Origin of the sequence: Sphingomonas canadensis (genome assembly GCF_026013525.1) — a bacterium.
Lineage (GTDB): Bacteria > Pseudomonadota > Alphaproteobacteria > Sphingomonadales > Sphingomonadaceae > Sphingomonas > Sphingomonas canadensis.
Genome location: NZ_JAPDRA010000012.1, coordinates 1 through 54,571 on the forward strand (window position 1 = coordinate 1; position 54,571 = coordinate 54,571).

The following is a 54,571-nucleotide window of genomic DNA, read 5'->3' on the forward strand; positions in this document are numbered from 1 at the left end:
GCGCACTTGCATGCCTCGCCAACGCGCATTCGATCCGATCAAATACAAGCTGCGAAACCAAATCGAGCGGACCATCGGCAAGCTCAAACAACTCCGGCGCATCGCAACCCGATACGACCGCATCCCCCAAAACTACCTCGCCAGCCTATGCTTGGCCGCCCTCAGCTTCTGGTGCTGAATGTCGATTCAACCTAGAGTCTGTGCTGTTCAGGCGGCCCCGGCCCGCTCCCCCACCCAGCCACCCATACGGCAGTCTATTCTATGGGTGGCCGGGTGGGGGAGCGGGCCGGGGCCGATTCCGCCAAAGGCGGACAGACTCTAGGCGGCGCTGGCCGCAGCCACCACCGCGTCCGCGATCGCTTCGGTGCGGGCGGAATCGGGGAAACCCTCGGCGATCCAGCGCTCCTCGACCTGGCGGAGCAGGCGCGCGACCTGCGGCCCGGCGCTGACGCCGCGCGCGACGATCGCGCCGCCGGACAGCGGCAGACGCGGCACCTGCCAGTGCGACAGGTGGCGCGCGGCATGGACCGGGTCCGCCGCCGCCCAGCCGCGGCTCAGCAGGATGCGGTCGATCGCCTCCACCGCGCCGATGCGATAGGCCAGTTCCTCGGGCGCCCCGGCCGCGTCCGCCGTGGCCGACACCAGCCGCTTTCGCTGAACGTTGGAGAGCTTGAGCCGCGCGCCGACCGCCTCGGCCACGCGCGCGTCACGCGGCAGCAGCGCGGCCAGGCGGCGCACCGGATCGGGCGTGAGCCCGGCCTGTTCCTCCAGCAGCGCGACGTGGCGGAGCAGGCCGGCGCCGTCGAGGTCGATCTCCGGCAGCACGGGCAGCAGGATGCCGTGCGACACCATCAGTTCGATCACGGTAACGGCGTTGCGCGCCACCAGCAGCTTGAGCAGTTCGTCCGCGATGCGTTCGCGGCTGAGCGCCATCAGGTCGTTTGCGCGCGCGGTGCAGGCGGCCAGCGCGGCGGGATCGGGCATGTCGCCGAACCGCGCCAGGAAGCGGAAGAAGCGCAGGATGCGCAGATGATCCTCCGCGATCCTTTCCAGCGGATCGCCGATGAAGCGCACGTGCCGTCGCTCCAGATCGGCGAGGCCGTCGAAATAATCATACAACTGTCCCGAAATGGGATCGGCGTAGAGGGCGTTGAAGGTGAAGTCGCGGCGCGCCGCATCCGCGCGCCAATCGGCCGTGAAGGCCACCGTGGCGTGCCTTCCGTCGGTGTTTATGTCGCGGCGCAGCGTAGTCACCTCCACCGGGCCGCTGTCCAGCACCGCGGTGACGGTGCCGTGCGCCAGCCCGGTCGGCACGGCACGGATGCCCGCGGCCTTCAGACGGCGCATCACCTCTTCGGGCGGGTGGACCGTGGCGATATCGATGTCGGCGACGGGCGCGCCGAGCAGCGTGTCGCGCACCGCGCCGCCCACGAACCGTGCCTCTCCGGCTGCGGCACCCAGCGTTTGCGCCAGCCCGTCGAGCCCCGGCCGTTCGCGCCAGTCCGCAGGGGGGAGGGTGGTCAGGCCGGCCATTGCAGCCGCCGCGAGAGGTTGACGATCATCGCTGCCGTGGCGCCCCAGATGCGCCGGCCGTGCCAGCCGATCTCGTAATAGCGCCGGTCAGCGCCCTGATATTTCGCCCATGCTTCCATATGGTTGGCCTGATCGAGCAGGAAGGCGAGGGGCACCTCGAACACGTCCGCCACCTCGGTTTCCTGCGGCACGAAGCGCAGGCCGGGCGCGACCACGCCGATCACGGGCGTCACCGAATAGCCGGTGATCGTGCGATACAGATCGCCCACGCCCACCACCTCCACGCTGGCGCGGGGCAGGGCGATCTCTTCCTCCGCCTCGCGCAGCGCCGCGGCGACGGGGCCGTCATCTTCGGCGTCGATGCGGCCGCCGGGAAAGGCGATCTGGCCCGCGTGGCGGCGCAGCGTCTCGGTGCGCTGGGTCAGGATCACGCCGGGATCGGCGCGATCGGTGACCGCCACCAGCACCGCGGCGGGCGTGGCCGCGGCGGCGGGATCGAAGTCATGACTGTCGCCCGGCAGCAATACCGGCGCGTGCGGAACGGCGAGGGCGGTGCGGAGGCGTTGGGCGAGCGTCATGCGGGCTCCCCCGAAGTGCCGGGTTCGAGTGGGAAGAAGGCGCCGCCGCTCCACACGCCGGGCGGTTCGCTGCCGTTCGAAAGCGCGATCTCGGCGAGCTGGTAATAGACCGGGCGGGAAACCAGCGCCTCCAGCCCGCCGCGCACGTGGAGATAGGGGCGCGGCCCCTCCGCGCGTTCCTCGAAACGTAGCGCATGTTCCGGCCCGGCGGTGACCAGATCGCCGGTGTTGAGGCGAAAGCCCAGCGTCATCGCCGCACCTTCGCCCTCCGCCTTCATTTCCACCGCGACGAAGGGCGCGTCCTCCACCGCGATGTCCAGCTTCTCCGCGGGGGTGACAAGCACATAGCCGCCGTCCGGCTCGCGCCGCAGGATGGTGGAGAACAGCCGCACCATCGGCTGCCGCCCAATCGGAGATCCCTGGTGATACCAGGTGCCGTCGCGCGCGATGCGCATCTCGCTGTCGCCGCAATGCGCGGGGTTCCAGCGATCGACCGGGGGCAGCCGCGCGCCTTCGCCCAGCCGCAGGATATCGGCTAGCGTCAGTTTGGCGAAATCCGGTTCGGGCGGCATCGGCATCCGCCTTCCGTTAGGCTGCTATGCCGCGGCCTTCAACGCCCGCGGGCCGACCGTGCCGGCGCAGCCGGGCACATCGCCCCCGCGCGCGAGCAGGCGGCGCTGCTCATAGGGGCCGGGCAGGCGCCATCCGCCGGTGCGATCCGCGGTGAAGCCGAAGAATCGGCCGTAATATTCGGGATCGCCGATCATCATCAGCGCGCCGGCACCGGGCAGGGCGCTGGCGTCCGCGGCTTCCAGCATGCGGGCCATCAGCGCGCGGCCGATGCCGGCCTGCTGCCATTCGGGCTCCACCGCGACGGGGCCGACCATCACCATCGGCACGCTGTCTCCGCCGTCGCAGGCGAGCGCCACCGGCCAGCATTGGATCGTGCCCGCCAGCGCGCCATCGTCGCGCAGCGCCGCAAAGCCCAGATCGTCGATCGCCGCCATGCCCTCACGCACGCGATAGGCGGTTCGCTGGCGCCGGCCCGGACCGAAAGCGCGGTCGAGCAAAGCCTCGACCTTCGCGGGATCGATGTCGGACAGGGGCACCAATGCGATCATCACCAGCCTTTCATATCGCCGGAAAATGCCGGGGGACGCGGCCTTTAGGCCGAATCGCGCATGACGCAAGGATTAATAGCGCACCCGCCATCCCCCTTTCGGGCAAGGGGACTTTCGCCCGGCGGCGCTTCTGCTATGGGCGCGGCCTTCCACGCGAAAGGCATGCGCTTGTCCGACCTTCTCCAGCTCCACGTCCACGACCTTGAGGTCGAGCTGCTGACGGGAATCTATTCCGAAGAGACGCATCTGCCCCAGCCGCTGCGCATATCGCTGACGGTGGACCTGGACCTGCCCGAGCGATTCGAGCCGGACACCAAGCTGACCGCCTCCAAAAGCTATATCGACCTGCGCCACGCGGCGACCACGGCGATCCCGAAGGACGTCCACTTCACGTTGATCGAGGGCATCGCGGAGCATATCTGCGACACGCTGTTCGTGTCCGACGCGCGGGTGCGGCGCGTGGAGGTGAAGATCGTCAAGCTCGCCATCGCGGAGAAGGGCGAATCGATCGGCATCACGCTGGTGCGCAACCGGCGCTGAGGCCGGCGCGCGGAGCTCAGGCGCAGGGGCCGAGCTCGCGCAGCACCGTGCGGTAATCCTCCTGGGCCACCCGCGAATTGGCGGGATCGTCGGCCTCCAGGCTGGCGGGCGGCAGCGCGGGCGGCAGGCCGCACGCCAGCCGGTACCACAGCAGCGTGTCCTTGGCCGGGGTGCCGGCGCTTTCGTCGATGAAATCCCCGGTCGCGACCGACCAGCGCGGCGGCTGGCCGGGGCGGCGCAGCACCTGGATCGAAATCTGGCCGCCGCCTGCCGTCTCCACGAAGATCTGCGTCTCGCCCTCGCCCGGGATCGATCCGGGGACGTGGAAGGCATTGGCGATATCGGAAACCGCCGCGGGCGCGTCCGCTGCCAGTATCTCACGGGTGATGGCGCGCACCTTGCCGTCCAGTTCGGCGTACCAGTTGCGCTGCCCTTCGCCGCCGCTGAGCTGAACGATCCCGGCGCGTCCAGGGACCAGCCGGGCGAACAGCAGCACGCGCAGCTTCTTAAGCTTGGGTGGCTTGCCGCGCGCGTCCAGCGGCAGATCGGCCATGTAGCCGATGCGCGCCGGAACGTTGGCATTGCCGCGAATCAAAGCCAGCACGTCCGCTTCGATATAAAATCGTCCACGGCCCGGTGCCACGCCGGGCGCCTGGGCCGGTTTGATCCGGGTGGCGGATATGATGCTCGCGTCGATCACCAACGGCGCGTCCAGAAGCTGGCGGGCGAGCGTCGCGTAGCTTGGCAACGGTGGCGAAACGACCGCGGAATTCTGAGGTTTCTGAGCGACTGCCGTCGGCGCCAGGGTGAATGCTGCGACGCAACAAAACGTCTTGATCAGAGACTGGGACATGCAATTTCCGATAACGGATTGTGCCGTTCTTAAACAGAAATAATTCTGCCATGCGCCGACATTAGGTGTCCCATGTCCGACAAAGCGTTTGCGTCCCCCTCGGCGGCACGATAGAGACTCGCGCTCTGCCGACGGACGCACGACGCGAACGCCGGGTAGACCTGTGTGCGGGCGATTCGCCGCGGACGCGCCGCAGAGGAAGAGGAGTTACGTCGCCGAATGGCTTACGCTGACCGGAATACAAGTGGCAGCCGGATCGTCGCGGCAGTATTGGTCGCAGTGATTATCGCGGGCGTCGGATACGCCTTCGTGACGGGCTTGGCCTATCAGTATATCAAGAAGAAGGTGGAGAAGCTCGACGTCTTCGACGTGAACGAGCCGCCGCCGCCGCCGGAGGAGCCGCCTCCCCCGCCGCCGGACACGCCGATTCCGCCGCCGCCTGTCTACAATCCGCCGCCGATCGTTCAGCCGGCGGTTGTGCAGCAGCAGCCGCAGATTCAGACCCAGACGCAGGTCCAGACGGACTCGCCGAAGCCGCAGCCGGTTCCGACCCCGCAGCCGGCTCCGCCGCCTGCACCGCCGCCCAAGCAGGCCGCCAAGCCTGCTACGCCGCGCGGTCAGCCCGGCGGCTGGGTGACCAACGACGACTATCCTCCCGCGGCTCGCCGCGCGGAGCAGGAAGGCGTCACCGGTTTCCGCCTCGACGTGGATGCTGGCGGTAGGGTCACGAACTGCACCGTCACCAGCTCGAGCGGCTCGGCCGCACTCGACAACGCGGCATGCTCGCTTCTGAAGCGGCGCGCCAAGTTCAATCCGGCAGAGGACACCAATGGAAACAAGGTGCCCGGTAGCTGGTCGAGCCGGTTCCGCTGGCAGCTCGAGAGATGAACTGATTTCACGGCCGGCGTCATGGGAATATCCCGCGGCGCCGGCAGTTACACCCGATCATTGCTTATCTAGAGGAAAGACCGAAACATGCTCACGACCATTCTCGCTGCGGGGGCCGATGCAGCGCACAAGGCGGGTGAGAACCCCTACGGCCTGCTCCCGGCGCTCCGCGAGGGCGGCATCATCGCCCAGTCGACGTTCGGCATCATGGTCACCATGCTGTTCTTCTCGCTGTACATCCTGTTCACGAAGCTGTTCGAGCAGCAGAAGATCCTGAACCAGGGCAAGCGCGTCCGCGCCAGCTTCTGGAACTCGAACAGCCTGCGCGAGGGTGCCGCGAAGCTCGAGAAGAACTCGGCCTATCGCCAGCTCGTCGAGGACGGCCTGGCCGCGCAGGAGCAGCATGCCAAGCTGACCGATCCGGTCGAGGCGCATGACTGGATGCACGGCTCGCTGGCGCGTTCGGAAGAGATCATCAAGAACGCGCTCCGCGGCGGTCTTTCCTTCCTCGCCACCGTCGGTTCGACCGCGCCGTTCATCGGCCTGTTCGGCACCGTCATCGGCATCATCCGCGCGCTGATCAAGATCGGCTCGGCCGGCCAGGCGTCGATCGACGCGGTCGCCGGTCCGGTGGGTGAGGCGCTGATCATGACCGCCGTCGGTCTGGCCGTCGCCGTGCCGGCCGTGCTCGCCTACAACTGGCTGCAGGCCCGCAACAAGAAGATCTCGGACGAACTCGATGCGTTCACCAACGATCTGCTGGGCTATCTTGCCTCGAACGGTGCGGTTCGTCCGGCCGTGAAGGGCAAGGGCGCGCCGAAGGCCGCAGCGACCACCGCCGGCGCCTGAGGCGCGGGCAAGCGGAGCGGGTGCCCGGTGATCCGGGCGCCCGCCCCCGCGGCGCCGCACGTGCGCGGCGCCATGGCAAGCGAGAAAGAGTAGGATAGCTCGATATGGCAATGAGTGTAGGCGGCGAGGAAGGTGGTCCGATGTCGGACATCAACACCACGCCTCTCGTGGACATCATGCTGGTGCTCCTGATCATCTTCCTGATCACCGTTCCGGTCGTCATCCAGACGGTCGACCTGACGCTGCCGAAGGTGCAGTTCGAGCCGACCATCACCAAGCCCGAGAACGTCGCGCTTTCGGTGCGGCAGGGGCCGGGCGGGTGCGAAGTGTATTGGGGCATGACCCGCATGACGAGCGCGGACCTGCTCACCAAGGCGGTCGACAAGCTGAAGGTCGAGATCGACAAGCAGGGCGGCCCCACCGTTCCTGGTCTCGAGCTGCCGGAGGTGCATATCCGCGGAGACATCAACACTCCGTACAAGTGCATCGGCGGCACGATCTTCACCATGCAGCGCGCTGGCTTCATCAAGGTCGGATTCATCTCCGAACCTGAGCCCGGCGGCAACGTGGCGCGCCTGTAACCCGGACCGTCCGAAGGAGTCTTTTCGAAATGGCAATGAGCGGTCCCAAGGAGGACGGTGGTCCGATGATGGAGATCAACACGACGCCGTTGATCGACGTCATGCTGGTGCTCCTCATCATGATCATCATGACGATCCCGGTGCAGACGCACGCGGTGAAGGTCGACCTGCCTGTGCAGGATAAAAACACGCCGCCTCCCCCAACGGAGGTGTCGAAGAACGTCGTGTACATCGATCCGAACGGCACGATCTACTGGAACGCGACCCCGGTGCAGCCGGTGCAGCTCCAGCAGTATCTGGAGCAGACCAAGAGCCTGCCGGTGGAGCCGGAGCTGCATTTCCAGCCCGATCCCCAGGCGCGGTATGAGGTCGTGGATTTCGTGCTGTCGATCATCAAGCGTTCGAACATCACGAAGCTGGGCTTCGTCGGCAACGAGCGGTACGCCAACGACTTCTGACGTGGCGACCGCCGGCTGAACGGCACCAAAGCATGGAAGAGGCGGCCTTCGGGCCGCCTCTTTTTTTGTGCCCACGCCATGTGCCTGCATTCTTCCCTATTGTCCCGACGCAACAAAACTGTCACATCTAAGTCATCAAAGAGTCACGTAGATGTAGCGTTGACGTAACAATGGAGGGACTGCCCATGCGCATCGCGCTTCTTGGCCTCGCTCTCGCCGCGCCGCTGGCGCTCGGCGCACTTCCTGCTCAGGCACAGTCGAACGAAGGAACCGGCAGCGCCGCAATCGCGCGCGGCGACCTTGCCGCCGCCGAACGCGAATTGACCGCCGAGCTTCGCATCCATCCCGGCCGGCCGGAGCTGCTTCTCAACCTGGCCGCCGTCTATTCGCGCACCGGTCGTGAAGCGCAGGCGCGCAGCCTGTACCTGCGCGTACTCTCGCAGGATGACGTGCTGATGGACCTGAGCGCCGATCGGACCGCCGGATCGCATGCGATCGCGCAGACCGGGCTCCAGCGACTGGAAGGGGTCTACACCGCTTCGAAGTGAGACTCGCCGGGGCCGCTGGACAAGAAACGGGCCTTCCGCGTGAGCGGGAGGCCTTTTTTCACACGAAGGCGCGAAGGCACGAAGAAGATCGGTTCACGCGGAGGCGTGGAGAGGCCCCGCCGCGTCGGTGGCGCGTTCATGTCGCTCGCCGGTTCTTGCTGGTCTAGCCGGCTGCCTACAGCCGCCATCGCGGCGGCCGAAACCGCGCTGGGCCTTCGCGCCTTCTGCGCGAACAAACCCTTTCGCGTCCGCAAACCTTCGCAAGCAGAGGCCGGCGAGCGCACGGCCATGGCGCATCGCTAAAAGTCTATCCTGTTCAGGCGGCCCCGGCCCGATTCCGCCAAAGGCGGACAGACCCTAGCAGGACGCCGCCTACAGCCGCGGCAGGGTTACCCCACGCTGGCCCATATATTTGCCAGCGCGGTCGGCATAGCTCGTCTCGCAGGGCTCGTTGCCCTTCAGGAACAGGAACTGGCAGGCGCCCTCATTGGCGTAGATCTTCGCAGGCAGGGGCGTGGTGTTCGAGAATTCCAGCGTCACATGCCCCTCCCACTCGGGTTCGAGCGGGGTGACGTTCACGATGATGCCGCAGCGTGCATAGGTGGACTTGCCCAGGCAGATCACCAGCACGTCGCGCGGCACGCGGAAATATTCCACCGTGCGCGCCAGCGCGAAGCTGTTTGGCGGGATCACGCACACATCGGTGCGGCGATCGACGAAGCTGTTGGAGGCGAAATCCTTGGGGTCCACCACCGCGCTGTCGACATTGGTGAAAATCTTGAACTCGTCCGCCACGCGCGCGTCATAGCCATAGGAGGACAGGCCATAGCTGATGCAGCCCTCGCGGCGCTGGCCCTCCACAAAGGGCTCGATCATCCCGTGGTTGAGGGCCTGTTCGCGAATCCAGCGGTCGGATAGGATCATGGGCGAGAGCTTTCGCGGCTATTGCGGCATGGGGCAAGAGGGCGCGCGAACAGGGGGGAGACGGACGATGCGGAAAGCGATGCTGGCGGGTGCGGCGATGGCGATCGCGGCGGCGGGCGCATGGGCCGGGGCGGCCTGGGGCAGCGGTCAGGCGGCGCCCAAGGCCTATATCGTCGCGCGGATGAGCATCCATGATCCGGCGGGCTTCGCGCGCTATGCGCCGCAGGTGCCCGCGGTACTGGCGATGCATGGCGGCCGCTATCTGGCGCGCGCCGGGCGTTTCGAGCTGCTCGAAGGCGCGGCGGCGGGAGACCGGGCGGTGATCCTGGAATTCCCCAGCATGGATGCGGCGCGCGCCTTTTATTATTCGCCCGAATATCAGGCGATCGCGCCGATCCGCCGCGCGGCGACGGAGGGCGGGTCGTTCATCGTCGAGGGCGTGGCGCCCTGAACCGCGGCGGTCATTCGACCGCGAGTTCGAAAGGCGCCGCGGGCAGGCCGCTGCCGTCGTAGAGGTTGCAGACCGGGCTGTCCCCCCAGCAGAAGCGGACGCGATAAGCGGGGCCGCCCGCGGTATCGAGGACAACGGCCGCACCCGCGATCCGGCCGGGCACGAAGCGGCAGCTTCCCGGCTGCACGCCGCACAGCTCGAAGCCCAGAACCTGCGCGCCGCTGTACGCCAGCAGGGTCCCGGTGATGTCAGCGAAGGAGACGGCCACATTGCCGTCCACCCGCCGCGCGGCCGTGACCCGCGGGCCGGAGGGCGGCTCCGCCGAGCCATAGGCGGCCGCGCGCGCGGCCCGGGCGGCGCGCGTGCCGACGTCCTGCTTGTTCACCGGATGCAGATCCTCGGCATCGCCGATGTCGATCGTCACCACCAGCGCGGCATGCGCGTCCGCCGCCACGGCGCGGCGCTGCTGGTCGCGGATGCTCGCGAAGCCGCTCTCGGCTGGTGCCGTCACCCGCGCGCCCCATTGCGGAAGCTGGACGATCACGAAGGGCAGGGCGGGATCGCCGAGCTGCGCGCGCCAGCCCGACATCATCGCGGCAAGACGCCCTGCATAGCCCTGCGCCATGCCCGCGTCGCTCTCGCCCTGGTACCAGGCGGCGCCGCGCAGCCCATAGCGGCCCAGCGGGGCGATCATCGCGTTGTAGATGCTCGATAGCCCCGCCGAGCTCTCCCACGGGGCATGGGGCAGATCGTTGCTGCCGGGCGTCACGCGGTAGCGCCAGCGCGCGGGATCGCCGAGCGGGATGCGGGTGCCGTCGGCCAGGCGTAGCGCGAACTGTTCCGGAGCGCCCCACATGCCGCCGCCGCCCCAACTGTCATATGCGGCCACAGCGATGCCGTTGCGCCCGGGGCGGAGCAGCTTGCGCGCGAGCGGATAGCTGCGGGTCAGGTCCCAGCTCGCGGTGCTGCCGACGCCGGTGCCGTTGACGAAGGTCATGTCGAGATCGTCGATCACGCCCAGTTCCAGCGTGGCGGCCTGTTTCGCCTGCGCGGGCGTCAGGTTGATCTCGGTGCGGTACCAGACGACGCCGTTATAGGCGGCGAGTTCCGGCACGCCCCAGCCTTCCCATTGGGAGAAGGAGGGGACGGGGCGCCATTCGCCCGGCGGGTTCGGCTGCCAGGGCTCGGTGCCCGGGGCATCGCCGCTGCGCCCGCGCCACCATTCGCCCCAGGAACGGCCCCATTGCGCGGTCGCGGCTTGCGGATCGCTGCGCTGGAGCGCGAGCAGCCTCAGCGGTTCGCGCAGCGCCGCGTCGCCCGCCATCGTCGCCTCCGGCCGCCAGGCGTTGATCGCGGTGCCGCCCCAGGAGGAATCGATCAGCCCGAACGGCACCTTCTCCGTCTTGCGCAGCTCGCGCGCCAGGAACCAGCAGACCGCGGAGAAGTCGCCGATCGTCTGCGGCGTCACCGGCTGCCAGGCCACGGGGCGCAGGAAATCGGCCTGGGGCGCGGCGGCGGTATCGTGCTGGACGCTCAGGATGCGGACCTGCGGATCGTTGGCGGCAGCCACCTCGGCCGGACCGGCGATCGACGCGGACACCGGCCATTCCATGTTCGACTGGCCCGAACAGAGCCACACGTCGCCCACCAGCACGTCGTTCATGGTCTGGCTGCGCCCCGAAGAGCCGGAGACGGTGAGCGAATAGGGGCCGCCCGCAGGCAGGGCGGGGAGATCGGCAGACCAGGCGGTCGATTTGTCGCTGCTGGCTGTTACCGCGATCCCGTTCATCGTGACGGTCACCGTCTCGCCGGGCCGCTTGCTGCCCCACAGGCGGATCGGGCGATCGCGCTGGAGGACGGCATGATCCTGAAAGATCGAGGCGAGCAGCGGCGCGTCCGGCTGTGCGGCGGCGGGCGTGGCGAACAGCACGGCCGCGATCAGGCCCGCGATCAGCTTGGGCATCAGGCTCTCCCCTAAATATTGTTAGCGCTATCAAAGCGTAGCGCGGCGCGATTGGCAAGAGCGCGCGTGCGTCGGGAGAGCGGCGGCGCGGCCGCGTCAGCGCGTCAGGCCAGCCCCAGGTCGCGCGGGCCGAATGCGGCGGGGAGCAGTTCGGACAACAGGTAGCTGCGGCACTCGTCGCCCTCGGCGCCCGCGCAATGGACGCGCACGTCACGCCCGCCGAGCTGTGCCGCCTCGTTGATCACCTGGCGGCATCGGCCGCAGGGGCTCACCGGGTCGCTGCCGGCAGGGCCGGAGGGACCGATGATGCCGCCGATCACCCCGATCGCGACGACATCGGCCAGCCGCCCGCGCGCGCTGGTGGTGGCCAGCGCCACCGTCTCGGCGCAGAGCGACAGGCCATAGCTGGCGTTTTCGAAATTGGCGCCGGTGATCACGCTGCCGTCGCTGAGCAGCACCGCGGCGCCGACGCCGAATCCCGAATAGGGGGCATAGGCATGCCGCGCCGCCGCCCGCGCCGCGGCGATCAGTTCCCGGGCTTCGTCTTCCATCGTGCCATCACATTCCAGTTCACGGGGCCCGCCACGCCGGCGACGCGGCGGAAGGTGCTTGCCTGCCATATCCGCCACGGCTTGTCGAAATAGGAGGGCGGGAAAAATGCCCCGCTGCTCCACATCGGCCGGGGAATGGCCGCGCTGACGCGATAGCGATCCTCGAACGCGCGCGAGACCTTGAGCACGGCCAGCTTGCCGCTCAGTCCCTCCACGTCCGCCAGGAAACGGCGGATCTCCGCCAGCACGACGTCGCGATCGGGCCGGGCGGTACAGTCCGGCTCGAAATCCAGCTCTATCGCGAAGGGCAGGTCTTCGGCGATCGGCCGCACGCGCGAGACGAGGTTGACCGCCTGGTCCGCCGCAAGCTGGCACAGCGAGAAGATGTGCAGCGCGCCGCGGCGCACGCCCGCCTCGAAAGCGCCGTGCCAGTTTATGCTGAACCGCCGGTCGCGCCCGCGCGCGCCTATCGTCGCGCGTACATAGGCAAAGCGGACGCCGCCCTGATCATGGGCCAGGCGCCAGTCGATCACGCCGTGGCGCTCGCCAACGTCGATGCCCTGCATCGGAAAGTCGTGGAACGACGGGCGCCAGTTCACTGCGATCAGCGCGGCCAGCATCAGCAGCAGCGCCGTCGCCAGCAGGATTCCGGCAAGCACGCGGGTCCGGCGCCAGAGGGTGCGCGCCGACACCCCCGCGTCAGCCCCGGATGTGGAGCACGCAGATCAGCGTGAACAGCCGCCTTGCCGTGTCGAAATCCACGTCGATCTTGCCCTCCAGCCGCTCGCGCAGCAGTTCGGCTGCCTGGTTGTGAATCGCGCGGCGGGCCATATCGACCGTCTCGATCTGCTGCGGCGTCGCGTTGCGAATCGCCTGATAGTAGCTGTCGCAGATGGCAAAATAATCACGGATCGGGCGGCGAAAGGCGGCCAGACCCAGCACCAGTGTTTCGAGGTGGGACCGGTCCTCGCGCCGGATCTCCAGCGCCAGCCGCCCTTCCTGCACGCTCAAGTGCAGGCGGAAGGGCCCGGCATAGTCCGCGGCATGGCGCAGCGGGGCGAAGTGATTGTCCTCCAGCAGGTCATAGATGGCGACGCGACGTTCCTGCTCGATATCCGCCGAGCGCCACAGGATGGTGCGCTCGTCCAGCGTTACTTCGATGATCCGCGGATCGGCCATGTTCGCCCTATCCGTGCATTCCACGCTTTCCACAAGCGGCGCATTCGATGGTAAATGCTAGGGCACGGTCATGGCACAGCCGATTCCCTTTCCCGCCCCCGGTCAACCGGAGGGCTCGACCCTGCCCCAGAATGTGGAGGCGGAGGCCGCGCTGCTCGGCGCGATGATGATCGACAACCGCATCGTGGAAGACGTGCTGGTCAAGCTGCGGCCCGAACATTTCCACGAGCCGCTGCACGGCCGCATCTTCGAACAGATCGTGGCGCTGGTCAGCGACAACCGGCTGGCGAACCCGGTGACGCTGCGTCCGCTGTTCACCGCGGACGCGGGGATGCAGGAGGTGGGCGGCCCGGCCTATCTGGCGCAGCTCACCGGCAATCCGGCCAGCCTGCTCGGCGCGCGGGCCTTTGCCGACCAGATCTATGACCTGGCGATGCTGCGTGCGCTGGTGGGCGTGGGCCGCGAACTGGTGGACGGCGCGCTCGACACCAGCCAGGAGATCAATCCCGCCGCGCAGATCGAACGCGCCGAGATGAAGCTCTACGAGGTCGCCGAGAAGGGCGAGAGCGACGGCGGGGCCAAGAGCTTCACCCGCGCCGCGATGCTGGCGGTGAAGCAGGCCGAGCGGGCGATGAACTCGGGCGGCAGCGTTTCGGGCATCACCACCGGGCTTAGCGATCTCAACGCGATGACCGGCGGCATGAACCGTTCGGACCTGATCATCCTGGCCGGCCGCCCGGGCATGGGCAAGACCTCGCTTGCCACCAACATCGCGTTCAACGCCGCGCGCCGCTGGCTGGACGACAAGGAGGCGGGCATCGCCGAGGATCGCTCGATCGGCGCCCCGGTGGCCTTTTTCAGCCTGGAAATGTCGGCGGACCAGCTCGCGATGCGCATCCTTTCCGAACAATCGGAGATTGTGTCGGAAAAGCTGCGCACCGGCGATATCAGTCCGGGCAATTTCCAGAAGTTCGCCCGCGCCGCGGCCGAGCTGGAGCAGCTCCCGCTGTTCATCGACGATACGCCCGGCCTGACGATCGCGGCGCTGCGCACGCGCGCGCGGCGGCTGAAGCGCCAGCACAAGATCGGCATGGTGGTGGTCGATTACCTCCAGCTCCTCCAGGGCAGCTCGCGCGCGCAGGGCGATGGGCGCGTGCAGGAAATCTCCGAGATCAGCCGCGGCCTGAAGACACTGGCCAAGGAGCTGCACGTGCCGGTGCTGGCGCTCTCCCAGCTCAGCCGCGCGGTGGAAAGCCGCGAGGACAAGCGGCCCCAGCTATCGGACCTGCGCGAATCGGGATCGATCGAACAGGACGCGGACATCGTGCTGTTCGTCTATCGCGACGAATATTATCACGATTTCAAGGCGCCCAAGGCCCCCGATGCCAACTCCAGCCCCGACGAGGTGGCCAAATACCAGACCTGGCAGGAGGAGCAGCTCCGCGTGGCGAACAAGGCGAGCGTGATCGTGGCCAAGCAGCGCCACGGCGCCACGGGCACGGTGGACCTGCGCTTCGATCGTCAGTTCACCAAGTTCAGCGATCTGGCGCCCAGCGGGTTCTGAACGCGGGCCGCGCCACGCGCGCGGCGTTCAGAACACGGGCAGGTTGGGATCGTTGTCGTCCAGCGGGGTGTGGATGCCGCACTCGGTCTTCTCCCAGCCGCGCCAGCGGCCGGCGCGCGGGTCTTCGCCCGGCTTGACGATGCTGGTGCAGGGCGAGCAGCCGATCGAGAGATAGCCCTGCTCCACCAGCGGATGGCGGGGGAGGGCGTGCGCATCGAAATAGGCGTCCAGGTCTTCCTTGGTCCAGTCGGCCAGCGGGTTGACCTTCAGGCGGCCGGCGGCATCGGACGTGTCGATCTCGAACCGCGGCATGGCGGAACGGGTGCTGGCCTGGAACGCCTTGCGCCCGGTGATGCTGGCGTCGAAGCCGCGCATCGCGTCTGCCAGCGGCACCACCTTGCGGATCTCGCAGCAGCCGTCCGGATCATAGGACCAGCGCAGGCCGGTGGCGTCGCGCTTCTCGATCGTGGCCGCATCGGGCGTGAGGTTGCGGAAGTCCTTGAGGCCCAGCAGCGATACCAGCGTGTCGCGATAGGCCAGCGTTTCCGGGAAATGCTTGCCGGTATCCAGGAACAGCACGGGCACCGCGGGATCGATGCTGGCGACCAGATGCAGCAGCACCGCCGATTCCGCGCCGAAGGACGAAACCAGCGCGATATCGCCCGCCATATGCTCGCCCAGCACGGTGCGCAGCATCTCCACGGAGTCGGTGCCGCGGAACATATGGTTCAGGCGCACGGCATCGGCCGCGGTGAAGCGCGGCGCGACATCGATCCGGTCGACCGTGCGATCGGCGCCGGATTGCTGTGCGGCCGTCTTAGCCATGGCGCAGCTTCCACACCGGCACGGCGGGATCGGCGGCGCGCTGATAATGATGATCGTAGCGGGCGAGCGCGGCGGCGAGCACGGCTTCGTCCACGGGGGCCTCGGGCGCGAAGCTGTCGAAGCCGCAGCGGCGCATCAGCGGGATCTGGTCCACGAGCACGTCGCCCTGCGCGCGCAGCTCACCGGCATAGCCCGCCTCGCGCAGGATGCGCGCGCTGGAATAGCCGCGGCCGTCGCGGAACTTGGGGAAGCTGACCTCGACCAGCGCGATGCGATCGAGATGCGGGAGGAGCGCGCGCGCGTCCTCGCCGGATTCGATGCGCACCGCGGTCGCGTTCGATTGGCCGAGGAAGGCGTCGAGCGTGACCGCGGGCTCGTCATGCGGCTCGTCGGCGCGAAAGCGCAGCGGATCACCCATAGATCGCCTCCTTGAACGGGGCCATGCCGACACGGCGATAGGTGTCGAGGAAGCGTTCGCCCTCCGCGCGCTCGCGCAGATAGACGTCGGTGGCCTTCTCCACCGCATCGACGATGCCGTCCTCGCTGAAGCCGGGGCCGGTGATGGTGCCGAGCGACACATCCTCAGCGCCCGATCCGCCGAGCAGGAGCTGGTAGTTCTCCGTGCCCTTCCGGTCGACGCCCAGGATGCCGATGTGCCCGGCGTGATGATGGCCGCAGGCGTTGATGCAGCCGCTGATCTTGAGCTTCAGCTCGCCCAGCTCGCGCTGGCGGCCCAGATCGGAGAAGCGCTGCGCGATCTTCTGCGCGACGGGGATCGAACGCGCGTTGGCCAGGCTGCAATAGTCCAGGCCGGGGCAGGCGATGATGTCGCTGATCAGGTCCAGGTTCGCCTCGGCCAATCCGGCATCGGCCAGCTTCTGCCAGATGGCGGGCAGATCAGCCTTGCGGACATGGGGGAGGACGATGTTCTGGGCGTGGGTGACGCGCAGCTCGTCGAAGCTGTAGTCGCGTGCCAGATCGGCCATCACGTCGATCTGGTCGGCGCTGGCGTCGCCGGGGATACCGCCGACCGGCTTGAGGCTGATGTTGACAATCGCATAGCCGGGCGCCTTGTGCGCGGCGACATTCTGGTCGAGCCACACGGCGAAATCCGGGTCGCCGCGGTCGATCGCGTCGGACAGGCCGGTTTCATAGGGCGGCGGGGCGAAATAGGCGGCGATCCGGTCGAACTCCGCGCGCGGCGGATCGAGATCGAGCTTCTTCACCTCGGCGAACTCGGCTTCCACTTCGTCGCGGTATTTGTCCGCGCCGATCTCATGGACCAGGATCTTGATCCGCGCCTTGTAGATGTTGTCGCGGCGGCCGTAGCGATTGTACACGCGCAGGCAGGCTTCCATGTAGCTGAGGAAGTCTTCGAAGGGCACGAAGTCCTTGATCAGCGGCGCCACCATGGGCGTGCGCCCCATGCCCCCGCCGACATAGACGGCGACGCCGTGCTGCCCGCCGCGCTCGACCACCTGGAGGCCGATATCGTGCAGCCGCATCGCCGCGCGGTCCTCGTCCGCGGCGATCACCGCGATCTTGAACTTGCGCGGCAGATAGCTGAATTCGGGGTGGAAGCTGCTCCACTGGCGCAGCAGCTCGGCCCAGGGGCGCGGATCGGTCAACTCGTCGGCCGCGGCGCCGGCATATTGGTCCGAACTGATGTTGCGGATGCAGTTGCCGCTCGTCTGGATGGCGTGCATCTCGACGGTGGCGAGATCGGCCAGGATGTCGGGCGCGTCGGCCAGCTTGATCCAGTTGTACTGGATGTTCTGGCGCGTGGTGAAGTGGCCGTAGCCGCGATCGTACTTGCGCGCGATATGCGCCAGCATGTGCATCTGGCGGCTGTCGAGCGTGCCATAGGGCACCGCGACGCGCAGCATGTACGCATGAAGCTGGAGATACAGGCCGTTCATGAGCCGCAGCGGCTTGAACTGGTCCTCGGTGATCTGGCCGGCCAGGCGGCGGTTCACCTGGTCGCGGAATTCCTCGACGCGGGCGGCGACGATGGAATGGTCGTATTCGTCATATTTGTACATCAGCGGGTACCTGTCACCGTTCGCCCTGAGCTTGTCGAAGGGCAGTTCGCCACAAGGGGTGCGCGTGCGGATAGGTGCCCTTCGACAAGCTCAGGGCGAACGGGCCAATACATCCGCGCGGGCTTCATATCACCCAGCTCCCCGCGTTCGGATCGGCGGGCTTCAGCGTCAGGTCCGGCCGGACGGTGGGGCCGAGCGCGCGGATGCGGTCCTTGATATGGGCCGGGCGCGGGCCGTCCGCCGTTTCGGCAGCGTCGATCACATAGGGAGCGTTGACGCGACGCGCGCCTTCCTCCGCCTGGGCGATCGCCTCGCCCTGGTCGCCCACGTCGGCGGCGTCCTCCACATGGCGCGACCAGCCCGAGCCGGTCCACCAGGTAACGTCGCCGGTGACGAGATCGTTGCCGGTCAGGATCCTCATGCAAGCGTCTCCGCAGTCCGTGCCCATTGGGCGAGCTTGTCTTCGGCATCGGCGAGCATTGTCACCTCGCCGACAACGATGATCGCCGGGCTCTTCACCTTCTCGCGCTCCACCATCTCGCCTAGATCGGCGAGCAGCGTGCGCAGCGCGCGATGCCCGGCCAGTGTGGCGCGCTCGAGCACCGCCACGGGCATGTCGGGCGCGACGCCATCGGCCATCAGCTTGTCGGCGATCTGCGGGCAGGTGGCGACGCCCATGTAGATGACGAGCGTGCGGCCCTTGCCGGCCAGGCCCGACCAATCCTGTTCCGCCAGCCCCTTGCACTGGCCGGCGACGAAGCTGACGGTGCTGGACCAGTCGCGATGGGTGAGCGGCAGCATCGCCTCCGCCGCGGCGCCCAGCGCGGCGCTGACGCCCGGGATCACCTCCACGGGCAGCCCGGCGGCGCGCACCGCCTCAACCTCCTCGCCGCCGCGGCCGAAGATGAAGGGGTCGCCGCCCTTCAGCCGCACGACGATGGCGCCGGTGCGGACGTGCGCGACGATCAGCGCGTTGATCGCCTCCTGCGGCAGCGTGTGCTTCGAACGCTGCTTGGCGACCGAGATGCGGTGCGCCTGGGGCGCAAGATCGAGGACGGCCGGATCGACCAGCCCGTCGTGGACCAGCACGTCCGCCGCCTTGAGCGCCTCGACGGCGCGGACGGTGAGCAGGCCCGGATCGCCCGGACCCGCGCCGACAAGGATCACGCGCCCGCGGCGCTCGGGATCGAGAAGGCTGACCATGGGCGGCGGAGATGGGCTGCCCCCGTGCGAAGGGCAACGGAGGAAGCTTTGGGGGGCGGGTAGGAGAACTTGGGGCGGCCCGTCAGCGCGGCCGCCCCGCCTCGCGGGCCTCCCGGATTCGCGTCACCCGCACGGCGACGGGCACGTGCAGCCCCGCGACCACCGCGCCGAACAGCGCCGAGGCGCCGGTGAACAGCGTCCAGCGATCGGTATCGGCGTCCCAGCGATCGAAGGCGTACCCAAGCAACGCCCCGGTGGCGGCGAAACCCAGCGTCCCCAGCAAGGGGTGCCGCACCGCGGCGCGGCCGAACAGCAACAGCATCAACAGCCCGGCCGTCAGGCTGGCGCCCATCGAGATCATCCATCCGAGCGCGAATACCGTGAAGCCGCTCAACATCACCAGCGTGGCCATGAAGCCCTGGAGGTTGTTGTCCCATGTCACCTGCGACATCCAGGCGAGCAGCAGCGTGGTGGCCGCCGCGCTGCCGATCGTCGCGGCGGTGCAGGTGGCGATCAGGCAGGTCGCGATCGGCAGGCGCGGCGTCACGGACGTTCTCCCCCCTTTGGAGCCCGGAAGGGCGGCCCCGCCGCATCGTTTAGCGCCGCAAGGGCTCAGCCCGCAATCGGCACGCCGATCGTCGCCAGCGCCTGGGCGTGGCGTGTGATTTCCGCCGTGGTTGTCGTGTCTCCATCGAATACGCCATACCAGCCCTGGGGCTCGTGCGGGGGATCGCCGACGAAGGGGTCTCCCTCCCTGTAGCGATGGTCGCCGTGCGCCGCGCGGCCCTCTCCGTTCCATGCCCAGAAGTTTGAGCCCTGGACCGGCCCGCCGGTGCGGACGCTGTCTTCCACCGCATCGTAGATCAGCCGGTAATAGGCGTCGCGATAGCGGGTGCTCGCCTCCGGATCATAGCCGCCGCCGTCGCGGGGGTAGCCGAACTCCTCGATCACCAGCGGCTTGCCCAGCTCGCGCGCCATCGCGACGTGCTGGGCGATATAGTCGCGGACCCTGGCCATCCCGGCCTCGTTGGTTGCGGCCAGGTCCTTCGCGTCGATCCAGCTCCAGTTGAGCGGCCAGATATGCGCGGTGAGATAGTCGATCTCCGAAAAGCCGTGCGCGCTGCGGTAGATGTCCGCGCTCTCAACCGTGCCCTTCAGCCCTTCGTTGCCGGTGGAGACGAGATGGTTGGGATCGATCGACTTGATCAGCCGTGCCGTGCCCTGGATCCAGGCGTGGAAGGCCGGGAGCAGCGGCGCCGCCGTCTCCGCGCCTCCGCCGGGGCGCGGCTCGTTGGCGAGCTGCCAGGCCATGATCGCGGGGTCCTGGGCATAGGCGATGCCGGTGATCGCGTTGGTGCGGCCCACGATCGCGCGCACCCAGTCGTGATAGAGCGCCACTGCCTTGGGGTTGGCATAGAATTGCGCCGTGGCGTTGGGGAAGGCGGGCCAGGGATGCGCCGGATCGCCCATGTCGAGATACTTGCCGGTGACATAGTAGAGATAGGTCGCCATCCCGCCCGACCATTCCCAGAAATTGGTCAGGTAAAGCACCGCCTTCATCCCGCGCCGGCCCATCTCCGCCAGGCAGAAGTCGAGCCCGTCGAGAAGCGTCGCGTTCCAGACGTTGCCCGGGCCGCGGAAGCCGGGTTTCACGGAATTGCGCAACGGCCCCTGCTCGGCGGAGGCGAGGAGGCGCAGGTTGGTGACGCCCAGCGCGGCCAGCCGGTCCAGCTCGCGCTTGAGCCGGTCGCGGTTGCCTGGCGAAGCGGCAGCGCCGAGATAGGCGCCGTACCAGATGTTCGCGCCCGCGAAGCGATAGGGGCGGCCGTCGAGCGCGAACCGTGTGCCGGTCCGGCGGACGAACGGGCCTGATGCCGGGGCGACGGAGGCCGCGGCGGACGCGGGCAATGCGGCGGCGAGCGCTCCGCCAGCCGCAAGCATATCCCTGCGCGATACCATGGCCCTCTCCCGATAGCGTTGTCAGCGCGGAAGCATAGCCGGGCCGCAGATTTTGGGAAGCGGCGATGGGCAGGGCCGAAGTGCGCCACCGGCCGGGGGGGGGGGGAAGGTGGCCGGTGGCGCGTTCGGGGAGCCGTTAGTCGAACAGCTCCTCGAGGAAGGATTTGCGGCGCTTGTGGCCGTAATGGCCGTGGCCGCCCTGGTGCTTGTCGCCGCCCCAGGGGCGCTCGTCGCGATACTCGCGCGGCGCTGGTGCAGGGGCTGGCGCGGGGCGGGCGGCCCCGGCGCTGCGCTCGATGATCTTGTCGAGCTCCCCCCGGTCGAGCCACACGCCGCGGCACGAAGGGCAATAGTCGATCTCGATCCCCTGGCGCTCGTTCGGCACCAGCGCGGTTCCGTCGACGGGGCAGACGAAGTTGCTCAATGCGTCACTCCTCGCGCACGCCAACCAGGCTCAGCAGAAGCTGGAACATGTTGATCAGGTTCAGGTAGAGCGACAGCGCACCCATCACCGCCATCTTCTCGATGGCCTGGGTGCCGGCATAGGCGATATACTCGCTCTTCAGCCGCTGCGTGTCCCATGCGGTGAGCCCCGCGAAGACCAGCACGCCGACCGCCGAGACAGCCATCTGCACCAGCGACGAGCCGATGAAGAGGTTGACCAGGCTAACCCCGATCACGACCAGCAGGCCGACCATCAGGAACGGCGCGAAGCCGCTGAGGCTGCGGTTGGTGGTGTAGCCCCAGAGACTGAGGCCCGCGAACAGCGCCGCCGCGGCGAAGAAGGCCATGGCGATGCTCTGGCCGGTGAAGACCAGGAAGATGCTGGCCATCGAAACGCCCATCACGCCGGCAAAGGCGAAGAAGGCGGTTCGCGCGCCGGCCGTCGTCATCCGCTCGATACGGAAGGTGAAGAAGAAGATGAACGCCAGCGGGGCGAACATCGCCACCCACTTCAGCGGCGTGCCGAAGATCAGCGCCGTGAGCGGCGGCGACGCCGCGACGCCCATGGCGACAAGGCCGGTCAAGAGCAGGCCGATGCCCATGTAGCGATAGATGCCGAGCATGTGGCGGCGCAGACCCGCATCGAAGCGGGCCTCCGCGCCGGCGGCGGCGTTCTGGTTGAAATAGCGAAGATTATCCATTGAAAGCTTGCTCCCTACGCATGCCGCGCGCGGCGGATCGCGCCACGCGCCAGCCGCCGCATCTCGGCGGCGTCGGGCACATGACGGAACAACTGATCCTTGATGCCCAGCCGCTGTTTCTTGAGCTGCGCGATCCGGAACTGGTCCGGCAGGCGGCGCGTGAGTTCGCGCCGGATCTCGCGGTTGAGAAGGCGGTGTGCGGCGATCAGCCGTTCGATCAACTGGTTCACAATCCCACTCCATCGATGTGTTTCATCGATCGAGCCTGCGGGGTGCTGGTGAGGGGGGCTTTGGGAGGCCACGCCTGAACTGCACCGAGCATGCTCGATGCGGTCCGACATCACGGGGCTTCTGGTGAAGCCGCCGCCAGAGGGGCCCGGTCCCGCCCCACCTATCTAGGCGGGGCGGGCGGCCAATTCAAGGGCGCCGCGTCGCGCGGGCAAGGCGGCCGGGCCGCTGCTTGTCGCGATACATCGCGGCATCGGCTTCGGCGATCAGTGCGGAAGGATCGGCGCGCGATCCCGGTTCGGCCGTCGCGCGGCCGAAGCTGGCGGACATCGGCCAGCCCGGCGCAACCTCGATCGCTGCGATCGCGAGGCGCAGGCGGCTCACCATTGCGGATGCTCCCATCGCGGTCACGCCGGGCGCGGCGATGACGAATTCGTCGCCGCCGACCCGCGCCACCCGGGCGCCGGAGCCTGCGATCGCCGACAGGGCCTGCGCGGCGGCGGTGACGCAGGCGTCGCCATGCGCGTGGCCGAAGCGGTCGTTGACGGTCTTGAATGCGTCGAGGTCGGCGTAGACCAGGGTCACCGGCTGGTAGCGCCGCAGCAGCGGCTCCAGGAAGTCGAGCAGGCCGCGCCGGTTGAGCAGGCCGGTAAGCGGATCGCGCTTGGCATCCTCGCGCGCGGCACGGATCTCGGAAAGGTCCTCGATCACCGACACGAAGAAGTCCGGTTCGCCCGTGGCGTCACGCACCAGCGCCACCGTGAGGTTTACCCAGACGACGCTGCCGTCGGGGCGCAGATAGCGCTTCTCCATGATGTAGCGGTCGGTCTGGCCGGAGAGCAGGCGGCGGACATGGGCGACGTCGTTCGCCAGGTCGTCCGGATGGGTGATGCGCTGGAATCCGCTGCCGAGCAGATCCTCGCGGCTGTGGCCGGTGATCGCGGCGAAACGTTCGTTGACCGCCAGGAAGCTGCCGTCCGGCGCGACATGGGCGATGCCGACCGGTGCGGCGGAGAAGGTGGCGTCGAGCCGCCTCCGGTCCTTGTGCCAATGCTCCTCGGCACGGCGCAGCGCGGCGCCGCTGAACGCGGCGGCGGCCAGCCAGGTGATCGCGTCGAGCGCGAAGGGCGCTTCGGGCGATGGCATTGTGCCCGGGGTCGTCCAGAGCATGATGGTGCCAACGCTGCCCTGCGCGGCGGGGATCGCGGCTTCCAGCGCGGGCGTTCCGGGCTGATCGGGCAATTCACCGGCGGTGATCCGGCCGGCGTCCTTGCCGGATAGTTCCACCATCGCGCAGACCGTATCCGGCACGAGCTGCAGCGCATCCTGGGCCAGCGCCCCCGCTATCTCCAGCGGAGCCGTGGCGCCGAGCGCGATAAGGCGCCGGACATTGCGCGCCTGATGATGGGTCCCCCGCACGCCTTCGCGCGCCACCGCAGGTTCATACATGCCATATCGCTTGGCACGCAGGCGTTAACCATCGGTTTCCGGGCGCGGCTCAGGCGTCGTGCAGGCCGATCCCGATCGAGGCGCGCGCGTGGTCCGATTCCGACGATACGACAGGGTAGGCGCAGTAATCGGCGGCGTAATAGGCGCTCGGCCGGTGGTTGCCGGACCAGCCGACGCCGCCGAACGGCGCGGAGGAGGAGGCGCCGTTGGTCGGCCGGTTCCAGTTGACGATGCCCGCGCGGATATTCGCCCAGAACCGGTCGTAGAGCTGCGGATCCTGGCTTACCAGGCTGGCGGACAGACCATAGCGGGTGTTGTTCGCTTCGGTGATCGCGTCGTCGAAGCTGGCGGCGCGGAACACCTGGAGGATCGGGCCGAACAGCTCGACGTCGGGCTTCTCGCTCGCGTCGGTCATGTCGATCACGCCGGGGGTGAGGAAGGGGCGGCCGTCGATTGGGCGCTCCATGTGCCGCAGCGGCCTTCCGCCGCGGGTGGACAGCGCCAGGAAGCTCTCGGTGAGCATGTCGGCGGTGTCGTTGTCGATCACCGGGCCCATGAACGGGGCGGGATCGGCGTGCGGTTCGCCGATGATCAGGCGGCCGATCAGCTTGTTCAGCTCGGTCATCAGCGGATCGAACAGCTTCTGGTCAACGATCAGCCGCCGCGCCGCCGTGCAGCGTTGGCCCGCGGTGGTGAAGGCCGATTGCAGCACCAGGATCGCCGCCGAATAGATGTCGGGCGTATCCCACACCAGGATCGGGTTGTTGCCGCCCATCTCCAGCGCCAGAATCTTTTCCGGCCGCGTCGCGAACATGCGGTTGAGCGCGATACCCGTATTGGCGGAACCGGTGAACAGCAGCCCGTCGATATCCGGGTGGCCTGCCAGCGCCTTGCCCTCGTCTGGCCCGCCGGGCAGCAGGCGCACGCAGCCTTCCGGAATGCCGGCGGCATGGAAGCATTCGACCAGGAAGGCGCCGCTGGCGGGCGTCTTCTCCGAAGGCTTGAATACCACGGCGTTGCCGGCGAGCAGCGCCGGGACGATGTGCCCGTTGGGCAGATGCGCGGGGAAATTATAGGGTCCGAGCACCGCGAGCACGCCATGCGGCTTGTGCCGCAGCGCCAGGCGGACGTTCATCGGGGCGTCGATGCGCTGCTGGCCGGTACGCTGCGAATAGGCGGCGACCGAGATGTCGACCTTGCCGATCACGCTTTCGACCTCGGACCGGGACTCCCACAACGGCTTGCCCGTCTCGCGCGCGATCACGTCGGCGAAGGCATCCGCCTTCTGCCGCACGACGTTGGCGAAGCGGCGAAGCGCTTCGATACGATAGGTCAGCGGCCGCGCGGCCCATCCGGCCCAGCTAGCGCGTGCGTGCGCGACTTCCGTATCGACGTCGCCCGTGCGCTGGCGCCAAAGCACCGCGCCCGTCGCCGGTTCGGTAGAAATGATTTCCTGGCCGGGCATTATTTGGGACTGACTTGGTCCTTGAAGTGATGTGCGCGCTCTTGCACCAAATCGGTGCCGGTTGCCACACCCGCAATGATCCTCATTTCAAAGCATCTCCCATCGCGCGAACTGCGGCGATCTTGTGGGTGAACGGCGCCCAGTCTTCCTCGCGGTCGATCGCGGCCCAGATGGCCTCCACTTCGTCGATCAGCATCGCGCAGGGTTCCGGATTCCGCCAATATGGGTGGTCGCGCGATTTTCGCGGCGCATAGGCGGCGAGCTGGGCCGCGAAGCCGTCGAAACGGGCAGGATAGCCCGCAGGCCGCGCGCCGCCGAAGAAATCGAAGAAGAAACGGTCGAGCCCCACGCCCGATCCGTTCAGCGCCCGCTCCATCGCGGCGATCAGGTGCGAATCCTCCGCCGCCCCGCGCGGCACAACGCCCAGCCGCCACAGCAGTGCCGCCGCCACCTCCTCCTGATAGCGCGCGCCGAACCCCTCCAGCACGCCGGCCAGTTCCTCCTGCGGTGCGATCAGCGTCAGCGAGGCGGCGAGCTGCATCGCGTCCCAATAGATCGCCTCGGGCTGGCGGCCGAAGGCGTGGAGGCCCTGCTGGTCGAAATAGGCCGCGGTGAAGGCCGGGTCCCATTCGGGCGCCCAGCGCCAGGGACCGTAATCGAAGCTCTCCCCGGTAACGTTGATGTTGTCGCTGTTGAGCACGCCATGGACGAAACCCGCCGCCATGAAGCGCCCCGCGAGCCGCGCCGTGCGCGCGACGACGTTGCCCAGAAGCTGCAGCGCAGGCTCGGCGCCGGGCTCCTCGCCGTGGAGGTGGCGCAACACATAGGCCGCCAGTCGCGCCATCTCTGCCTCCTGCCCGAAATAGGCGAGGCGCTGGAAGGTGCCGATGCGGATGTGCCCGTGGCTGAGCCGCACCAGTACGGAGGACCGGGTGGGCGAGGGCTCGTCGCCGCGTACCAGCGCCTCGCCGGTTTCGATCAGCGAGAAGCTGCGCGAGGTCTCGACGCCCAGCGCCTCCAGCATTTCCGTCGCCAGCACCTCGCGGACGCCGCCCTTCAGCGTCAGCCGCCCGTCGCCGAAGCGGCTGTAGGGGGTGGTGCCGCTGCCCTTGGTCCCCAGATCGAGCAGCCGGCCGCGTCCGTCCCCGCCGCCCTCGCGGAGCTGGGCGAACAGGAATCCGCGCCCGTCGCCGATATCGGGATTGTACACGCGGAACTGGTGGCCGTGGTATCGTAGCGCCAGCGGACGGGCCAGGCTGCCGGGCAGCGGCTCGAAGCGGGCGAAATGGGCGATCCAGCGATCGTCGTCGAGATCGGCGAGCCCCACCTGCGCCGCCGCGCGATCGTTGCGGAAGCGCAGGATCGCCTTGGGAAAGGCCGCCGCCTCCACCGGATCGTAGAAAGCTTCGCCGAGTTCGAGGATCGTCTGTTGCGGAGAGAAGGCCATCCGGCGATATGGGGGAGGATGGGTGACCGGCGCAACCTTGCCCCCTGGGTGGACAAATATTGGTGGTCCAACGACGGACTGCGGCTGCACTACCGCGAATATGAGGGGCCGGCGGACAAGCCGGCGATACTCTGCTTCCCGGGGCTGACCCGCAACGCCCGCGATTATGAGGGCGTGGCTGAGCGGCTGGCGGGGAAGTGGCGCGTGCTGGCGGTGGAGTTCCGCGGGCGCGGCGAGAGCGCCTATGCCAAGGACCCGATGTCCTATGTGCCGCTGACCTATTTCCAGGATGTGCAGGCGTTGCTGGCGGAAGCGGGGGTGGATCGCTTCGTGGCGATCGGCACATCGCTGGGCGGGATCGTGACGATGCTGTTGGCCGCCACCGAGCGCGACCGGCTGGCCGGTGCGGTGCTGAACGACGTCGGGCCGGAGATCGGGGCGGCGGGGCTGGCGCGCATCCGAACCTATGTCGGCAAGCCGGTGCAATATCCCACCTGGATGCACGCCGCCCGCGCCATTGCCGAGGGGAACCGCGACGTGTTCCCCAACTATGGCATCGAGGATTGGCTGCGCATGGCGAAGCGGCTGTGCCGGCTCAATTCGTCAGGCCGGATCGTCTACGACTATGACATGAAGATCGCCGAGCCCTTCCGCGTGCCGGGCAACGAGGCGGGGCCGGACATGTGGCGCGCGCTGGACGGGCTGAAGGACAAGCCCCTGCTGGTGGTGCGCGGCGCGCGATCGGACATTTTGAGCGCCAGCGTGGCCGACCGGATGATCGAATATCTGCCTGGCGCCGAACTGGTCACTATCCCGGACGTGGGCCACGCCCCCACGCTGGAGGAGCCGGAGGCCGCGGCCGGGATCGACCGGTTGCTGGCCAAGGCGGCCAAGGGCGCCAAGCCGGCGGCGAGGGCCAAGGCGGGCTAGATGTTCGTCCGCATCGTCCTGGTGGCGGGCCTGCTGTCCGGCATGCTGGCGGCGGGCGTGATGTGCGCGATCGCGCTCGATCACAATCCGCAGGGCGAGTTCGCCGATCCGGCGACGGGGGCTTGGGTGACGGGCAACCTGGTGCCGCTGGCGGCCATATGGTTCGGCGTGGTGTTCGCGCCCTTTGCCGCGGTCGCACTCACCGGCTTCCTCATCGTGCGGATCGCGGCTATGCGCGACGGCGACTGACCGCCATGTCCTCCATCCATATCCTCCACCTCCACTCCACCTTCGCGCTCGGCGGGAAGGAGGCGCGCGCCGTGCGGCTGATGAACGCATTCGGCGATCGCGCGCGGCACACCATCGTATCTTCGATGCCCGATCAGCTCGGCGCGCGCGACGCGATCGCCAAGGGCATCAAATATGAGATCGCGCAGGACCCGCCGCCGCTCACCGGCCGGCCCTCGGTCAAGCGCTATGAGGCGATCGCGCGCTTCATGCGCCGGTTCGATCTGGTGCTGACCTATAATTGGGGCGCGATCGACGGGGTGATGGCCGCGCGCGTGTTCGGCAAGGGCCTGCCCCCGGTGATCCACCATGAGGACGGTTTCAACGCCGACGAGGCGCACCGGCTGAACCCCGTGCGCAACATGTACCGCCGGATCGCGCTGCCCGCCGCCAACGCGCTGGTGGTGCCATCCTACACGCTGGAGCATATCGCGGAGAAGATGTGGGGCCAGCCGCCCGAACGGCTGCGCTACATCGCGAACGGCATCGACACCGCAGCCTATGCCCGCAAGCCCGATCCGAAGGCGATCCCGGGCTTTGAGCGGCGCGAGGGCGAGGTGGTGATCGGGACCGTCGCCGGGCTGCGCGCGGTGAAGGACCTGCCCAAGCTGGTGCGCGCCGTGGCCGGGCTGGGCATGCGGTTCCGGCTGGTGATCGCCGGCGAGGGGCCGGAGCGGCAGGCGATCCTGGATCAGGCAGAGCTGATGGCGATCGAGGACAAGCTGGTGATGCCCGGCTTCCTGCCCGATCCGCACCGCTACATCGGCCTGTTCGACATCTATGCGCTGTCGTCAAAGAGCGAGCAGGCGCCGATATCGGTGATCGAGGCGATGGCGGCGGGGCTTCCCGTGGTGTCGCCGGTCGTCGGCGACGTCTCGCAGATGGTGGGGAAGCGCAACCAGCCCTATCTCGCCAACCCTATCGACAAGAAGATCGAGGTGTTCCTGCGCGACCGGCTGGAACGGCTGGCACTCTCGCCCGAGGAGCGCACGCTGGTGGGCGAAGAGAACCGCCAGCGCGCCCACGATCTGTTCGACGAGAAGGCCATGATCGCCGCCTATGCGCAGCTTTACGGAGAGGCGATGGGCCGCCCCGGGGTGTTAGGCTGATATTCCCCTCGCTTGTTGGCCGTGTTCCGGCTAGCTAATCGCGCGATTTTTTCTGGAGGAACGTTTGTTCAAGGGTCTGAAGCCCATCGTATACGGCGGCCGCGAGGTATGGCCGCTGGTCGAGGGCGGCAAGGGCGTTTCGGCGACCAATCATGCGAGCGCGGGCGCCTGGGCCGCCGCGGGCGGCATCGGCACGGTTTCCGCGGTCAACGCCGACAGCTATGACGCGGACGGCAAGATCATCCCGCAGATCTATCGCGCGCTCACGCGGCGCGAGCGGCATGAGGAGCTGATCCAGTACGCGATCGACGGCGCGGTGCAGCAGGTGCGGCGCGCGTTCGACATCGCGGGCGGCAAGGGCGCGATCAACATCAACGTGCTGTGGGAGATGGGTGGCGCGCAGCGCGTGCTCCATGGCGTGCTGGAGCGGACGCGGGGGCTGGTCTCCGGCGTCACCTGCGGCGCGGGCATGCCCTACAAGCTCAGCGAGATCGCCGCGGGGTACAATGTCAGCTACCTGCCGATCGTCAGCTCGGCGCGCGCCTTCCGCGCACTGTGGAAGCGCGCCTATTCGAAGGCGGCGGAGTGGCTGTCGGCGGTGGTCTATGAGGACCCGTGGCTCGCGGGCGGGCACAACGGCCTGTCCAACGCGGAAGACCCGCGCCAGCCGGAGGACCCCTATCCGCGCGTGAAGGCGCTGCGCGAGACGATGCGCGAAGGCGGCATTTCCGACGACGTGCCGATCGTGATGGCGGGCGGCGTCTGGTATCTGCGCGACTGGAACGACTGGATCGACAATCCGGAGCTGGGCACCATCGCCTTCCAGTTCGGCACCCGGCCGCTGCTGACCAAGGAAAGCCCGATCCCGGACGTGTGGAAATCACGCCTGATGGAGCTGGACGAGGGCGATATCCTGCTCCACCGCTTCTCGCCGACCGGCTTCTATTCCTCGGCGGTGCGCAACCCGTTCCTGCGCAACCTTGAGGCGCGCAGCGAGCGGCAGATTCCCTATTCGACCGAACAGGCCGGCGATCACACCTTCCAGCTCGACGTGGGGGTGAAGGGCAAGAACTTCTGGGTGACGCGCAACGATCTGCTTCGCGCGCGCGAATGGTTCGGCCTGGGCTTCACCACCGCGCTCAAGACGCCGGACAACACGCTGGTGTTCGTGACGCAGCAGGAGCAGCAGGTGATCCGCAAGGACCAGGCCGACTGCATGGGCTGCCTCAGCCAGTGCCAGTTCTCGTCCTGGGCGGATACCGAGACGAACTCGACCGGGCGGCTGGCCGATCCGCGCAGCTTCTGCATCCAGAAGACGCTGCAGGAGATCGCCCATGGCGGCGATCCGGACCAGAACCTGATGTTCGCCGGCCACGCGGCGTTTCAGTTCAAGAAGGACCCCTTCTATTCCAACGGCTTCGTCCCCACGGTGAAGCAGTTGGTGGACCGCATCCTGACCGGCGACTGATCCCCGTTCAGGGGAGCAGCGCCGGGCGGCCCAGGGCGTTCCAGGCGAGCAGGCTGGACAGCGCGAGCACCGAGAGCGCGGCGAAGATCACGATCGCGCGGCCCAGCCGTTCGTCCATCTCTTCGCGCCGGGCGTTCTGGCGGGCGGCGGCGGCCTCGTCCGGGATGGAGGCGGTGTCGTTGCGCTGCTGCGGGCGCCCTTCGACCAGCGCGGCGACGTCGATGCGTTCCTGAAGGCGCACGCCGAAGGCCTCGCCCCGGCTCCACACCGTGCGCGCGGCAAAGGAGGCGGCGGGCGAACGGATCTCCAGATAGGTGCCCGGGGCCGGGGGCGTGGCGCTGCGCAGCTCCATGCCCCGCGACGATACGTTCGAGATGGTCGCGAACGGGCGATTGCGGTCATACCGGGTAGCTGCGGCGATGCGGACGGGTCGCCTGGGTTCGCGCTGGTGCATTGCCATCCTCCGGGCGGCCAGGATGTTGCGAGGTTCCCGCCGCGATTGATCTGCAAATCGCGATGCGCGCCGGCGCTTAACGAAAACCTTCCGAGCGCGGTTAACGGGCGCCGGAACGGGTAAGTCCGGATGGCGCCGGCAAGATTTTGCAAACCATGAAGAGCGCCACGCCCCGGGGATCGTTTCGCTGCGCGGCCGTCCGGTGCGCGCGACAGCCTATAGCCAGCCCTCGAACACCTGGTCGGGCGGGCGATGGCCGTCCACCCAGCTCCGGATGTTGGCGATCACCTTCGCGCCCATCGCCTCGCGCCCCTCGAACGTCGCCGAGCCGAGGTGGGGGAGGAGCACCACATTGTCGAGCGGGATCAGGCGCGGGTCCACCGCAGGTTCGCCGACATAGACGTCGAGCCCAGCGCCGGCGATGCGGCCGTTCACCAGCGCTTGGACGAGCGCCTCCGGATCGACGATTTCCCCGCGGGCGGTGTTGATCAGCCAGCCGTCCGGCCCGAGCAGATCCAGCCGCCGCGCGTCGATCAGGCCGTCCGTATCCGCCGTATGGGGGCAATGGATGGTCAGGATTTCCGCCGCCGCCAGCATCGAATCGACATCGTCATGCCAGGTCGCGCCAAGCTGTGCCTCCAGCACGCCCGGCAGGCGCTGGCGCTGGTGATAATGGATCTGGAGCCCGAACGCGCGGGCCCGTGCCGCCACCGCCTGCCCGATGCGGCCCATGCCCAGGATGCCCAGCTTGCGCCCGCCGATCCGGTGGCCGCGCATCGCGGTGGGCGCCCATCCGGTCCACTGCCCGGCGCGGACCAGCTTGTCGCCTTCTGCCAGGCGGCGCGGGGCGGCGAGGATCAGCGCCATCGCCAGATCCGCGGTATCCTCGCTCAGCACGCCGGGCGTGTTGGTGACCAGGATGCCGCGCGCGCGCGCAGCTTTCAGATCGATGTGTCCGATGCCTGCGCCGTAATTGGCGATAAGCCGCAGCCTTTCGCCGGCGCCGGCGATAAGATCGGCATCGATACGGTCGGTCACGGTCGGGACAAACACCTCGGTATCGGCCATTGCCGCGGCCAGCTCTGCACGGTCCATCGCGTGATCGTCCGGGTTCAGCACCGCGTCGAACAGTTCCGACATGCGGGCCTGGGTGCCGTCGGGGAGCGTGCGCGTGACCGTCACGCGCGGGCGGGCAGGGTGCTGCTGTACCATTGCGGGCGGATTGGCGCGGCGGCGCGCGCCAGTCAACGGGTTGAAGCTTCTCGCCCGGCCGCGATAGAAGGGGGTTAACGGCTACAAGGGGATCGCAATGCGTTGGTGGAAGGGGCTGGCGATCGGCGTGATCACGCTGTGCGCCGCCGCATGGTCGGTCGAGGAGGCGCAGGCGCAGCGCAAGCCGCCCTATTTCGCCTCGATCACCGCTTCCAAGGCGCGGATGCGCACCGGCCCCGGGCGCAACTATCCTGCGAGCTGGCTGTACCAGCGCGAGGACCTGCCGATCAAAGTCATCGACATCTATGGCGAGTGGCGCAAGATCGAGGATCCGGACGGCACCCAGGGATGGATGCAGGTCAACATGCTGAGCGACACCCGCACCGCGATGGTGATCGGCCAGATCATCGAGATGCGGTCGGCTCCGGCATTCGACGCGCGCGTCAACTGGCGGGCCGCGCCTGGCGTGGTGGGGCGGGTGAGCAAATGTTCGCGCGGATGGTGCTGGTTCGACGTGCGCGGCCGCGGCGGATATGTCGAGAAGACGCACCTGTGGGGCGTCGATCCGAACGAGACGTTGCCCTGACGCCATGGAGGCTTGGCTCTGGCCGGTCCTGCTGGGCGTGGTGGGCGCCGTGTTCGGCAGCTTCATCGCCACGGTGGCGGTGCGCTGGCCGGAGGGGCGATCGGCGCTTGCGGGGCGATCGGCATGCGACGGGTGCGGCAAGTCGCTGCGCGCGCATGAGCTTGTACCGCTGCTGAGCTATCTGCTGCTGCGCGGGCGGTGCGCGGCGTGCGGAGCGGCGATCCGCCCGGCACATCCGGCGATCGAGCTGATCGGCCTGGCGATCGGCTTGGGCGCCGGGATCGCGGCGCCGGGGATCGAAGGGGCGGCGGGCGCCGCGTTCGGCTGGCTGCTGCTGGCGCTGGGTGCGCTGGACCTGGCGGCCTTCTGGCTGCCCAATCTGCTGACCGGCGCCCTGGCCGCGCTGGGGCTGGCGGGCGCGCTGGCGGGGATCGGCCCGCCGCTGGAGCCGCGGCTGATCGGCGGCGCGGCGGGGTTCCTCAGCTTGTGGGCTGTCGCCGCCGGATACCGGGCGATGCGTGGCCGCGACGGGCTGGGCGGGGGCGATCCCAAGCTGTTCGGCGCGATCGGGCTGTGGCTGGGCTGGCGGATGCTGCCGCTGGTGCTGCTCGGCGCATGCCTGCTCGCCTTCGCGGCGATTTTGGCGCTAAGCTTGCGCGGACGCAGGCCCGCGATGGGCGACCGGATGCCGCTGGGCGTGTTCCTGGCGGCGGCGGCATGGATCGCCTGGGCGGCCATGGCGATGGGCTGGGAGGGGTGATGCGCGAGATACTCGAACGCCAGCGGGCTGCTTTCATGGCGGAGCTGCCGGTGCCCGTGGCGGTGCGGAAGGACCGGCTGAAACGCGCCGCCGCGATGGTTGCGGACAACGCCGATGCGCTGTGCGACGCGCTGAGTGAGGATTTCGGCCATCGCAGCCGCGAACAATCGATGCTGACCGATATCGCCGCCTCGGTAGCCCCGCTGAACCATGCCGTCCGCCATGTCGCGCGCTGGATGAAGGCGGAGCGCAAGCCGCTGACCTTTCCCCTCGGGCTGCTGGGGGCCAGGGGGGCGGTGGAATATCAGCCCAAGGGCGTCGTCGGCATCATCGCGCCGTGGAACTTCCCGGTGAACCTGGTGGTGGGGCCGCTGGCGGGCGTGTTCGCCGCGGGCAACCGGGCGATGGTGAAGACCAGCGAATATACCCCGACGGTCGCCGCGCTGTTCGAGGAACTGGCGCCGCGCTACTTCGCGGCCGAGGAGCTGGCGTTCGTGTCCGGCGGGCCGGAGGCTGGCAAGGCCTTCGCCTCGCTGCCCTTTGATCACCTGCTGTTCACCGGGGCGACGGGGATCGCGAAGCACATCCTGCATGCCGCCGCCGACAATCTGGTCCCGGTGACGCTGGAGCTGGGCGGCAAGTCGCCGGTGATCTTCGGCCGCTCTGCCGATGTCGCGCGCGGCACCGAGCGGGTGGCGCTGGGCAAGATGATGAACGCGGGCCAGATCTGCCTGGCGCCCGATTACATGCTGGTGCCCGAGGAGAAGGAGGGCGAGGTGATCGCCGGGCTGACCGCCGCGGCATCGGCGATGTACCCCAGCGTTCTCGCCAATCCGGACTATACCGCGATCATCAACGACCGGCATTACCAGCGGCTCACCGCCTGGATCGACGACGCCCGAGCCAAGGGCGCCGAGGTGACGGTGGTGGACCCGGCGAAGGAAGATTTCGCCGCGTCCAATTCGCGCAAGCTGCCGCTTCACATCATCCGCAACGCCACCGACGACATGCTGGTGATGCAGGAGGAGATCTTTGGCCCGGTGCTGCCGGTGCGCCGCTATGCGCGGATCGAGGACGCGATCGGCGAGGTAAACCGGCGCGACCGGCCGCTCGCGCTCTACTATTTCGGCAGCGACGCGGGCGAGCGGCGCCAGGTGCTGGACCGCACGATATCCGGCGGCGCGACCGTGAACGACGTGATCTTCCATGTGAGCCAGGAGGAGCTGCCCTTCGGCGGGATCGGGCCGAGCGGGATGGGCGCCTATCACGGCGAGGCGGGCTTCCGCACCTTCAGCCATGCCCGCGCGCTGTTCCGGCAGTCCGGGCTGGACGTGGCCGGGCTGGCGGGGCTCAAGCCGCCCTATGGCAAGCGGACGATGATAGCGATCAAGCAGCAGATGCGATGATTCGCCGGGCTTCGAATATGCGCGGCGGTGGCGCGATGCGGCAAGGTTACACTATCGCAAGAATATAGGTTTCCGTAGCGTCAACCTGGCGAGTTACTTCGCGATTGCACAAAAAAAGAGGCCGCCCGAAGGCGGCCTGTTTAAGCCGAAGGCGGCCTGTTTAAGTTTTTAGGAGAGGATGCCTGAAAGGCATGGTCTTTTTGCGCCGCGGTGGGTTATTTCGCAAGTGCGAAAAGATACGTAGTGGATTGCAGAAATTGCAACCATAAGCCGTTCACGCTTGCAAAGATGGTTCGTGCGCCGCACGGAAACGCGATGTCCGCCACCACGTTGAAGCTAGACGCATTCCTACCTTACCGCCTGTCGGTCGCCTCCAACGCGGTTTCCGGCGCGATCGCAACGGCCTATCGCACCCTGTTCGGCCTGCGCATCCCCGAATGGCGGCTGATCGCGGTGCTGGCGGAGGACGGGGCGCTGAGCCAGCAGGCGCTCTGCGGACGCACCGGGATGGACAAGGTGACCGTCAGCCGTGCCGCGATCGCGCTGTTCGATCGCGGGCTGGTGTCGCGATCACCCAATCCGGACGACCAGCGATCGCATCTGCTGACCCTCTCCGGCACGGGCAAGGCGTTGTACGAGCAGGTCGCACCCAAGGCGATCGAGCTGGAACGCCGCATCTTCGACGGCTTCGCGCCCGAAGAGATCGCCGACTTCCGCACCATGCTGGAACGGCTGGAAGCGGCGGCGGGGGCGCTGGAGGCTTGATCCCTCGCGGCGGGCGTCCTAAGGGCGCTTGGCCCTCCCCAGGCGCCCGCGACCTGTGATCGGAGGAGTATCATGTCCGCTACCGTCGAACGCGCCGGCCTGAAGCCCGCAGGGGAGCTTGCCGCTTTCCTGGAAGAGCGCGTCCTTCCCGGCTTGGCCATTGATCCGCAAGGCTTTTGGGCCGGTGTGGCGGCGATATTCGAGCGCTTCGTGCCCGAGAACCGCGCGCTGCTGGCGAAGCGCGATGCGCTGCAGGCGCAGATCGACGCATGGTGCAAGGAAAATCAGGTACTTGCGGCCGATCCCGCGGCCCAGGAAGCGTTCCTGAAGCGCATCGGATACCTGGTTCCCGAACCGGCGGCCTTTTCGGTCGGAACGGAACAAGTCGACGCCGAAGTTGCGAAAATGGCGGGGCCTCAGCTCGTCGTTCCCGTGCTCAACGCTCGCTTCGTCCTCAACGCCGCCAACGCGCGCTGGGGCAGCCTGTACGACGCGCTCTACGGCACCGACGTGCTGCCCGGCGCGGCGAAGCCCGGCGGCTATGACGCGGAACGCGGCGCGCAGGTGATCGCCTATGCCAAGGCGTTCCTGGACGAGGCGGTGCCGCTCAACGGCATGCGCTGGGCCGAATTCGCGGGCGGCGACCTGCCGCTGGCCGATCCGGGCCAGTTCGTCGCGGGGCGCGGCGCATCGATGCTGTTCCGCCACAACGGGCTGCACATCGAGGTGGTGGTCGATCGCGAACATCCGATCGGGCGCACCGATCCGGCGGGCATCGCCGACGTGCTGATGGAAGCGGCGCTGACCGCGATCGTGGACCTGGAGGATTCGGTCGCCGCGGTGGACGCGGAGGACAAGGTCGCCGCCTATGCCAACTGGCTGGGCCTGATGCGGGGCGACCTGGAGGAGACGTTCGACAAGGGCGGCCGCGCGATGACGCGGCGGATGAATCCCGACCGCGATTATGAGATCCCCGGCGGCGGCACGCTGACGCTGCACGGCCGCAGCCTGTTGTTCGTCCGCAACGTGGGCCATCTGATGACCACGCCCGCGCTGCTGCTGGCGGACGGCGGCGAGGCGCCGGAGGGCATCCTGGACGCGATCGTCACCAGCCTGATCGCGCTCTATGACCTGCGCGGGCTGGGCCAGCATCGCAACAGCCGCGCGGGCAGCGTCTATATCGTCAAGCCCAAGATGCACGGGCCGGAGGAGGCGGGCTTCACCAACCGCCTGTTCGACGCGGTGGAGGACCTGCTGGGGCTGGCGCGCCACACGATCAAGGTCGGCGTGATGGACGAGGAGCGCCGCACCTCGGCGAACCTTGCCGCCTGCATCCATGCGGTGAAGGACCGGATCGTCTTCATCAACACCGGCTTCCTGGACCGCACCGGCGACGAGATCCACACCAGCATGGCCGCAGGCCCGATGATCCCCAAGGGCGAGATGAAGGCCAGCGCGTGGATCAAGGCCTATGAGGACCGCAACGTGCGCATCGGCCTGGCCTGCGGGCTTTCGGGCAAGGCGCAGATCGGCAAGGGCATGTGGGCCGCGCCCGACCGGATGGCCGACATGATGGCGCAGAAGATCGGCCATCCGATGAGCGGCGCCAACACCGCCTGGGTGCCGAGTCCCACTGCGGCGACGCTGCACGCGCTCCATTATCACAGGATCGACGTCTTCGCCCGCCAGCGCGAGATCGCCGGGGAAGCGATCCCGGGGCTGGCGCCGCTGCTGACGATCCCGGTCGCGCAGGGCCGCAACTGGACGCCCGAGGAAGTGGCGCGCGAGCTGGACAACAATGCGCAGGGCATCCTGGGCTATGTCGTCCGCTGGGTGGACCAGGGCGTGGGCTGTTCCAAGGTTCCCGATATCGACGACGTGGGGCTGATGGAGGACCGCGCGACGCTTCGCATCAGCTCGCAGCATCTGGCCAACTGGCTGCTGCATGGCGTGGCGAGCGCGGCGGACGTCGATGCGGCGCTGAAGCGCATGGCGGCGAAGGTGGACGCCCAGAACGCGGGCGATCCGCTGTACCGGCCGATGGCGGGCAACGAGGAGGCCAGCTTCGCCTTCCGCGCGGCCCGTGCGCTGGTGTTTGAGGGGACGGTGCAGCCGAACGGCTATACCGAGCCGTTGCTGCACCGGTTCCGCGCACAAGCAAAGGCCGCCTTCTAACCCTTTCACGGCCGCAATGTTCGGCCTATTGAGGGGACGCGAGTGTGTTTTTCGCGGGGAGATGAAGCGATGATCGAGCGAGTTGCAATCGGATCGTGGGGTGCGCGTATCGGGGCCGTGCTGCTGACGGCGGCCGCGATGGCGCCGGGTGCCGCCCAGGCCCAGGAATCGACTCCATCGACCGGTGTTTTCAAGACCGCGCAGGAGGTGTTCACCATCTGCAATTCGACCAAGGAGGTCGATGTTGAAGCCTGCGACTGGTTCATCATGTCCGCGCACGACATGATGAAATTCTATGGCGACACCGATACCGGCGGCGAGAAGATCTGCCTGCCGCAGGGCACCAAGGCGCTGGAGGTCCGCACCGCCGTGCTCGATTACTGGCGCAGCAAGCCGGAAGCCCGCAAATATTCGGCGGTCAGCACGATCTATAACGCGCTGACGCAGAAGTACGGCTGCTGATCCTTTCCGGCGTGGCGGGGGGAGTGCCTCCGCCGCGCCGGCCACCATATACGAAGCGCCGGTAGTTGAGACGCAGCGCGAAAGCGGGCTCGTTGGAGCCAAACGCCCCTTCCATCGTTAAGCCGATGAACGGACCGGAGTTTCCGGCCGCGGAAGGAGGCTTGTGCGCAAGGGGGTGAAGACGCTGGCCTGGACCGCGCTGGCCGGTGCGGCGCTGGTTCCCGGAACGGCGCTGGCGCAGGCGGCCGGGCAGGAGGCGCCCGGACAGCAGCCGCCGGGCCAGGGTGCCCCGGGCGCGGACGCGGGCGTGCAGGACCCGCCGGCGGTAATCGTGAGCGACGAGGAATTTGAGGCGGCGATGCCCGCCGTCGGCGACGATATCGATGCGCCGCTGGAGGCGATGCCGCCCGCGGCTCAGGCTCAGGCTCCGGCCGGGGCGGATGCCGTGGAGGGGCAGCAGGCTGCCGCCGATGATGCGGAGGTGCTGCCCGGCGAACTGGCGCCGATCGTCGAGCAGGAGGCCGAATTCTCAGAGCCGCTGCCGCCGGTCGCGGAATTCGAACTGGCTCCGGCGGCGGCGGACGAGGTGCAGGCCGGCGATGCGCCGGTGATCCGCTATACCACCGTGGTGCAGGGCCTCGACCTGCTGGACCTGGATGATGAGTTCCGATCGCTGTCGGCACTGGAGCGCGGCGACGGGCGCGCGGCGGCCGCGGCGATGGTGGCGGCGCGCGGCCGCGAAGACGAGCTGCTGGCGGTGCGCCTGCTCTATTCGCGCGGCTATTATGACGGCACGGCGATCGTCACCGTAGAGCAGGACCCGGGCGCCCCCGGTGCGTTGCGGGCGGTGCTCTCCGCCGCGCCGGGCGAGCTTTACCGGCTGGGATCGGTGCGCGTTGAGGGCGCCGACGCGCTGCCCGCCGGGCTGATCGAGCGCGGCCTGCCGCTGTTCCCCGACGATCCGATCGAGGCGGACCGCATCCAGGGCGCCGAGGCGAATCTGAGCGTGACGTTGCCGCAGTCGGGTTATCCCTTCGCCGCGCTGGGCCAGCGCGACATCCTGCTCGATGGTGCCACGCACCGCGGCGATTACGTCCTGCCGCTCGACACCGGGCCGCGCGCCAGCTTTGGCGGAGTGGTCGTCGCGGGCGAGGAGCCGGTGTTCCAGCCGGACCATATCGAGCTGCTCGCCCGGTTCGATCGCGGCGAGCTGTACGACAGCCGCGAGGTGGAGGACCTGCGCGAGGCGCTGATCGCCACCGGTCTGTTCTCCACGCTGTCGGTGGAGCCGGTGCGCACCGGCGATGCCGGGCCGGACGGGACCGAGGTGGTGAACCTGCAGGTGGTGCAGCGCGCCGGGCCGCCGCGCACCATCGCCGCGGAGGCGGGATATTCGACCGGCCAGGGCATCCGCGTGGAGGCGAGCTGGACGCACCGCAACCTGTTCCCGCCCGAAGGCGCGCTGATCTTGACCGGGGTGGCGGGCACGCAGGAGCAGGGGGCGAGCGCCACCTTCCGCAGATCCAACTGGAAGAAGCGCGATCGCACGCTCCAGATCGCGGCGGCGCTGAACCATGCCGATTACGACGCCTATCGCGCCTATACCGGATCGATCGCGGCGCGCGTCTCGCGCGACTCTACGCCGATCTGGCAGAAGCGCTGGACCTGGTCGCTGGGTGCGGAGCTGGTCGGCACCAGCGAGGACCGGTATGATTACGCCCGCAGCGTCCGCGATCGCGGCACCTGGCTTATCGCCGCGCTGCCCGGCGTGCTTGGCTATGACGCGAGCGACGATCTGCTTGATCCCAAGCGCGGGTTCCGGATCAAGGCGAGCCTGAGCCCCGAGACATCGGTGCGCGGCGCCGTGCGGCCCTATGCGCGGATGATGCTGGAGGGCACCTATTACCAGCCCGCGGGCGAGAACTTCGTGATCGCGGCGCGCGCGCGCGCGGGTTCGATCCAGGGCGTGGCGCGCGACGCGCTGCCGCCGTCGCGCCGCTATTATGCCGGCGGCGGCGGATCGGTGCGCGGCTTCGGCTATCAGCAGCTCGGGCCGCGTTCGCCCGACGGCAAGCCGGTGGGCGGGCGCAGCCTGGCCGAGTTCGCGCTGGAGGCGCGCTATCGCTTCGGCAATTTCGGGATCGTGCCGTTCATCGACGCGGGCCAGGTTTATGACGAGACCTTGCCGACGATGCGGAACATCCGCTTCGGCGCGGGCGTGGGCGGGCGCTTCTACACCAATTTCGGGCCGCTGCGCGTGGACGTGGCGACGCCGATCAACCGCCAGCCGGGCGAATCGCGCGTGGCGGTCTATATCTCGATCGGCCAGGCCTTCTGATGGCGGGCGAGGAACCCGCCGTCGAGGCTGCGCCTCCGCAGGTGGAGGATACGCCCGCCCGTCCGCGGCGCGGCGGATGGGCGCGCGCCGGGCGCTGGGCCGCGGGCATCACCGGTGGTGTGGCGGCGCTGGCCGGGGCGGGGCTGCTGTGGCTCGACAGCGCGATGGGCCATGCCTTCCTGGCGCGGCAGATCAGCGGGATGGTGCTCGAATCCGGCCTGAATTTCCGCGTGGAGCGGATCGAGGGATCGGTGTTCGGCGCGATGGAGCTGCGCGGGGTGGAGGCGCGCGATCCCAGGGGCGGCTTCGCCAGCGCCGATCGCGTCGCGGTGGACTGGCGGCCGTGGCGCTGGTTCTCGAACCGGATCGACATCCGTTCCGCCGCGATCCCGCTGGTGCGGCTGGCGCGGCTGCCCGAGCTGAAGACCGTTCCGCGCCAGCCGAACGAGCCGCTGCTGCCCGAGATCGGCATCGAGTTGGGCAGGCTGGACATCGCGCGGATCGAGATCGCCCCGGCGGTGACCGGCCGGGCGCATGCCGCGCGGCTGAACGGCAGCGTGCATATCGCGGACGGGCGGGCGGTGGTTACGGCCGAAGGCGCGGCGCTGGCCGGGCCGGGGCTGGCGGGCGGCGACCGCATGTCGCTGAAGCTGGACGCGGTGCCCGCCAGCAACCGGCTGGACATGGCGCTGCGCGTCGCGGCTCCCGCCGACGGGCTGGCGGCGGCGCTGACCGGGGTGGCCAAGCCGCTGGCGCTTTCGGTGGAGGGCGCGGGGAGCTGGCAGCGCTGGCGCGGGCTGGCGGTGGGATCGCTGGGCGGCGAGGAACTGGCCAACCTGGCGGTCACCGCCGACGACGGGCGCTTCACGCTGCGCGGGCCGGTGCATGCCGGGCTGTGGCTGGAGGGACCGGCGGCGCGGCTGGCCGGGCCGGTGACCGATGTGGCGATCGAGGCGCGCTGGGCGGACCGGCGGGCGGCGACGCGCTTTGACGTGAAGTCGCAGGCGCTGGCGGTGCATGGCGAGGGGCTGATCGACCTGCGCCGCAGCCGCTTCGGCGATTTCCGGGTGGAGGCGCTGTTGCGCACGCCGGGCACCATCGCCGAGCGGCTGAGCGGACGCGATGTGCGGCTGGCGGTGGCGCTCGACGGGCCGTTCGCCACGCCGATGGTGGATTACAAGCTGCGCGCCGCGATGCTGGGCTTTGGCGAGACGCTGGTCGAGGGGCTGGCGGCCGAGGGGCGGGCGCGGGTGGACGCGAACCGGATGCGCGTGCCCGTGCGCGCGGTGGCGGCGCGCGTGACCGGGCTGAACGACGCGGCGGGCAGCCTGCTCACCAACCTGACCGTCAGCGGCGACCTGGCGATCGCGGGCAGCCAGATATTGTCGGACAATCTGCGGCTGGTGTCGGACCGGGTGAACGCCACCGCGATCCTGATCGCCGATGTCTCCGCCGGGCGCTACACCGGGGCGATCAAGGGGCGCGTCAACGATTACGAGCTGGACGGGCTGGCGCTGGTCAACCTGGAGACCGACGCGAAGCTCTATACGCCGCCCGCTGGCGGCTGGGGTATCCGCGGCGGGGTCTCCGCACGCAGCGTCAAGATCCTGAACGAAGGGGTGCGCAGCTTCCTGGGCGGCAACGCCGCGGCCACCGCCGATGTGGGGATCGATCAGCAGGGCATCGTCAGCTTCGCCAATGTGCGCCTGCGCGCGCCATTGTTCGAGATACGGTCCGGCCAGGGCAGCTATGACCCGGCCGGGCCGATCCAGGCGCGGCTGGACGGCCAGTCGGTGCGGTTCGGGGCGCTGAGCGCGGACGTATCCGGACGCGGCACCGCGCCCGAGGTGGTGGTGCGCGCGCCCAGCCCCGGCGTGGGCGTGGGCATGACCGGGCTGGTGGCGCGCATCCGCGGCGAGGGGCAGAGCTGGGCGATCACCGCCGACGGCGGCACCGATTACGGCCCCTTCGCCGCCGATGTGCTGGTGACCACCGGCAAGCGGACGGTGGTGGACGTGCGCGGCGGGCGCTTTGCCGGCATGGTGCCGGGCGGGCGGCTGGTGCAGGGGGCGGCTGGGCCGTTCGAGGGAGTGCTCAGCTTCGCCGGATCGGGGATCACCGGATCGGCGACGCTTTCGGCGCAGGGCGCGCTCCAATATGCGGCCTTCACCGCCCGCGCCGCCAACGCTCAGGTGCCCGGCGCGGCCGAGCTGACCATCGGTCAGGCGATCGCGGACGGCAGCATCCTGTTCGCCGAGGTGCCGCAGATCATCGCCGATGTGCAGGTCGCCAACCTGCGCCAGCGCGAGCTGACGCTGCGCACCGCGCGCGCCAAGATCGACTATCAGGGCGGCAAGGGCTCCGCCCAGTTGCTCGCCACGGGATCGACCGGCGTGCCGTTCCGCATCGCCGCCAACGCCGATCTGAAGCCCGGGCTGTGGCGCGTCGCGGTGGACGGGCAGGGCAGCGGCGTGAAGTTCAAGACCCGCGATGCCGCGCGGATCAAGGTGCTGGAGGACGGATACGAGCTCCAGCCCGTCCGCGTGGATCTGGACCAGGGCACCGCGCTGCTCTCCGGCACCTATGGTGCGGGCTATTCGGTGAAGGCGCGGCTGGAGCGGCTGGACCTGGCGGTGGTCAACGCCTTCGTCCCCGGGCTGGGCATCGGCGGCAGCGCCACCGGCAGCCTGGATTTCGCGCAGGACAGCCCCAGCGCCTTCCCCAGCGCCAATGCCCGGCTGGAGATCAGCAACTTCACCCGCGCCAGCATCGCCCGCGTGTCCGATCCGGTGAACCTGACGCTGGTCGGCAAGCTGCTGCCCGATGGCGGGGACGCGCGCGCGCTGATCAAGCGCGGCAGCACCACCATCGGCCGCATGGTGGCCACGCTGCGCCCGTTGGGGCCGGAGGCCGGGCCGTGGCGCGATCGGCTGATGGCGGCGCCGCTGTCTGGCGGTATCCGCTACAACGGGCCGGCGGCGGTGCTGTTCTCGCTGGCGGGGCTGACGGGGCAGCAGCTCAGCGGGCCGATCGGCGTCGCGGCGGACTTTTCCGGACGGGTGGCCACGCCGGAGCTTTCGGGCATCGTCCGCGCGAGCAACCTCACCTATGAGAACGAGACATATGGCACGCACCTGACCGCGATGAAGATCGAGGGCCAGTTCACCAACGACAAGCTGGTGATCCAGACGATGACCGCGCAGGCCGGATCGGGCACGGTGGGGCTCAGCGGATCGGTGGGGCTTTCCTCTGCCGCGGGATTCCCGATGAACCTGACCGCCGAGCTGCGCAACGCGCGGCTGGCGCGCAGCGACGCGCTGGGCGCCACCGCCACCGGCCGCATCCGCGTGATCCGCGACGAACAGGGGCCGCGGATCGAAGGGCGCATCGACCTGCCCGAAGTCCGGTACGAAGTGGTGCGCCAGGGCGCGGCCGAAATCCCGGAGCTGACCGGCATCCGCCGCAAGAGCGACGTCTTCGCCACCGAGGAGCAGCGCAAGGCCGCCCGCCAGACCTTCGGCGATTTCCGGCTGAACCTGCGCATCCGGGCCGACAACCGCGTGTTCATCAACGGCATGGGGCTGGAATCCGAATGGGCCACCAGCATCCGCATCGGCGGCTCCACCGCCGCGCCGGAGCTGGGCGGCACCGCCACGCTGGTGCGCGGCACCTATGATTTCGGCGGGCGGCGCTTCACGCTGACGCGCGGCGTGATCCGGTTCCAGGGCCGCGACATGACCAACCCGACGATCGATATCGCGGGCAATACCGATGCCGAAGGGATCACCGCCGTTCTGATCGTATCCGGCAGCGCGCAGCGGCCGCGGATCGCCTTCACCTCGTCGCCCGCGCTGCCGCAGGACGAGGTGCTTGCGCGGCTGCTGTTCGGCAATTCGGTGACCGACCTGACCGCGGTGGAGGCCGTCCAGCTTGCCGCCGCGCTCAACTCGCTGCGCGGATCGGGCGGGCTCAACCCGCTCGGCAAGCTGCGTTCGGCGGTGGGGATCGACCGGCTGCGCATCCTGAGCGCCGACGCGACGAGCGGCCGCGGCACCGCGATCGCCGCGGGCCAGTACATCACCGACGACATCTATGTGGAGGTGATCACCGACGCCCGCGGCTTCACCGCGACGCAACTGGAGGTGGCGCTGAGCCAGGCGCTGAGCGTTCTTTCCTACACCGGATCGTTCGGCGGAACGGGCGTCAGCCTGCGCTATTCGAAGGATTATTGACCGCCCGCACGCAGCGCGCATGATTGCGCTTGGCTCCGCTACTTACAATATTGTAAGCAAGCCGGAAGCGGAGAGGCGAATGAGCGAGCATTTCGACGTATTGATCGTGGGCGCCGGCATTTCGGGCATCGGCACGGCCTGGCACCTGCAAAAGCATTGCCCGGATCGGAGCTATGCGATCCTGGAGGGGCGGGCGTGCAAGGGCGGGACGTGGGACCTGTTCCGCTATCCCGGCATCCGATCGGATTCGGATATGTTCACGCTCGGCTATTCCTTCCGTCCCTGGACGGGGGCGAAGGCGATCGCCGACGGCCCTTCGATCCTCCAGTATCTGGAGGATACCGCGGCCGAGAACGGGATCGAGCCGCACATCCGCTATGGCCACCGCGTCACCCGCGCCGAATGGTCCACCCCCGACGCGCTGTGGACCGTCACGGTGGAGGCGGGCGGCGAGACGCGGACCTTCACCTGCTCGTTCCTCTCGATGTGTTCGGGCTATTACCGGTACGATCGCGGCTACCTGCCCGAATGGGAGGGGACGGCGGACTATAAGGGCCGGATCATCCACCCGCAGTTCTGGCCCGAGGACCTGGACTATGCCGGCAAGCGCGTGGTGGTGATCGGCAGCGGCGCGACCGCGGTGACGATCGTGCCCGAAATGGCCAAGCGGGCCGCGCACGTCACGATGCTCCAGCGCTCTCCCACCTATGTCGCCTCGCTGCCCAGCGAGGACGCCATCGCCAACTGGCTGCGCAAGCGGCTGCCCGCGAAGACCGCCTATGCGATCACGCGCTGGAAGAATGTGCTGATCTCGCAATTCTTCTTCAGCCGCATGCGCAAGAACCCGGAGAAGGCCAAGGAGCGGCTGGTGGGCATGGTGCGCGAGCATCTCGGCCCCGATTACGACGTCGCGACCCATTTCACGCCCAAATATAATCCGTGGGACCAGCGGCTGTGCGCGGTGCCCGACGCCGACATGTTCGAGGCGATCAAGTCCGGCGCGGTATCGGTGGAGACCGACACGATCGAACGCTTCACCGGAAAGGGGCTGAAGCTGGCATCGGGCAAGGAGCTGGAGGCGGACATCATCGTCACCGCCACCGGGCTGGACCTGCAGATCATGGGCGGCGTGCCGCTGATCGTGGACGGCAAGGAAACGGACGTGCCGCACGCGCTGACCTATAAGGGCATGATGCTGTCGGACGTGCCCAACATGGCCTTCACCTTCGGCTATACCAACGCGAGCTGGACGCTGAAGGCGGACCTGACCAGCGAATATGTCTGCCGCCTGCTCAACGCGATGAAGTCGCGCGGGATGCGCCAGGTGACGCCGCGGCCGAAGGGGCCGGTGGAGGAGATCCCGTTCGTCGATTTCTCGTCGGGCTATATCCAGCGCGCGGTGGCGCACCTGCCCAAGCAGGGCGCGCGCAAGCCGTGGCGGCTGAACCAGCGCTATACCCGCGACCTGATGGCGCTGCGTTTCGGCGGGATCGACGACGAGATGGAGTTCTCCAACCCGGTGGCGAAGGCGAAGGCCGCCTGATCGGGAAGGGGCGGAAGCATGCCGGTTCGATCCGGAAGCCGCGTGCGGCCAGCTTCTGGAATCCGCCCCCTCCGTCACGCTGTGCGTGCCACCCCCCCCCTGGTGGGGGAGGATAGGGGTTATCCGCGCGATTTGAGCAGGGCGGAGCGGGTGCATTCGCACACGATCTCGTCGCGCTGGTTCCGCATCCGGTGTTTCCAGGTGACGATGCCCTGGCCGGGGCGCGACTGGCTGGGGCGGACGGCGATAACCTCGCTCTCCGCGCGCAGCGTATCGCCGATGAACACCGGCTTCGGCATGCGCAATTCGTCATAGCCCAGGTTGGCGACCAGCGTGCCCGCGGTCGTATCGCCCACGGTGATGCCCACCATCAGGCTGAAGGTGAAGGTGCCGTTGACGAGGATGCGGCCGAACTCGCTCGCCTTCGCCGCCTCGGCATCGATGTGCAGCGGCTGGGTGTTGTGCGTCATGGTGGAGAACAGGAGGTTGTCCGTTTCCGTCACGGTGCGGCGCAGTTCGTGCGCGATGGTGTCGCCAACCTGCCATTCGTCGAACCAGCGTCCGGCCATCACTCCGCCTCCCGCAGCTTGCGCTTGAATCCCTTGTGGCTCTGCACCCAGCCGAGCCGTTCGTAGAAACGGTGCGCGCCGGTGCGCTCGTTCGACGAGGTGAGCTGGACCATGAAGCAGCCGCGTTCACGGCAGCACTCGACCGCCCAGTCGATCAGCTTCGCGCCGAGGCCCTGGTTGCGGACGCTGGAGTCGATCCGAACCGCCTCGATCTGGCCGCGCCAGGCGCCGCGGAAGCTGAGGCCGGGGAGAAAGCTGAGCTGGAGCGTGCCGACCACGCGGCCGTCGAGCTCGGCGGAGACGAGGAGCTGGTTGGGGTCCGCCGAGATCGCATCGAAGGCGGCGGCGTAGCGCGGGTCCGCGGGATCGGTCTCGCGGGCGTCCGGAATCGTGTCCTCGCGGAGCATGGCGAGGATGGCGGGGAGGTCTTCGCGGGTGGCGGGGCGGATGATGAGGCCATCAGTTCCTCCCCCGGAGGGGGAGGGGGACCGCGAAGCGGTGGAGGGGTATTCGCCATGGAAGTTGCCGCTGGTGGAGACTACCCCTCCACCATGCTGCGCATGGTCCCCCTCCCCCTCCGGGGAAGGAATGACCGGGGAGGCCATCATTCCGCCTTCTCCACGCGGACGAGCAGCGTGCCCTCGCTCACCTGGGCGCCGGCTTCGGCGTTCAGTTCCGCGACGATTCCGTCGAAAGGGGCGGTTAGGCCGTGCTCCATCTTCATCGCTTCGAGCGTGAGGAGGCGCTGGCCCTTGGTGACGCCATCGCCGGCGGCGACGTCGACCGAGGTGACGCGACCGGGCATCGGCGCGAGCATCGCGCCGTCGCTTGCGGCGGCACCCGCCCCGCCGGCCGCGCGATATTGGGTCAGCACATAGGTCTGCCCGCGCTCGTTGAGCAACGCGACCGGTTCGGCGAAGCTGGCGATGCACGCCACGCCGTCTTCGTCGGGCACGATCCAGCGCTCGACGCCGTCCACCAGCACCCGTTCCTCCCGCCGCGGCGGCGCGTTTAGCCGCCAGCCGAGCAGCTCCCTGGGCACATCGGCGTACCCCATCAGATAGAATTCGCTCGCCGCCTGGGCCACGCCCGCGTCCGAGGGCTGGGCCGCGGGTAGCAGCGCATCGCCCTTTTCGGCGATGAAGGCGGTGGTGATCCTGCCTGCCACAAAATCGGGATCGTCGAGCGCGGCGACCAGAAAGCCCGCATTGGTGCGGACCGGGGCGACCAGCGTGTCCGAAAGCTCGCCGATGAGCCGATCGATGGCGTGCTCGCGCGTCGTGGCATGGGCGATGACCTTGGCGATCATCGGGTCGTAGAAGCTGGACACCTCGTCACCGGTTTCCACCCCGGTTTCGATCCGCGTCGACGAGGGCGGATCGGTGAACAGGTGCCGGTTCGACCACATCAGCGGCGCCAGCCGGCCGATGCTGGGCAGGAACCCCTTCGCCGGGTCCTCGGCATAGAGCCGCGCCTCGATCGCCCAGCCGTTGATGCTGAGTTCGTCCTGCCCGAGCGGGATCGGCTCGCCCGAGGCCACGCGGAGCTGCCATTCGACCAGATCGACGCCCGTGATCTCCTCGGTAACCGGATGTTCGACCTGGAGGCGGGTGTTCATCTCCATGAACCAGATGCGGTCGGCGCGCAGGCCTTCGCTGGCGTCGGCGATGAACTCGATCGTGCCCGCGCCGACATAGTCCACCGCCTTCGCGGCGCGGACGGCGGCGGCGCAGATCGCCTCGCGGGTCGCCTCGTCCATGCCGGGGGCGGGGGCTTCCTCGATCACCTTCTGGTGGCGGCGCTGGAGCGAGCAGTCGCGTTCGAACAGGTGGACGACATTGCCGTGGCTGTCGCCGAACACCTGCACCTCGATATGGCGCGGGCTGAGGATGTATTTCTCGATCAGCACGCGATCGTCGCCGAAGCTGGACGCGGCCTCGCGCTTGCAGCTCGCCAGCGCGTCGGCGAAGTCCGCGGCGGCGTCCACGCGGCGCATCCCCTTGCCGCCGCCGCCGGCCACCGCCTTGATCAGCACGGGATAGCCGATCGCATCGGCCTCCGCCTTCAGCCGCTCCGGCGACTGGTCGTCGCCCAGATAGCCGGGGGTGACGGGCACGCCGGCCGCGATCATCCGCGCCTTCGCGGCGTCCTTCAGGCCCATCGCGCGGATGCTCTCGGGCTTCGGGCCGACCCAGATCAGCCCGGCGTCGATCACCGCCTGGGCGAAATCGGCGTTCTCCGACAGGAAGCCGTAGCCGGGGTGGATCGCGGCGGCGCCTGCTTCCTTCGCGGCGGCGATGATCTTCGCGCCCACCAGATAGGATTCGCGTGCCGGGCTGGGGCCGATATGCACCGACTGGTCCGCCTGGCGGACGTGGAGCGCGTTCGCGTCGGCATCCGAATAGACCGCGATCGTGCGGACGCCCATCTCGCGCGCGGTGCGGATGATGCGGCAGGCGATCTCGCCGCGGTTGGCGATGAGAAGAGAGGGGATCATCGCGACCCCCTCCTGAACCCGGTGCCTATTCGCAGTCGCCCGTCGAGCCGGCCGTCTGGCAGACGTCGAGCACCCATTTCAGGTCGAAATTGGTGTAGGACGTCCAGCTCTTGTGCCGCTGATAGGCGACGGCGGGAACGCCGTTCACCATCAGCATCATCCACGGCAGCTCGTGGCGCATCGGATCGTATTCCACCACCGTGAACTTGTGCCCCGGCATGTCGATCACGACGCCGTTGTCCATCCAGGTCTCGGTACATTTGCCCTGATAGACCGATCCCGTTTCGTCCATCAGCGTGCAATAGCGCTTCACCACCTCCGGCGCGGGTGCGCCCGGCGTGTCCGCCGACGAAGCCGGAACCGCGGCCGCCGCGAGGCCGGCCATAACAAGTCCACTGAGGATCACGCCCATTCTCCCATACCCGGAAGCAAGCCGGCGGCGTCGAGAGGATCGCGCCTTCATCCGGGTTGCTGCCCGGGGAAGGATGATATGGGAATGCAACGATCGGGGCCATGATACGGATGTCCAGTCCTTGGCGGGGATGGGGGGAGGGGGAGCAGCAGGCAGAGGCTAGGCGGGTTTCCTGATATCTCCCCCGGCTTGCCGGGGGAGGGGGACCATGCGAAGCATGGTGGAGGGGCGCGCGAAGCGCGAGGGAGCCGCCAGATGCTGAAGGGCTATGGCAGATCATATCGTCGCGCAAAGCAGCTTCGCCGGGAAATGACGCTGCCGGAGGTTCTGCTGTGGCGGGCGCTGCGCGGGCGATCCGGCGACAAGTGGCGAAAGCAGCACCCGGCGGGACCCTATATTCTGGATTTCTATTGCGACCGGGCGAAGCTGTGCATCGAAATTGACGGCGAGGTCCATGAACGCGGCGGACACCCGGCGCTTGACGCGCGGCGGGACGGCTGGCTGGCCGCAAGGGGCATCGAAACGCAGCGTATCCCGGCCTGCGACGTCCTGGGTAATCTGGAGGGTGTCGTCGCGTTCGTCGCCGCCCACGTGCGCAGGCGCGCGCCCCTCCACCGTCCTGCGGACGGTCCCCCTCCCCCAGACGAGCTGGGGGAGGATTGATGGGTGGCGTTTCGTGCCCATCACATCCGGAACACGCCGAACGCGGGGCGTTCGGGGATGGGGGCGTTGAGCGTGGCGGCGAAGGCCAGGCCCAGCACGTCGCGGGTCTGCGCGGGATCGATGATGCCGTCGTCCCACAGCCGGGCGGTGGCGTGCCAGGGATTGCCCTCGTCCTCATAGCGCTGGCGGATCGGGGCCTTGAACGCCTCCGCCTCCTCCGGCGTCCATTTATCCGCGTCGCGGTGGACGGTGGCGAGGACGCTCGCCGCCTGCTCGCCGCCCATCACGCTAACGCGGCTGTTGGGCCAACTGAACAGGAAGCGGGGAGAATAGGCGCGGCCGCACATGCCGTAATTGCCCGCGCCGAAGCTGCCGCCGATCAGCACGGTGACCTTGGGCACGGTGGCGGTGGCGACGGCGGTGACCAGCTTCGCGCCATGTTTCGCAATGCCTTCCGCCTCATATTTGCCGCCGACCATGAAGCCGGAGATGTTCTGGAGGAACAGCAGGGGCACGCGCCGCTGGCAGGCGAGTTCGATGAAATGGGCGCCCTTCACCGCGCTTTCGCTGAACAGCACGCCGTTGTTGGCGATGATGCCCACCGGAATGCCCCAGATATGCGCGAAGCCGCACACCAGGCTGGCGCCGTAGAGCGCCTTGAACTCGTGGAACTCGCTGCCGTCGACCAGCCGGGCGATCACCTCATGCACGTCATAGGGCGCGCGGACATCGGTGGGCAGGATGCCGTAGAGATCCTCGGCGGCGTATTGGGGCGGGCGCGGATCGATCCGGGCGATCTCCGGCGCGCGATCGGCGGGCAGGTGGCTCACGATGTCGCGGACGATGGTGAGCGCGTGCTCGTCGTTCTCCGCCACATGATCGACCACGCCCGAACGGCGGCCGTGGAGATCGCCGCCGCCAAGGTCCTCGGCGCTGATCACCTCGCCGGTCGCGGCCTTCACCAGCGGCGGGCCGGCCAGGAAGATCGTGCCCTGGTTGCGCACGATCACCGTCTCGTCGCTCATCGCGGGGACATAGGCGCCGCCCGCGGTGCAGCTTCCCATCACGCAGGCGATCTGGGGGATGCCCTTGGCGCTCATGTTCGCCTGGTTGAAGAAGATGCGGCCGAAATGCTCCCGGTCCGGGAACACCTCCGCCTGATGGGGCAGGTTGGCGCCGCCGCTGTCGACCAGATAGATGCAGGGCAGGCGGTTCGCCTCCGCGATCTCCTGGGCGCGGAGATGCTTCTTCACGGTCATCGGGTAATAGGTGCCGCCCTTTACCGTGGCGTCGTTGCACACGATCATCACAGTGCGGCCCGACACGCGGCCGATCCCGGCGATCATTCCCGCGCCCGGCACTTCGCCGTCATACATGTCGCAGGCGGCGAGCTGGCCGATCTCAAGGAACGGCGATCCGGGATCGAGCAGCCGTTCCACCCGGTCGCGGGGCAGCAGCTTGCCGCGGCTGGCGTGCCGCTCGCGCGAGGCCTGCGAACCGCCCAGCGCGGCGCGGGCCACGTCCTCGCGCAGTTTCGCGGCCAGCGCGCGATGATGCGCTGCGTTGGCGCGATACGTCTCGCTGTCGGCCGACACGTTCGTGCCCAGCACCGGAGCGCTCATAAATAGGGCATCCTTCCTGTCCTAATATCGCCCTCCCTTACACATGCCCCGGGCGCAAGGAAAGGCGCCGGCGCGATGTTCGATATTCGTCACATCCCCTTCAGATGCGCCTGGAAAAACGGCAGCAGATTGTCGCGGAAGCGATCGGGGATGCGGTTGCCGTGGTCGCCGTCATAGACGGTCCAGTCATGCGCGACGCCATAGCGGACGAGCGCGGCGTGCAGCGCCTGATTGTCCGCCAGCAGGAAATCCTTGTCGCCCACGTCCAGCGCCATCGCGGTGATGCTCCGCATGCCCGGCACATATTGCGGCAGCATCGCCAGTGGCGCGTTGGCCGCCCAGCGCGCGAACACGCTCTGGTCCAGCGCGCCGTCCTTGTACGGGAAATCGGCGTAGAAGGGCGGCTTGTCCGGCGCCGGGGACCAGGCGACCGCGGTCGTTATCCCGGCGCGGACCATGAAATCGCCCTTCAGCGCCTGTTCCATCGTCACCGAGGCGATGGCCTTTGCCTGCTCCAGCGTGTCGGTGCGCGGGGCCAGGCAGCAGGAGCTCATCGCATAATAGCTGGAAAAGACGCCGGGATGCTTCATCGCCAGCCGCATCGTGCCGTAACCGCCCATCGAATGGCCGGAAAGGCCGCGGCTCTCGCGCTTCGCGATCGTGCGGTAATGGCCATCGATATAAGCGACCAGATCGCGCGCGACGAAGGTTTCGAAATCGCCGATCGTGGTCGAGCTGGAATACATTGATCCGCCGTGGCGCGTGTAGCTGTCCGGCAGGACCAGGATCATCTCCTGGCCCTTCGCAAAGGCGGTATCGGCGGCCTGGGCGGCGGAGAGATACTTCATGTATCCCTCCGCAGTGGCGGTGAAGCCGTGCAGGAAATAGACGACCGGATAGCGGCGCTTGGGCTGCTTGGCATAGCTGGCGGGCAGGATCACGAACACCTCGCGATCGGCGCTGTTGCCTTCCAGATTGCCCTCGATCGAGGGGCCGTGGACGGCGATCTTCTGCACCGTCACCTGCGCAGCCGCCGCGCCACCCCACAGCAGCGCGAGTACCGCCAGCGCAACCGCCGCACGGCGAAGCATCTCTATGCCCATAACCCCTCCTGATCTTTTCGCGCGCAAGACTAGAACGCCCGCACCCCCAGGGCAACGCGGGCGGTTGCGCGGCGGGCGGGGAGGGTGCCACAGCGGCGGAGCAATCCCGAAAGGCCCGCCATGCCAACCGTCCTGCTGTTGATCGGCTCAAACATCTTCATGACGATCGCCTGGTACTGGCACCTGAAGGGCGGGATGCACAAACCGCTGATCACGGTGATCCTGCTGAGCTGGGGCATCGCCTTCGTCGAATATTGCCTGGCGGTGCCGGCCAACCGGATCGGCTATGCCGGCGGCTGGACGCCCGGCCAGCTCAAGATCGCGCAGGAGGCGATCGCTCTGACCGTGTTCGGCGTGTTCATGGTCGCGGTGCTCGGCGAGCCGCTGAGCTGGCGGCATGCAGGCGCGTTCCTGTGCATCATGGGCGCGGTGGCGTTCCTGTTCGCCGGGCGGTGACGGCTGGTCAGTCGTCGTATTTGCCGCGATCGAGCAACCTGCCGATCAGGTGGCCAACGGTGAAAACCGCCGCATAGGTGGCGAAGTTCACCAGCCATTGGAAGAAGAACGAAAACTGCGGCCACAGGCCCGCGCTGAAGAATGTGAGGAATCCCGAGACGATCAGGACGATCGCATAATGGAGCAACAGATTGTCCCGCATCATGCGCCCATAGGCGAGCATGAACGCGATCAGCGCGATACCCAGAATCGTCTTCCTCCCCCTTGCCCGGATCGCGGGCGCAGGGGGAGATTGGACAATCAATTCGCGCCGATCAACTCGCGGCCGATCAGCATGCGGCGGACTTCGTTGGTTCCCGCTCCGATATCGAGCAGTTTCGCGTCGCGGGCGAAGCGTTCGACGGGCCAGTCCTTGGTATAGCCCGCGCCGCCCAGCGCCTGGATAGCCTCGAGCGACACCTTCACCGCATTCTCCGACGCGAGCAGGATCGCTCCCGCCGCATCGAAGCGCGTCGTCCTGCCCTCGTCGCACGAGCGGGCGACCGCATAGACATAGGCCCGCGCCGAATTGAGCGCGACATACATGTCCGCGACCTTGGCCTGCATGAGCTGGAACGCGCCGATCGGCTGGCCGAACTGCTTGCGCTCGCGGATATAGGGCAGCACCACGTCCAGGCAGGCCTGCATGATGCCGAGCTGGATGCCCGCCAAAACGGTGCGCTCATAGTCGAGGCCGCTCATAAGCACGCCGACGCCGCCGTTGAGCGGCCCCATGACATTCTCGTCCGGCACCTCGCAATCGTTGAACACCAGCTCGGCGGTGGGGGAGCCGCGCATGCCCATCTTGTCGATCTTCTGGCCGATCGAGAAGCCGGGCATGTCCTTCTCGATCAGGAAGGTGGTGATGCCGCGCGATCCCTCTCCCGTCTTCGCATAGACTACGAGGGTGTCGGCATAAGCCGCGTTGGTTATCCAGAATTTGGTGCCGTTGAGGACGTAGCCGCGATCGGTCTTCTCCGCGCGGAGCTTCATGCTCACCACGTCCGATCCCGCGCCCGCCTCCGACATCGCCAGGCTGCCGACATGCTCGCCGGAGATCAGCTTGAGCAGGTATTTGGCCTTCTGCTCGTCGTTCGCCCAGCGGCGGATCTGGTTGACGCACAGGTTCGAATGCGCG

At 68.3% G+C, this 54,571-nt stretch carries 56 protein-coding genes (1 of these 56 cut by a window edge); 23 read left to right on the forward strand and 33 right to left on the reverse strand.

The window, feature by feature from the left end; translation table 11 throughout:
• Positions 1–318: 318 nt before the first annotated feature.
• The 4 genes from OM513_RS18420 to OM513_RS18435 are packed head-to-tail and all read right to left on the reverse strand — an operon-like array spanning position 319 to position 3,232.
• Positions 319–1,533, reverse strand: coding sequence for a CCA tRNA nucleotidyltransferase (locus OM513_RS18420; protein WP_264946238.1), 1,215 nt, complete (start codon positions 1,531–1,533; stop codon positions 319–321).
• The gene (locus OM513_RS18425; RefSeq protein ID WP_264946239.1) at positions 1,521–2,111 is read right to left on the reverse strand and encodes a CoA pyrophosphatase; all 591 of its coding nucleotides are present in this window, start codon (positions 2,109–2,111) and stop codon (positions 1,521–1,523) included. The genes OM513_RS18420 and OM513_RS18425 overlap by 13 nt, the downstream gene beginning before the upstream one ends.
• Positions 2,108–2,689, reverse strand: coding sequence for a DUF1285 domain-containing protein (locus tag OM513_RS18430; protein ID WP_264946240.1), 582 nt, complete (start codon positions 2,687–2,689; stop codon positions 2,108–2,110). The genes OM513_RS18425 and OM513_RS18430 overlap by 4 nt, the downstream gene beginning before the upstream one ends.
• A gap of 18 nt (positions 2,690–2,707) precedes the next feature.
• Positions 2,708–3,232 (reverse strand): GNAT family N-acetyltransferase, encoded by a 525-nt coding sequence (locus OM513_RS18435; RefSeq protein WP_264946346.1) that lies wholly within the window; start codon positions 3,230–3,232, stop codon positions 2,708–2,710.
• Between the two features lie 168 nt (positions 3,233–3,400).
• On the opposite strand from OM513_RS18435, the gene OM513_RS18440 reads away from it, so the two are divergent.
• Positions 3,401–3,772: a dihydroneopterin aldolase gene (locus OM513_RS18440; protein ID WP_264946241.1), complete on the forward strand. Its 372-nt coding sequence runs from the start codon at positions 3,401–3,403 to the stop codon at positions 3,770–3,772.
• A gap of 16 nt (positions 3,773–3,788) precedes the next feature.
• Here the strand turns inward: OM513_RS18440 and OM513_RS18445 are convergent, their stop codons facing one another.
• Entirely contained in the window at positions 3,789–4,520 is a 732-nt protein-coding gene (locus OM513_RS18445; RefSeq protein ID WP_264946242.1) for a hypothetical protein, read from the reverse strand.
• A gap of 324 nt (positions 4,521–4,844) precedes the next feature.
• Here OM513_RS18445 and OM513_RS18450 point away from each other — a divergent pair, with 324 nt between their 5' ends.
• The 5 genes from OM513_RS18450 to OM513_RS18470 all read left to right on the forward strand — a co-directional run bounded on the left by OM513_RS18450 (position 4,845) and on the right by OM513_RS18470 (position 7,949).
• The gene (locus tag OM513_RS18450; protein ID WP_264946243.1) at positions 4,845–5,513 is read left to right on the forward strand and encodes an energy transducer TonB; all 669 of its coding nucleotides are present in this window, start codon (positions 4,845–4,847) and stop codon (positions 5,511–5,513) included.
• 87 nt (positions 5,514–5,600) lie between these two features.
• Entirely contained in the window at positions 5,601–6,362 is a 762-nt protein-coding gene (locus OM513_RS18455; RefSeq protein ID WP_264946244.1) for a MotA/TolQ/ExbB proton channel family protein, read from the forward strand.
• A 104-nt stretch (positions 6,363–6,466) separates the two neighbouring features.
• Positions 6,467–6,943: an ExbD/TolR family protein gene (locus OM513_RS18460; protein WP_264946245.1), complete on the forward strand. Its 477-nt coding sequence runs from the start codon at positions 6,467–6,469 to the stop codon at positions 6,941–6,943.
• A gap of 29 nt (positions 6,944–6,972) precedes the next feature.
• Positions 6,973–7,401, forward strand: a complete 429-nt coding sequence (locus OM513_RS18465; protein WP_264946246.1) for an ExbD/TolR family protein — start codon at positions 6,973–6,975, stop codon at positions 7,399–7,401.
• 185 nt (positions 7,402–7,586) lie between these two features.
• Complete coding sequence (locus OM513_RS18470; protein WP_264946247.1) at positions 7,587–7,949, forward strand: tetratricopeptide repeat protein; 363 nt, start codon at positions 7,587–7,589, stop codon at positions 7,947–7,949.
• A gap of 372 nt (positions 7,950–8,321) precedes the next feature.
• Here OM513_RS18470 and dcd read toward each other — a convergent pair whose 3' ends face one another.
• Entirely contained in the window at positions 8,322–8,873 is a 552-nt protein-coding gene (dcd, locus tag OM513_RS18475; protein WP_264946248.1) for a dCTP deaminase, read from the reverse strand.
• 67 nt (positions 8,874–8,940) lie between these two features.
• Between dcd and OM513_RS18480 the strand changes: the two genes are divergently transcribed.
• Positions 8,941–9,324: a DUF1330 domain-containing protein gene (locus tag OM513_RS18480; RefSeq protein ID WP_264946249.1), complete on the forward strand. Its 384-nt coding sequence runs from the start codon at positions 8,941–8,943 to the stop codon at positions 9,322–9,324.
• A gap of 10 nt (positions 9,325–9,334) precedes the next feature.
• Here the strand turns inward: OM513_RS18480 and OM513_RS18485 are convergent, their stop codons facing one another.
• The 4 genes from OM513_RS18485 to OM513_RS18500 form a co-directional block, all read right to left on the reverse strand.
• Positions 9,335–11,287 (reverse strand): sialate O-acetylesterase, encoded by a 1,953-nt coding sequence (locus tag OM513_RS18485; protein ID WP_264946250.1) that lies wholly within the window; start codon positions 11,285–11,287, stop codon positions 9,335–9,337.
• A gap of 104 nt (positions 11,288–11,391) precedes the next feature.
• A complete protein-coding gene (locus tag OM513_RS18490) occupies positions 11,392–11,838 on the reverse strand; it encodes a cytidine deaminase (RefSeq protein WP_264946251.1) in 447 nt (148 codons plus the stop codon).
• A complete protein-coding gene (locus OM513_RS18495) occupies positions 11,814–12,497 on the reverse strand; it encodes a glycoside hydrolase family 25 protein (RefSeq protein ID WP_264946252.1) in 684 nt (227 codons plus the stop codon). The genes OM513_RS18490 and OM513_RS18495 overlap by 25 nt, the downstream gene beginning before the upstream one ends.
• A gap of 40 nt (positions 12,498–12,537) precedes the next feature.
• Positions 12,538–13,017, reverse strand: coding sequence for a UPF0262 family protein (locus OM513_RS18500; RefSeq protein WP_264946253.1), 480 nt, complete (start codon positions 13,015–13,017; stop codon positions 12,538–12,540).
• Between the two features lie 70 nt (positions 13,018–13,087).
• Here OM513_RS18500 and OM513_RS18505 point away from each other — a divergent pair, with 70 nt between their 5' ends.
• The gene (locus OM513_RS18505; protein WP_264946254.1) at positions 13,088–14,581 is read left to right on the forward strand and encodes a replicative DNA helicase; all 1,494 of its coding nucleotides are present in this window, start codon (positions 13,088–13,090) and stop codon (positions 14,579–14,581) included.
• Positions 14,582–14,608: 27 nt separating this feature from the next.
• On the opposite strand, the gene OM513_RS18510 is transcribed toward OM513_RS18505, so the two are convergent.
• The 13 genes from OM513_RS18510 to OM513_RS18570 form a co-directional block, all read right to left on the reverse strand.
• Entirely contained in the window at positions 14,609–15,406 is a 798-nt protein-coding gene (locus OM513_RS18510; RefSeq protein ID WP_264946255.1) for a phosphoadenylyl-sulfate reductase, read from the reverse strand.
• Complete coding sequence (locus OM513_RS18515; protein WP_264946256.1) at positions 15,399–15,824, reverse strand: DUF934 domain-containing protein; 426 nt, start codon at positions 15,822–15,824, stop codon at positions 15,399–15,401. Before OM513_RS18515 ends, OM513_RS18510 begins: the two co-directional genes overlap by 8 nt.
• Complete coding sequence (locus OM513_RS18520) at positions 15,817–17,448, reverse strand: nitrite/sulfite reductase (RefSeq protein WP_264946257.1); 1,632 nt, start codon at positions 17,446–17,448, stop codon at positions 15,817–15,819. The genes OM513_RS18515 and OM513_RS18520 overlap by 8 nt, the downstream gene beginning before the upstream one ends.
• Before the next feature lie 124 nt (positions 17,449–17,572).
• A complete protein-coding gene (locus tag OM513_RS18525) occupies positions 17,573–17,869 on the reverse strand; it encodes a DUF2849 domain-containing protein (protein ID WP_264946258.1) in 297 nt (98 codons plus the stop codon).
• Positions 17,866–18,651: a uroporphyrinogen-III C-methyltransferase gene (cobA, locus tag OM513_RS18530; protein WP_264946259.1), complete on the reverse strand. Its 786-nt coding sequence runs from the start codon at positions 18,649–18,651 to the stop codon at positions 17,866–17,868. Before cobA ends, OM513_RS18525 begins: the two co-directional genes overlap by 4 nt.
• An 82-nt stretch (positions 18,652–18,733) precedes the next feature.
• Positions 18,734–19,198 (reverse strand): hypothetical protein, encoded by a 465-nt coding sequence (locus tag OM513_RS18535; RefSeq protein ID WP_264946260.1) that lies wholly within the window; start codon positions 19,196–19,198, stop codon positions 18,734–18,736.
• Between the two features lie 65 nt (positions 19,199–19,263).
• Complete coding sequence (locus OM513_RS18540; protein ID WP_264946261.1) at positions 19,264–20,610, reverse strand: glycoside hydrolase 5 family protein; 1,347 nt, start codon at positions 20,608–20,610, stop codon at positions 19,264–19,266.
• Between the two features lie 136 nt (positions 20,611–20,746).
• Positions 20,747–21,034, reverse strand: a complete 288-nt coding sequence (locus tag OM513_RS18545) for a TFIIB-type zinc ribbon-containing protein (protein ID WP_264946262.1) — start codon at positions 21,032–21,034, stop codon at positions 20,747–20,749.
• Positions 21,035–21,038: 4 nt separating this feature from the next.
• Entirely contained in the window at positions 21,039–21,755 is a 717-nt protein-coding gene (locus OM513_RS18550) for a Bax inhibitor-1/YccA family protein (protein WP_264946263.1), read from the reverse strand.
• Between the two features lie 14 nt (positions 21,756–21,769).
• Positions 21,770–21,985 carry a YdcH family protein gene (locus OM513_RS18555; RefSeq protein WP_264946264.1) on the reverse strand — a complete coding sequence of 72 codons (216 nt, stop codon included), beginning with the start codon at positions 21,983–21,985 and terminating at the stop codon, positions 21,770–21,772.
• A gap of 187 nt (positions 21,986–22,172) precedes the next feature.
• Positions 22,173–23,432 (reverse strand): GGDEF domain-containing protein, encoded by a 1,260-nt coding sequence (locus OM513_RS18560; RefSeq protein WP_264946265.1) that lies wholly within the window; start codon positions 23,430–23,432, stop codon positions 22,173–22,175.
• Between the two features lie 49 nt (positions 23,433–23,481).
• A complete protein-coding gene (gene astD, locus OM513_RS18565; protein WP_264946266.1) occupies positions 23,482–24,897 on the reverse strand; it encodes a succinylglutamate-semialdehyde dehydrogenase in 1,416 nt (471 codons plus the stop codon).
• 82 nt (positions 24,898–24,979) lie between these two features.
• On the reverse strand, positions 24,980–26,344 hold the full coding sequence (locus OM513_RS18570; protein WP_264946267.1) for a protein adenylyltransferase SelO family protein: 1,365 nt from the start codon (positions 26,342–26,344) through the stop codon (positions 24,980–24,982).
• Positions 26,345–26,362: 18 nt separating this feature from the next.
• Between OM513_RS18570 and OM513_RS18575 the strand changes: the two genes are divergently transcribed.
• The 4 genes from OM513_RS18575 to OM513_RS18590 all read left to right on the forward strand — a co-directional run bounded on the left by OM513_RS18575 (position 26,363) and on the right by OM513_RS18590 (position 30,139).
• Positions 26,363–27,274, forward strand: a complete 912-nt coding sequence (locus OM513_RS18575; RefSeq protein WP_264946268.1) for an alpha/beta fold hydrolase — start codon at positions 26,363–26,365, stop codon at positions 27,272–27,274.
• On the forward strand, positions 27,275–27,523 hold the full coding sequence (locus OM513_RS18580; protein WP_264946269.1) for a hypothetical protein: 249 nt from the start codon (positions 27,275–27,277) through the stop codon (positions 27,521–27,523).
• Positions 27,524–27,528: 5 nt separating this feature from the next.
• The gene (locus OM513_RS18585; RefSeq protein ID WP_264946270.1) at positions 27,529–28,671 is read left to right on the forward strand and encodes a glycosyltransferase family 4 protein; all 1,143 of its coding nucleotides are present in this window, start codon (positions 27,529–27,531) and stop codon (positions 28,669–28,671) included.
• Positions 28,672–28,735: 64 nt separating this feature from the next.
• Positions 28,736–30,139, forward strand: a complete 1,404-nt coding sequence (locus OM513_RS18590) for an NAD(P)H-dependent flavin oxidoreductase (RefSeq protein ID WP_264946271.1) — start codon at positions 28,736–28,738, stop codon at positions 30,137–30,139.
• Positions 30,140–30,146: 7 nt separating this feature from the next.
• Here the strand turns inward: OM513_RS18590 and OM513_RS18595 are convergent, their stop codons facing one another.
• Both OM513_RS18595 and OM513_RS18600 read right to left on the reverse strand, forming a co-directional pair.
• Complete coding sequence (locus tag OM513_RS18595; RefSeq protein ID WP_264946272.1) at positions 30,147–30,593, reverse strand: PilZ domain-containing protein; 447 nt, start codon at positions 30,591–30,593, stop codon at positions 30,147–30,149.
• A gap of 216 nt (positions 30,594–30,809) precedes the next feature.
• Positions 30,810–31,805, reverse strand: a complete 996-nt coding sequence (locus tag OM513_RS18600) for a 2-hydroxyacid dehydrogenase (RefSeq protein WP_264946273.1) — start codon at positions 31,803–31,805, stop codon at positions 30,810–30,812.
• Positions 31,806–31,902: 97 nt separating this feature from the next.
• On the opposite strand from OM513_RS18600, the gene OM513_RS18605 reads away from it, so the two are divergent.
• From OM513_RS18605 to OM513_RS18645, 9 genes are all read left to right on the forward strand, one after another.
• Positions 31,903–32,391, forward strand: coding sequence for an SH3 domain-containing protein (locus tag OM513_RS18605; RefSeq protein WP_264946274.1), 489 nt, complete (start codon positions 31,903–31,905; stop codon positions 32,389–32,391).
• 4 nt (positions 32,392–32,395) lie between these two features.
• The gene (locus OM513_RS18610; protein WP_264946275.1) at positions 32,396–33,151 is read left to right on the forward strand and encodes a prepilin peptidase; all 756 of its coding nucleotides are present in this window, start codon (positions 32,396–32,398) and stop codon (positions 33,149–33,151) included.
• Positions 33,109–34,557: a coniferyl aldehyde dehydrogenase gene (locus OM513_RS18615; protein ID WP_380916472.1), complete on the forward strand. Its 1,449-nt coding sequence runs from the start codon at positions 33,109–33,111 to the stop codon at positions 34,555–34,557. The genes OM513_RS18610 and OM513_RS18615 overlap by 43 nt, the downstream gene beginning before the upstream one ends.
• A gap of 315 nt (positions 34,558–34,872) precedes the next feature.
• The gene (locus OM513_RS18620; RefSeq protein ID WP_264946276.1) at positions 34,873–35,322 is read left to right on the forward strand and encodes a MarR family winged helix-turn-helix transcriptional regulator; all 450 of its coding nucleotides are present in this window, start codon (positions 34,873–34,875) and stop codon (positions 35,320–35,322) included.
• A 72-nt stretch (positions 35,323–35,394) separates the two neighbouring features.
• A complete protein-coding gene (locus OM513_RS18625) occupies positions 35,395–37,497 on the forward strand; it encodes a malate synthase G (protein WP_264946277.1) in 2,103 nt (700 codons plus the stop codon).
• A gap of 69 nt (positions 37,498–37,566) precedes the next feature.
• Complete coding sequence (locus OM513_RS18630) at positions 37,567–37,959, forward strand: Rap1a/Tai family immunity protein (protein WP_264946278.1); 393 nt, start codon at positions 37,567–37,569, stop codon at positions 37,957–37,959.
• A 163-nt stretch (positions 37,960–38,122) separates the two neighbouring features.
• On the forward strand, positions 38,123–40,297 hold the full coding sequence (locus OM513_RS18635) for an autotransporter assembly complex protein TamA (RefSeq protein ID WP_264946279.1): 2,175 nt from the start codon (positions 38,123–38,125) through the stop codon (positions 40,295–40,297).
• Positions 40,297–44,529, forward strand: coding sequence for a translocation/assembly module TamB domain-containing protein (locus tag OM513_RS18640; RefSeq protein ID WP_264946280.1), 4,233 nt, complete (start codon positions 40,297–40,299; stop codon positions 44,527–44,529). Before OM513_RS18635 ends, OM513_RS18640 begins: the two co-directional genes overlap by 1 nt.
• A 79-nt stretch (positions 44,530–44,608) precedes the next feature.
• Positions 44,609–46,072, forward strand: a complete 1,464-nt coding sequence (locus OM513_RS18645; RefSeq protein ID WP_264946281.1) for a flavin-containing monooxygenase — start codon at positions 44,609–44,611, stop codon at positions 46,070–46,072.
• Positions 46,073–46,191: 119 nt separating this feature from the next.
• Here the strand turns inward: OM513_RS18645 and OM513_RS18650 are convergent, their stop codons facing one another.
• The 4 genes from OM513_RS18650 to OM513_RS18665 all read right to left on the reverse strand — a co-directional run bounded on the left by OM513_RS18650 (position 46,192) and on the right by OM513_RS18665 (position 49,523).
• Positions 46,192–46,641, reverse strand: a complete 450-nt coding sequence (locus OM513_RS18650; RefSeq protein WP_264946282.1) for a MaoC family dehydratase — start codon at positions 46,639–46,641, stop codon at positions 46,192–46,194.
• Entirely contained in the window at positions 46,641–47,048 is a 408-nt protein-coding gene (locus tag OM513_RS18655) for a GNAT family N-acetyltransferase (RefSeq protein ID WP_264946283.1), read from the reverse strand. The genes OM513_RS18650 and OM513_RS18655 overlap by 1 nt, the downstream gene beginning before the upstream one ends.
• A gap of 197 nt (positions 47,049–47,245) precedes the next feature.
• Positions 47,246–49,138: an acetyl/propionyl/methylcrotonyl-CoA carboxylase subunit alpha gene (locus OM513_RS18660; protein WP_264946284.1), complete on the reverse strand. Its 1,893-nt coding sequence runs from the start codon at positions 49,136–49,138 to the stop codon at positions 47,246–47,248.
• Between the two features lie 25 nt (positions 49,139–49,163).
• Positions 49,164–49,523: a hypothetical protein gene (locus OM513_RS18665; RefSeq protein ID WP_264946285.1), complete on the reverse strand. Its 360-nt coding sequence runs from the start codon at positions 49,521–49,523 to the stop codon at positions 49,164–49,166.
• Positions 49,524–49,805: 282 nt separating this feature from the next.
• Here OM513_RS18665 and OM513_RS18670 point away from each other — a divergent pair, with 282 nt between their 5' ends.
• Positions 49,806–50,213, forward strand: coding sequence for an endonuclease domain-containing protein (locus OM513_RS18670; protein WP_264946286.1), 408 nt, complete (start codon positions 49,806–49,808; stop codon positions 50,211–50,213).
• A 20-nt stretch (positions 50,214–50,233) separates the two neighbouring features.
• Here OM513_RS18670 and OM513_RS18675 read toward each other — a convergent pair whose 3' ends face one another.
• Both OM513_RS18675 and OM513_RS18680 read right to left on the reverse strand, forming a co-directional pair.
• Positions 50,234–51,835 carry a carboxyl transferase domain-containing protein gene (locus OM513_RS18675; RefSeq protein ID WP_264946287.1) on the reverse strand — a complete coding sequence of 534 codons (1,602 nt, stop codon included), beginning with the start codon at positions 51,833–51,835 and terminating at the stop codon, positions 50,234–50,236.
• Between the two features lie 89 nt (positions 51,836–51,924).
• Entirely contained in the window at positions 51,925–52,938 is a 1,014-nt protein-coding gene (locus tag OM513_RS18680; protein ID WP_264946288.1) for an alpha/beta hydrolase, read from the reverse strand.
• A gap of 120 nt (positions 52,939–53,058) precedes the next feature.
• Between OM513_RS18680 and OM513_RS18685 the strand changes: the two genes are divergently transcribed.
• Positions 53,059–53,394 carry a DMT family protein gene (locus OM513_RS18685; protein ID WP_264946289.1) on the forward strand — a complete coding sequence of 112 codons (336 nt, stop codon included), beginning with the start codon at positions 53,059–53,061 and terminating at the stop codon, positions 53,392–53,394.
• Positions 53,395–53,401: 7 nt separating this feature from the next.
• Here OM513_RS18685 and OM513_RS18690 read toward each other — a convergent pair whose 3' ends face one another.
• Together OM513_RS18690 and OM513_RS18695 are read right to left on the reverse strand one after the other, a co-directional pair.
• A complete protein-coding gene (locus tag OM513_RS18690; protein WP_264946290.1) occupies positions 53,402–53,617 on the reverse strand; it encodes a hypothetical protein in 216 nt (71 codons plus the stop codon).
• 77 nt (positions 53,618–53,694) lie between these two features.
• On the reverse strand, positions 53,695–54,571 hold the 3' portion of the coding sequence (locus OM513_RS18695; RefSeq protein WP_264946291.1) for an isovaleryl-CoA dehydrogenase. Its footprint extends 275 nt past the window's final position; only the last 877 of its 1,152 coding nucleotides appear in the window; its start codon lies beyond the right edge, outside the window; it ends in the stop codon at positions 53,695–53,697.

What these genes read in the sequence shown, in the direction of transcription:
- OM513_RS18420 (WP_264946238.1), bottom strand. Translation starts at nt 1,533, where the DNA reads ATGGCCGGCCTGACCACCCTCCCCCCTGCGGACTGGCGCGAACGGCCG.
- OM513_RS18425 (WP_264946239.1), bottom strand. Translation starts at nt 2,111, where the DNA reads ATGACGCTCGCCCAACGCCTCCGCACCGCCCTCGCCGTTCCGCACGCG.
- OM513_RS18430 (WP_264946240.1), bottom strand. Translation starts at nt 2,689, where the DNA reads ATGCCGATGCCGCCCGAACCGGATTTCGCCAAACTGACGCTAGCCGAT.
- OM513_RS18435 (WP_264946346.1), bottom strand. Translation starts at nt 3,232, where the DNA reads ATGATCGCATTGGTGCCCCTGTCCGACATCGATCCCGCGAAGGTCGAG.
- OM513_RS18450 (WP_264946243.1), top strand. Translation starts at nt 4,845, where the DNA reads ATGGCTTACGCTGACCGGAATACAAGTGGCAGCCGGATCGTCGCGGCA.
- OM513_RS18455 (WP_264946244.1), top strand. Translation starts at nt 5,601, where the DNA reads ATGCTCACGACCATTCTCGCTGCGGGGGCCGATGCAGCGCACAAGGCG.
- OM513_RS18460 (WP_264946245.1), top strand. Translation starts at nt 6,467, where the DNA reads ATGGCAATGAGTGTAGGCGGCGAGGAAGGTGGTCCGATGTCGGACATC.
- OM513_RS18465 (WP_264946246.1), top strand. Translation starts at nt 6,973, where the DNA reads ATGGCAATGAGCGGTCCCAAGGAGGACGGTGGTCCGATGATGGAGATC.
- OM513_RS18470 (WP_264946247.1), top strand. Translation starts at nt 7,587, where the DNA reads ATGCGCATCGCGCTTCTTGGCCTCGCTCTCGCCGCGCCGCTGGCGCTC.
- dcd (WP_264946248.1), bottom strand. Translation starts at nt 8,873, where the DNA reads ATGATCCTATCCGACCGCTGGATTCGCGAACAGGCCCTCAACCACGGG.
- OM513_RS18480 (WP_264946249.1), top strand. Translation starts at nt 8,941, where the DNA reads ATGCGGAAAGCGATGCTGGCGGGTGCGGCGATGGCGATCGCGGCGGCG.
- OM513_RS18485 (WP_264946250.1), bottom strand. Translation starts at nt 11,287, where the DNA reads ATGCCCAAGCTGATCGCGGGCCTGATCGCGGCCGTGCTGTTCGCCACG.
- OM513_RS18490 (WP_264946251.1), bottom strand. Translation starts at nt 11,838, where the DNA reads ATGGAAGACGAAGCCCGGGAACTGATCGCCGCGGCGCGGGCGGCGGCG.
- OM513_RS18500 (WP_264946253.1), bottom strand. Translation starts at nt 13,017, where the DNA reads ATGGCCGATCCGCGGATCATCGAAGTAACGCTGGACGAGCGCACCATC.
- OM513_RS18505 (WP_264946254.1), top strand. Translation starts at nt 13,088, where the DNA reads ATGGCACAGCCGATTCCCTTTCCCGCCCCCGGTCAACCGGAGGGCTCG.
- OM513_RS18510 (WP_264946255.1), bottom strand. Translation starts at nt 15,406, where the DNA reads ATGGCTAAGACGGCCGCACAGCAATCCGGCGCCGATCGCACGGTCGAC.
- OM513_RS18515 (WP_264946256.1), bottom strand. Translation starts at nt 15,824, where the DNA reads ATGGGTGATCCGCTGCGCTTTCGCGCCGACGAGCCGCATGACGAGCCC.
- OM513_RS18520 (WP_264946257.1), bottom strand. Translation starts at nt 17,448, where the DNA reads ATGTACAAATATGACGAATACGACCATTCCATCGTCGCCGCCCGCGTC.
- OM513_RS18525 (WP_264946258.1), bottom strand. Translation starts at nt 17,869, where the DNA reads ATGAGGATCCTGACCGGCAACGATCTCGTCACCGGCGACGTTACCTGG.
- cobA (WP_264946259.1), bottom strand. Translation starts at nt 18,651, where the DNA reads ATGGTCAGCCTTCTCGATCCCGAGCGCCGCGGGCGCGTGATCCTTGTC.
- OM513_RS18540 (WP_264946261.1), bottom strand. Translation starts at nt 20,610, where the DNA reads ATGGTATCGCGCAGGGATATGCTTGCGGCTGGCGGAGCGCTCGCCGCC.
- OM513_RS18550 (WP_264946263.1), bottom strand. Translation starts at nt 21,755, where the DNA reads ATGGATAATCTTCGCTATTTCAACCAGAACGCCGCCGCCGGCGCGGAG.
- OM513_RS18560 (WP_264946265.1), bottom strand. Translation starts at nt 23,432, where the DNA reads ATGTATGAACCTGCGGTGGCGCGCGAAGGCGTGCGGGGGACCCATCAT.
- astD (WP_264946266.1), bottom strand. Translation starts at nt 24,897, where the DNA reads ATGCCCGGCCAGGAAATCATTTCTACCGAACCGGCGACGGGCGCGGTG.
- OM513_RS18570 (WP_264946267.1), bottom strand. Translation starts at nt 26,344, where the DNA reads ATGGCCTTCTCTCCGCAACAGACGATCCTCGAACTCGGCGAAGCTTTC.
- OM513_RS18575 (WP_264946268.1), top strand. Translation starts at nt 26,363, where the DNA reads ATGGGTGACCGGCGCAACCTTGCCCCCTGGGTGGACAAATATTGGTGG.
- OM513_RS18580 (WP_264946269.1), top strand. Translation starts at nt 27,275, where the DNA reads ATGTTCGTCCGCATCGTCCTGGTGGCGGGCCTGCTGTCCGGCATGCTG.
- OM513_RS18585 (WP_264946270.1), top strand. Translation starts at nt 27,529, where the DNA reads ATGTCCTCCATCCATATCCTCCACCTCCACTCCACCTTCGCGCTCGGC.
- OM513_RS18595 (WP_264946272.1), bottom strand. Translation starts at nt 30,593, where the DNA reads ATGCACCAGCGCGAACCCAGGCGACCCGTCCGCATCGCCGCAGCTACC.
- OM513_RS18600 (WP_264946273.1), bottom strand. Translation starts at nt 31,805, where the DNA reads ATGGTACAGCAGCACCCTGCCCGCCCGCGCGTGACGGTCACGCGCACG.
- OM513_RS18605 (WP_264946274.1), top strand. Translation starts at nt 31,903, where the DNA reads ATGCGTTGGTGGAAGGGGCTGGCGATCGGCGTGATCACGCTGTGCGCC.
- OM513_RS18610 (WP_264946275.1), top strand. Translation starts at nt 32,396, where the DNA reads ATGGAGGCTTGGCTCTGGCCGGTCCTGCTGGGCGTGGTGGGCGCCGTG.
- OM513_RS18615 (WP_380916472.1), top strand. Translation starts at nt 33,109, where the DNA reads ATGGATCGCCTGGGCGGCCATGGCGATGGGCTGGGAGGGGTGATGCGC.
- OM513_RS18620 (WP_264946276.1), top strand. Translation starts at nt 34,873, where the DNA reads ATGTCCGCCACCACGTTGAAGCTAGACGCATTCCTACCTTACCGCCTG.
- OM513_RS18625 (WP_264946277.1), top strand. Translation starts at nt 35,395, where the DNA reads ATGTCCGCTACCGTCGAACGCGCCGGCCTGAAGCCCGCAGGGGAGCTT.
- OM513_RS18630 (WP_264946278.1), top strand. Translation starts at nt 37,567, where the DNA reads ATGATCGAGCGAGTTGCAATCGGATCGTGGGGTGCGCGTATCGGGGCC.
- OM513_RS18640 (WP_264946280.1), top strand. Translation starts at nt 40,297, where the DNA reads ATGGCGGGCGAGGAACCCGCCGTCGAGGCTGCGCCTCCGCAGGTGGAG.
- OM513_RS18645 (WP_264946281.1), top strand. Translation starts at nt 44,609, where the DNA reads ATGAGCGAGCATTTCGACGTATTGATCGTGGGCGCCGGCATTTCGGGC.
- OM513_RS18650 (WP_264946282.1), bottom strand. Translation starts at nt 46,641, where the DNA reads ATGGCCGGACGCTGGTTCGACGAATGGCAGGTTGGCGACACCATCGCG.
- OM513_RS18655 (WP_264946283.1), bottom strand. Translation starts at nt 47,048, where the DNA reads ATGCTCCGCGAGGACACGATTCCGGACGCCCGCGAGACCGATCCCGCG.
- OM513_RS18660 (WP_264946284.1), bottom strand. Translation starts at nt 49,138, where the DNA reads ATGATCCCCTCTCTTCTCATCGCCAACCGCGGCGAGATCGCCTGCCGC.
- OM513_RS18665 (WP_264946285.1), bottom strand. Translation starts at nt 49,523, where the DNA reads ATGGCCGGCCTCGCGGCGGCCGCGGTTCCGGCTTCGTCGGCGGACACG.
- OM513_RS18670 (WP_264946286.1), top strand. Translation starts at nt 49,806, where the DNA reads ATGCTGAAGGGCTATGGCAGATCATATCGTCGCGCAAAGCAGCTTCGC.
- OM513_RS18675 (WP_264946287.1), bottom strand. Translation starts at nt 51,835, where the DNA reads ATGAGCGCTCCGGTGCTGGGCACGAACGTGTCGGCCGACAGCGAGACG.
- OM513_RS18680 (WP_264946288.1), bottom strand. Translation starts at nt 52,938, where the DNA reads ATGGGCATAGAGATGCTTCGCCGTGCGGCGGTTGCGCTGGCGGTACTC.
- OM513_RS18685 (WP_264946289.1), top strand. Translation starts at nt 53,059, where the DNA reads ATGCCAACCGTCCTGCTGTTGATCGGCTCAAACATCTTCATGACGATC.
- OM513_RS18690 (WP_264946290.1), bottom strand. Translation starts at nt 53,617, where the DNA reads ATGCTCGCCTATGGGCGCATGATGCGGGACAATCTGTTGCTCCATTAT.